Annotated in this window: 50 protein-coding genes and 1 tRNA gene (1 of these 51 running past the window's edge); 31 read left to right on the plus strand and 20 right to left on the minus strand. The window is 69.9% G+C overall.

The features are described 5' to 3' along the window. Positions 1-365 (minus strand): cation:dicarboxylate symporter family transporter (locus tag V6S85_RS25160; protein WP_334350638.1); only part of this gene is annotated, 365 nt, incomplete at its 3' end. A 240-nt stretch (positions 366-605) separates the two neighbouring features. Here V6S85_RS25160 and V6S85_RS25165 point away from each other — a divergent pair. Beyond that, complete coding sequence (locus tag V6S85_RS25165) at positions 606-2,060, plus strand: AMP nucleosidase (protein ID WP_116568946.1); 1,455 nt, start codon at positions 606-608, stop codon at positions 2,058-2,060. Positions 2,061-2,135: 75 nt separating this feature from the next. Here V6S85_RS25165 and V6S85_RS25170 read toward each other — a convergent pair whose 3' ends face one another. The 3 genes from V6S85_RS25170 to V6S85_RS25180 form a co-directional block, all read right to left on the minus strand. Next, the gene (locus V6S85_RS25170; RefSeq protein WP_116568947.1) at positions 2,136-3,347 is read right to left on the minus strand and encodes a TonB family protein; all 1,212 of its coding nucleotides are present in this window, start codon (positions 3,345-3,347) and stop codon (positions 2,136-2,138) included. After that, positions 3,344-3,706: a BlaI/MecI/CopY family transcriptional regulator gene (locus V6S85_RS25175; RefSeq protein ID WP_116568948.1), complete on the minus strand. Its 363-nt coding sequence runs from the start codon at positions 3,704-3,706 to the stop codon at positions 3,344-3,346. The genes V6S85_RS25170 and V6S85_RS25175 overlap by 4 nt, the downstream gene beginning before the upstream one ends. 114 nt (positions 3,707-3,820) lie before the next feature. Further along, on the minus strand, positions 3,821-4,579 hold the full coding sequence (locus tag V6S85_RS25180) for an alpha/beta fold hydrolase (protein WP_334350639.1): 759 nt from the start codon (positions 4,577-4,579) through the stop codon (positions 3,821-3,823). 75 nt (positions 4,580-4,654) lie between these two features. Between V6S85_RS25180 and V6S85_RS25185 the strand changes: the two genes are divergently transcribed. The 4 genes from V6S85_RS25185 to V6S85_RS25200 all read left to right on the plus strand — a co-directional run bounded on the left by V6S85_RS25185 (position 4,655) and on the right by V6S85_RS25200 (position 9,099). Further along, positions 4,655-5,428 carry a tyrosine-protein phosphatase gene (locus V6S85_RS25185; RefSeq protein ID WP_116569015.1) on the plus strand — a complete coding sequence of 258 codons (774 nt, stop codon included), beginning with the start codon at positions 4,655-4,657 and terminating at the stop codon, positions 5,426-5,428. Positions 5,429-5,532: 104 nt separating this feature from the next. Next, complete coding sequence (locus V6S85_RS25190; protein WP_334350640.1) at positions 5,533-6,963, plus strand: MFS transporter; 1,431 nt, start codon at positions 5,533-5,535, stop codon at positions 6,961-6,963. A 40-nt stretch (positions 6,964-7,003) separates the two neighbouring features. Continuing rightward, positions 7,004-8,335, plus strand: a complete 1,332-nt coding sequence (gene pabB, locus V6S85_RS25195; protein WP_334350641.1) for an aminodeoxychorismate synthase, component I — start codon at positions 7,004-7,006, stop codon at positions 8,333-8,335. Next, positions 8,332-9,099 carry an aminotransferase class IV gene (locus V6S85_RS25200; RefSeq protein ID WP_334350642.1) on the plus strand — a complete coding sequence of 256 codons (768 nt, stop codon included), beginning with the start codon at positions 8,332-8,334 and terminating at the stop codon, positions 9,097-9,099. The genes pabB and V6S85_RS25200 overlap by 4 nt, the downstream gene beginning before the upstream one ends. Before the next feature lie 4 nt (positions 9,100-9,103). Here V6S85_RS25200 and V6S85_RS25205 read toward each other — a convergent pair whose 3' ends face one another. The 3 genes from V6S85_RS25205 to V6S85_RS25215 form a co-directional block, all read right to left on the minus strand. Continuing rightward, complete coding sequence (locus V6S85_RS25205) at positions 9,104-9,655, minus strand: TadE/TadG family type IV pilus assembly protein (RefSeq protein WP_334350643.1); 552 nt, start codon at positions 9,653-9,655, stop codon at positions 9,104-9,106. Beyond that, on the minus strand, positions 9,652-10,230 hold the full coding sequence (locus V6S85_RS25210) for a TadE/TadG family type IV pilus assembly protein (protein WP_334350644.1): 579 nt from the start codon (positions 10,228-10,230) through the stop codon (positions 9,652-9,654). Before V6S85_RS25210 ends, V6S85_RS25205 begins: the two co-directional genes overlap by 4 nt. A gap of 101 nt (positions 10,231-10,331) precedes the next feature. Then, positions 10,332-10,763, minus strand: a complete 432-nt coding sequence (locus tag V6S85_RS25215; RefSeq protein ID WP_116568955.1) for a pilus assembly protein N-terminal domain-containing protein — start codon at positions 10,761-10,763, stop codon at positions 10,332-10,334. Positions 10,764-11,076: 313 nt separating this feature from the next. Between V6S85_RS25215 and V6S85_RS25220 the strand changes: the two genes are divergently transcribed. The 10 genes from V6S85_RS25220 to V6S85_RS25265 all read left to right on the plus strand — a co-directional run bounded on the left by V6S85_RS25220 (position 11,077) and on the right by V6S85_RS25265 (position 20,705). Beyond that, entirely contained in the window at positions 11,077-11,253 is a 177-nt protein-coding gene (locus V6S85_RS25220; protein WP_101718664.1) for a Flp family type IVb pilin, read from the plus strand. A gap of 27 nt (positions 11,254-11,280) precedes the next feature. Next, positions 11,281-11,457 carry a Flp family type IVb pilin gene (locus tag V6S85_RS25225; RefSeq protein ID WP_334350645.1) on the plus strand — a complete coding sequence of 59 codons (177 nt, stop codon included), beginning with the start codon at positions 11,281-11,283 and terminating at the stop codon, positions 11,455-11,457. A 170-nt stretch (positions 11,458-11,627) separates the two neighbouring features. After that, positions 11,628-12,140, plus strand: a complete 513-nt coding sequence (locus V6S85_RS25230) for an A24 family peptidase (RefSeq protein WP_116568957.1) — start codon at positions 11,628-11,630, stop codon at positions 12,138-12,140. Between the two features lie 206 nt (positions 12,141-12,346). Beyond that, positions 12,347-13,237 carry a Flp pilus assembly protein CpaB gene (gene cpaB, locus V6S85_RS25235; protein ID WP_116568958.1) on the plus strand — a complete coding sequence of 297 codons (891 nt, stop codon included), beginning with the start codon at positions 12,347-12,349 and terminating at the stop codon, positions 13,235-13,237. Beyond that, positions 13,234-14,976 carry a type II and III secretion system protein family protein gene (locus V6S85_RS25240; protein WP_334350646.1) on the plus strand — a complete coding sequence of 581 codons (1,743 nt, stop codon included), beginning with the start codon at positions 13,234-13,236 and terminating at the stop codon, positions 14,974-14,976. Before cpaB ends, V6S85_RS25240 begins: the two co-directional genes overlap by 4 nt. Before the next feature lie 11 nt (positions 14,977-14,987). Further along, the gene (locus tag V6S85_RS25245) at positions 14,988-15,674 is read left to right on the plus strand and encodes a CpaD family pilus assembly protein (RefSeq protein WP_334350647.1); all 687 of its coding nucleotides are present in this window, start codon (positions 14,988-14,990) and stop codon (positions 15,672-15,674) included. Further along, positions 15,671-17,218: an AAA family ATPase gene (locus tag V6S85_RS25250; RefSeq protein ID WP_334350648.1), complete on the plus strand. Its 1,548-nt coding sequence runs from the start codon at positions 15,671-15,673 to the stop codon at positions 17,216-17,218. The genes V6S85_RS25245 and V6S85_RS25250 overlap by 4 nt, the downstream gene beginning before the upstream one ends. Before the next feature lie 6 nt (positions 17,219-17,224). Further along, positions 17,225-18,721, plus strand: a complete 1,497-nt coding sequence (locus V6S85_RS25255) for a CpaF family protein (RefSeq protein WP_116488490.1) — start codon at positions 17,225-17,227, stop codon at positions 18,719-18,721. 9 nt (positions 18,722-18,730) lie between these two features. Beyond that, positions 18,731-19,708, plus strand: coding sequence for a type II secretion system F family protein (locus tag V6S85_RS25260; protein WP_116568962.1), 978 nt, complete (start codon positions 18,731-18,733; stop codon positions 19,706-19,708). Positions 19,709-19,718: 10 nt separating this feature from the next. Continuing rightward, entirely contained in the window at positions 19,719-20,705 is a 987-nt protein-coding gene (locus V6S85_RS25265; RefSeq protein ID WP_116568963.1) for a type II secretion system F family protein, read from the plus strand. Between the two features lie 63 nt (positions 20,706-20,768). Here V6S85_RS25265 and V6S85_RS25270 read toward each other — a convergent pair whose 3' ends face one another. Both V6S85_RS25270 and V6S85_RS25275 read right to left on the minus strand, forming a co-directional pair. Beyond that, complete coding sequence (locus V6S85_RS25270; RefSeq protein WP_334350649.1) at positions 20,769-22,280, minus strand: tryptophan halogenase family protein; 1,512 nt, start codon at positions 22,278-22,280, stop codon at positions 20,769-20,771. A gap of 74 nt (positions 22,281-22,354) precedes the next feature. Next, the gene (locus V6S85_RS25275) at positions 22,355-25,123 is read right to left on the minus strand and encodes a TonB-dependent receptor (RefSeq protein WP_334350650.1); all 2,769 of its coding nucleotides are present in this window, start codon (positions 25,121-25,123) and stop codon (positions 22,355-22,357) included. 304 nt (positions 25,124-25,427) lie between these two features. On the opposite strand from V6S85_RS25275, the gene V6S85_RS25280 reads away from it, so the two are divergent. Beyond that, the gene (locus tag V6S85_RS25280) at positions 25,428-27,272 is read left to right on the plus strand and encodes an alpha-amylase family glycosyl hydrolase (protein ID WP_442885735.1); all 1,845 of its coding nucleotides are present in this window, start codon (positions 25,428-25,430) and stop codon (positions 27,270-27,272) included. Next, the gene (locus tag V6S85_RS25285) at positions 27,269-28,894 is read left to right on the plus strand and encodes an alpha-amylase family glycosyl hydrolase (protein ID WP_334350651.1); all 1,626 of its coding nucleotides are present in this window, start codon (positions 27,269-27,271) and stop codon (positions 28,892-28,894) included. The genes V6S85_RS25280 and V6S85_RS25285 overlap by 4 nt, the downstream gene beginning before the upstream one ends. 305 nt (positions 28,895-29,199) lie before the next feature. Here V6S85_RS25285 and V6S85_RS25290 read toward each other — a convergent pair whose 3' ends face one another. Then, entirely contained in the window at positions 29,200-30,237 is a 1,038-nt protein-coding gene (locus tag V6S85_RS25290; protein ID WP_339593562.1) for a LacI family DNA-binding transcriptional regulator, read from the minus strand. 101 nt (positions 30,238-30,338) lie between these two features. Here V6S85_RS25290 and V6S85_RS25295 point away from each other — a divergent pair, with 101 nt between their 5' ends. Then, the gene (locus V6S85_RS25295) at positions 30,339-32,372 is read left to right on the plus strand and encodes a glycoside hydrolase family 97 protein (protein WP_334350652.1); all 2,034 of its coding nucleotides are present in this window, start codon (positions 30,339-30,341) and stop codon (positions 32,370-32,372) included. 122 nt (positions 32,373-32,494) lie between these two features. Here V6S85_RS25295 and V6S85_RS25300 read toward each other — a convergent pair whose 3' ends face one another. The 3 genes from V6S85_RS25300 to V6S85_RS25310 all read right to left on the minus strand — a co-directional run bounded on the left by V6S85_RS25300 (position 32,495) and on the right by V6S85_RS25310 (position 34,529). Next, positions 32,495-33,388: an NAD(P)/FAD-dependent oxidoreductase gene (locus V6S85_RS25300; protein ID WP_334350653.1), complete on the minus strand. Its 894-nt coding sequence runs from the start codon at positions 33,386-33,388 to the stop codon at positions 32,495-32,497. Further along, positions 33,378-33,842 carry an RrF2 family transcriptional regulator gene (locus tag V6S85_RS25305; protein ID WP_116568970.1) on the minus strand — a complete coding sequence of 155 codons (465 nt, stop codon included), beginning with the start codon at positions 33,840-33,842 and terminating at the stop codon, positions 33,378-33,380. The genes V6S85_RS25300 and V6S85_RS25305 overlap by 11 nt, the downstream gene beginning before the upstream one ends. Before the next feature lie 141 nt (positions 33,843-33,983). Further along, complete coding sequence (locus V6S85_RS25310) at positions 33,984-34,529, minus strand: DUF1697 domain-containing protein (RefSeq protein WP_116568971.1); 546 nt, start codon at positions 34,527-34,529, stop codon at positions 33,984-33,986. A gap of 475 nt (positions 34,530-35,004) precedes the next feature. Between V6S85_RS25310 and V6S85_RS25315 the strand changes: the two genes are divergently transcribed. From V6S85_RS25315 to zapE, 6 genes are all read left to right on the plus strand, one after another. Next, positions 35,005-36,537 (plus strand): MFS transporter, encoded by a 1,533-nt coding sequence (locus V6S85_RS25315; RefSeq protein WP_334350654.1) that lies wholly within the window; start codon positions 35,005-35,007, stop codon positions 36,535-36,537. A gap of 8 nt (positions 36,538-36,545) precedes the next feature. Then, a complete protein-coding gene (locus tag V6S85_RS25320) occupies positions 36,546-38,885 on the plus strand; it encodes a glucan 1,4-alpha-glucosidase (protein WP_334350655.1) in 2,340 nt (779 codons plus the stop codon). Positions 38,886-38,944: 59 nt separating this feature from the next. Next, positions 38,945-39,364 (plus strand): DUF5990 family protein, encoded by a 420-nt coding sequence (locus tag V6S85_RS25325; RefSeq protein WP_334350656.1) that lies wholly within the window; start codon positions 38,945-38,947, stop codon positions 39,362-39,364. Positions 39,365-39,407: 43 nt separating this feature from the next. Further along, positions 39,408-40,706 carry a DNA recombination protein RmuC gene (gene rmuC, locus V6S85_RS25330; RefSeq protein WP_334350657.1) on the plus strand — a complete coding sequence of 433 codons (1,299 nt, stop codon included), beginning with the start codon at positions 39,408-39,410 and terminating at the stop codon, positions 40,704-40,706. Between the two features lie 8 nt (positions 40,707-40,714). Further along, complete coding sequence (gene def / locus V6S85_RS25335) at positions 40,715-41,236, plus strand: peptide deformylase (RefSeq protein ID WP_116568976.1); 522 nt, start codon at positions 40,715-40,717, stop codon at positions 41,234-41,236. Between the two features lie 275 nt (positions 41,237-41,511). Further along, entirely contained in the window at positions 41,512-42,630 is a 1,119-nt protein-coding gene (zapE, locus tag V6S85_RS25340) for a cell division protein ZapE (RefSeq protein ID WP_334350658.1), read from the plus strand. Between the two features lie 174 nt (positions 42,631-42,804). On the opposite strand, the gene V6S85_RS25345 is transcribed toward zapE, so the two are convergent. Further along, positions 42,805-44,238 carry a sensor histidine kinase gene (locus tag V6S85_RS25345; RefSeq protein WP_334350659.1) on the minus strand — a complete coding sequence of 478 codons (1,434 nt, stop codon included), beginning with the start codon at positions 44,236-44,238 and terminating at the stop codon, positions 42,805-42,807. Between the two features lie 181 nt (positions 44,239-44,419). On the opposite strand from V6S85_RS25345, the gene sdhC reads away from it, so the two are divergent. The 7 genes from sdhC (at position 44,420) to V6S85_RS25380 (ending at position 50,016) form a co-directional block, all read left to right on the plus strand. Next, positions 44,420-44,827 (plus strand): succinate dehydrogenase, cytochrome b556 subunit, encoded by a 408-nt coding sequence (gene sdhC, locus V6S85_RS25350; protein ID WP_116568979.1) that lies wholly within the window; start codon positions 44,420-44,422, stop codon positions 44,825-44,827. A 2-nt stretch (positions 44,828-44,829) separates the two neighbouring features. Then, positions 44,830-45,231 carry a succinate dehydrogenase, hydrophobic membrane anchor protein gene (gene sdhD, locus V6S85_RS25355; RefSeq protein ID WP_101718639.1) on the plus strand — a complete coding sequence of 134 codons (402 nt, stop codon included), beginning with the start codon at positions 44,830-44,832 and terminating at the stop codon, positions 45,229-45,231. Further along, positions 45,231-47,018, plus strand: coding sequence for a succinate dehydrogenase flavoprotein subunit (gene sdhA, locus V6S85_RS25360; protein WP_334350660.1), 1,788 nt, complete (start codon positions 45,231-45,233; stop codon positions 47,016-47,018). The genes sdhD and sdhA overlap by 1 nt, the downstream gene beginning before the upstream one ends. A 10-nt stretch (positions 47,019-47,028) precedes the next feature. Beyond that, positions 47,029-47,811 carry a succinate dehydrogenase iron-sulfur subunit gene (locus V6S85_RS25365; protein WP_116568981.1) on the plus strand — a complete coding sequence of 261 codons (783 nt, stop codon included), beginning with the start codon at positions 47,029-47,031 and terminating at the stop codon, positions 47,809-47,811. 116 nt (positions 47,812-47,927) lie between these two features. After that, a complete protein-coding gene (locus tag V6S85_RS25370; protein ID WP_116568982.1) occupies positions 47,928-48,365 on the plus strand; it encodes a hypothetical protein in 438 nt (145 codons plus the stop codon). A gap of 74 nt (positions 48,366-48,439) precedes the next feature. Further along, positions 48,440-49,669: an NAD(P)/FAD-dependent oxidoreductase gene (locus V6S85_RS25375; RefSeq protein WP_116568983.1), complete on the plus strand. Its 1,230-nt coding sequence runs from the start codon at positions 48,440-48,442 to the stop codon at positions 49,667-49,669. A 26-nt stretch (positions 49,670-49,695) separates the two neighbouring features. Next, positions 49,696-50,016, plus strand: a complete 321-nt coding sequence (locus V6S85_RS25380) for a 2Fe-2S iron-sulfur cluster-binding protein (RefSeq protein ID WP_116568984.1) — start codon at positions 49,696-49,698, stop codon at positions 50,014-50,016. 31 nt (positions 50,017-50,047) lie between these two features. Here V6S85_RS25380 and V6S85_RS25385 read toward each other — a convergent pair whose 3' ends face one another. The 6 genes from V6S85_RS25385 to V6S85_RS25410 all read right to left on the minus strand — a co-directional run. After that, on the minus strand, positions 50,048-50,683 hold the full coding sequence (locus V6S85_RS25385) for a glutathione S-transferase family protein (protein ID WP_116568985.1): 636 nt from the start codon (positions 50,681-50,683) through the stop codon (positions 50,048-50,050). Between the two features lie 65 nt (positions 50,684-50,748). Next, on the minus strand, positions 50,749-52,671 hold the full coding sequence (locus V6S85_RS25390; RefSeq protein WP_334350661.1) for an acyltransferase family protein: 1,923 nt from the start codon (positions 52,669-52,671) through the stop codon (positions 50,749-50,751). Positions 52,672-52,950: 279 nt separating this feature from the next. Further along, positions 52,951-53,026 (minus strand) — tRNA-Thr (locus V6S85_RS25395). A gap of 40 nt (positions 53,027-53,066) precedes the next feature. Then, positions 53,067-54,620 carry a heme biosynthesis HemY N-terminal domain-containing protein gene (locus V6S85_RS25400; RefSeq protein WP_334350662.1) on the minus strand — a complete coding sequence of 518 codons (1,554 nt, stop codon included), beginning with the start codon at positions 54,618-54,620 and terminating at the stop codon, positions 53,067-53,069. Then, on the minus strand, positions 54,617-55,555 hold the full coding sequence (locus V6S85_RS25405) for a COG4223 family protein (protein ID WP_334350663.1): 939 nt from the start codon (positions 55,553-55,555) through the stop codon (positions 54,617-54,619). The genes V6S85_RS25400 and V6S85_RS25405 overlap by 4 nt, the downstream gene beginning before the upstream one ends. A 44-nt stretch (positions 55,556-55,599) precedes the next feature. Continuing rightward, positions 55,600-55,757 carry the 3' end of a uroporphyrinogen-III synthase gene (locus V6S85_RS25410; protein ID WP_334350664.1) on the minus strand. The gene runs 550 nt beyond the window's last position, so 158 of the gene's 708 nt are visible here — the last part of the coding sequence; its start codon lies beyond the right edge, outside the window — the gene reads right to left on this strand; it ends in the stop codon at positions 55,600-55,602.

The raw sequence follows: 55,757 nt of genomic DNA on the forward strand, positions 1-55,757 counted from the left end.
GCCGGCTTGGACGACACGGCCGCTTCGACGAGGTGCAGCCCGTGGCCCGGCTGCAGCAGGTGGACCATCAGGAGGCCAAGCAGCAGCGACACGGCCGAGGCGCCGATGAACCAGCCCAGGGTCTTGGCGCCGATGCGGCCCACCGCGGCGGCGTCCTCCATGTGGGCGATGCCGGCCACCAGGGTGGTGAACACCAGCGGCGCGATGATCATCTTGATCAGCCGCAGGAAGATGTCGGTGATCAGAGACAGGCCCGAGGAGGCCGACTTGGCCCCTTCGGCGTCCAGGAACTGGTTGCACCCCCAGCCGACGAGCACCCCCAGCACCATCGCGCCGACGATCAGATAGGCGAAGCGTTTGTTCATCGGGTCTTCCGTTCCCCCTCGACCGCGTGGCGACCGGGCCTGCTGAAGCGCCCTCCCAGCAGGCGCATTCGTTTCATGGACGCCCCGGCAAGGGGGCATGTGGCGCCCCTTTTGGCCGAGCGGGGCGGCTTCGTCCATGCCTGGGGCGTCACAAAGGCGCAGGCCGGCGGCGCTATGCTCGCCCAGCGCCTGGCCGCGCCCCGCTCTGGTCAGGCTGCGGCGAGGCTGATATAGGACGCCATGTCTAACCAAGAAAAAGCGATCGCCGTCGTCGAACGGCTCAACTCCGAATACGAGCGCGCCGTCGAGGCGCTGCGCACCGCCCTTCGGGCCTATCTCGAAAATGGAACCCGCCCCGACCCGCAGATGCGGTTCGACGGCTCGTTCACCTATCCCGAGCTGCGCCTGACCTACGACCCCGAGGCCCTGCCGCCGAAGCTGGCGCGCGCCTTCGCCCGGGTCAGCCGTCCGGGCGTCTATTCGACCACCGTCACCAAGCCGGCCCAGTTCAAGGACTACCTGGTCGAGCAGCTGACCCTGCTGATGGACGACTTCGACGTCGAGGTCGAGATCGCCCGCTCCGAGCAGGAGATCCCCTATCCCTACGTGCTGGACGCCAGCATCGACCTGAACCAGGCCGACGTCCGCAGCGAGGACATCGCCCGCTTCTTCCCGACCACGGACCTGGCGTTCATCGGCGACGAGATCGCCGACGGCGTCTGGAACCCGGTGCTGGAGGAAACCCGGCCGCTGGCCCTGTTCGACGGCCTGCGCACCGACTTCTCGCTGGCCCGCCTGCGCCACTACACCGGCGCCCCGGCCGAGCACGTGCAGCCGTTCATCCTGTTCACCAACTACCACCGCTATGTGGACGAGTTCGTCCGCTGGGGCGTGGAGCAGCTGAAGAAGCCCGATAGTCCGTACACGGCGCTGTCGTGCTCGGGCGGCGTGGTGGTGACGGCGCAGACGCCGAACGCCGAGCAGGCCATCGCCGATGGCGCGTGGCGCAAGCACCAGATGCCGGCCTACCACCTGATCGCTCCGAACGGTCAGGGCGTCAGCCTGGTCAACATCGGCGTCGGCCCGTCCAACGCCAAGACCATCTGCGACCACCTGGCGGTGCTGCGCCCGCAGGCCTGGCTGATGATCGGCCACTGCGGCGGCCTGCGCGACACCCAGACCATCGGCGACTACGTGCTGGCCCACGCCTATCTGCGCGACGACCACGTGCTGGACGTGGTGCTGCCGCCGGAGATCCCGGTGCCCTCGATCGCCGAGGTGCAGCGCGCCCTCTACGACGCGGCCAAGGCGATCAGCGGCGACACCGGCCAGGAGCTGAAGAAGCGCCTGCGCACCGGCACCGTGGTCACCACCGACGACCGCAACTGGGAACTGCGCCATAGCCTGTCGGCCCTGCGCTTCAACCAGAGCCGCGCGGTGGCCATCGACATGGAAAGCGCCACCATCGCCGCCCAGGGCTATCGCTTCCGGGTGCCGTACGGGACGCTGCTGTGCGTGTCGGACAAGCCGCTGCACGGCGAGATCAAGCTGCCCGGCCAGGCCAACGCCTTCTACGAGCGGGCGATCAGCCAGCACCTGCAGATCGGCATTCTCACGTGCAAGCTGCTGCACGAGGAAGGTCCCAACCTGCACTCGCGCAAGCTGCGCGCCTTCGACGAGCCGCCTTTCCGGTAAGGATTGGAGCCGTCTGAGAACGACGAAGGGGTGGTGGTCATCCACCGCCCCTTTTTCTTGGGCTTTGCCGAGACCCTACTGGGGAACCATGAAGGCGATCGGGATCGTCACCTTGCCGCCGGCGGTGGGTTTGCCGTCCACGGTCCTGGGCTGCATGCGGAAGAACTGGCTGAGTTGCAGGGCCGCCTCGCCGAACGCATAGGGTCCGTCGCTCTGGCGCAGCACCTCGCAGTTCTCCAGAGAGCCGTCGATGGCGACGCCGCAGGTGATGAGCGCGCGGCCCGAAGCCTTGGCCGCCGCCGCGTCGGCCGGATAGTAACGAGCCAGGTCGTTGGCGTCGGGCTTCTGGATCCAGTCTGGCCGTTCGACGATCGGTCGGGGCGTGACCTCGGGATTGGCGGCCCACACCGCGCCGGCGGCGGCCGAGGCCAGCAGGGCGACGAGGGCCAGGCCGGCCTTGCGGCGCAGCGGGGTGAGGGAGGCGGCGTTCAGCATGGTCAGTCTCTCCTTCAGGGGATGGGGCCCCGCCGCCGGCCAATGGCAGCCGAGCGGGGCGGTCTTGGCCGTCAGCACCGTGCTGAGCAGCGTTTCGGCATAGAGGCGGCGGGCGTGCGGATGGCGCGCGATCACCGCCGCGTCGCAGGCGATCTCCTGGTCGACGCGCAGGGCGCGGGCGGCCAGATGGACCAGCGGGTTGAACCAGCACAGGCATTGCAGGGCCACGACCAGGCCGTTGATGGTCGCGTCGCCCCGGCGCAGGTGGACGTCCTCGTGGGCCAGCACCAGGTCGCGAGCCTCGCCTTGGAAGCGCTGTGCGAAGTCGGCCGGCACGACGATGCGGGGCCGCAGGGCGCCCAGCACCAGCGGGCCGGCGTCCACATGCTCGCCGCGCAGCACGCCGGGGGCGTCGTCCAGGGGCGTCAGCCGGCCGGCGGCGCGTACGAAGCGGAGCTGGCGCAGGGCCAGCAGGCCGAAGGCCGCCGCCGCGCCGATGGCCCAGGCCCCCACGGCGATGTCCGTCAGGCTCGCCATCTGCTGGGTGGTCCGGGCGGCGGCGGCCAGCGCCTTGGGCGTCAGTTCCACCGTCTGATAGAAGGTCATGGCCGTGGGCGCGCGGACCGGGACCAGGCTGACCAGGGCGCACAGCGGCGCGGCCAGCCACAGGGCGTAGGCGGCCAGCGGGCCCAGCCGGTTGCGGACCGGCTTGCGCAGCAGCATCACCGCGACGATGGCGGCGGCCAGGGCGAGGTTGGCGCGGACCAGCGCCTCGACGATGTCGCCGCTCATTTGGCGATCCTCTCGACCAGGGCCTTCAGTTCGGCGACGTCCTCGTCGGACAGCTTGCCGCCCTCCGAGAACTGGGTGACCAGCGGGGCCAGGCGGCCGTCGAACAGCCGGTCGAGCAGGCCCTGGCTCTCGGACTGCACATAGTCGCGGCGGGCCAGCAGGGGGCTGTAGAGATAGCGGCGGCCGTCGGGCTGGGCGGCGATGGCCTTCTTCTTCAGCAGGCGGCTGATCAGCTGCTTGACCGTGCCCTCGGTCCAGCCGTTGGGCTCGCCGACCTCGGCGATGATCGCCTCGGAGGTCAGCGGCGTCTTCCGCCACAGCGCCTCCATGATGACGCTCTCGGCCGAACTGATCTTCATGAGCTGCCTCCCGGTCGATGACGTTTGTCAACGATGGCGACGTTGACAGCTGTCAACGGAGTCGTCAACCGGCGTTTTGCTTGAGCCCCTCTCCTTGAGGGAGAGGGGGCTTCTTCACCGCGAAACCCGGTCCAGGAAGCCGACGATCCCGGCCGCCAGGGACGGCTCCATCACCGCGCTCATGTGGTCGCCGGGCACGCGCTGGGCGCGGCCGTTCGGCAGCAGGCCGGCCAGGGCCTCGGTCGAGCCGTTGTCGTCGTCGCGCTGGCCGGCGATGACCAGGGTCGGGACGTCGATGCGGGCGATGTCTTCGGCCGAGGTCGGCACGAAGGCGTTCAGCACGCCCAGCATGGCCTCGGGCTTGAGGTCGCCGGCGGCCATCATCGCCCGTACGCGGCGGCCGACGCGGGGGTCCTTGGCCTGGTCGCCGTTGCGGATGGCGTCCTCGAACATCGCCGCCCGCTCGCCCGCGCCCATCAAGCCCGAGGCGCCCATGCCGGCCAGGACGAGCCGCTCGGGCCGCGCGCCGCGCACCATCATCCGCACCGCCGTGCGCGCGCCCAGCGAATAGCCCACGAGGTCGTAGTCGGTCAGGTGCAGGTGCGTGACCAGCGCCTGCTGGTCCATGGCCAGCACGTCGGCCGGCCAGGCGGCCGGATCGCTGGGCGCGTCCGAGCGGCCGTGGCCGCGCAGGTCGGGGGCGATCACCTTGCGGCCGGCGCTGACCAGGGCCTGGGCGATGCCGGGCAGGAACCAGTTGCTCTCGGCGCTGGCCAGGAAGCCGTGCAACAGCAGGGTCGGCCAGCCCTCGCCCAGGGTGCGGTAGGCGAGGGAGACGCCATCGAAGCTCTGGAATCGCTGGACCGGAAGCATGGCGGCACAATCCGCTCGCTTGCACGATCCGTCCAGAGTCTCGATTTCGTCGCGGGCTGGGACTACATGCACGCCATGACCCGTCATATCCCCCTGCAAGGCGTCGAGAATTTCCGCGATTACGGCGATTACGCCGCCGGGGGCGGACGCCTCAGGAAGGGACTGCTGTTCCGCGCCGCCCACCAGGCCGACGCCACCGACGAGGACCTGGCGGCGATGGGGGGGCTGGGCCTCGTCACCATCGTCGACCTGCGCCGCGCGCCCGAGCGCCAGCGCGAGCCGTCGCGCCGCTGGACGGGCTTTTCGGCCCAGGTGATCGACAACGACCTGGGCGGCGAAGGCGACGATCCCTGGCAGACCTTCCTGCGCGGCTGGGACTACGCCGAGGCCGACCTGCGCGCCTACATGGCCCTGTCCTATCGCAGGAAGCCGTTCACTCCGCGTCACGTCGACCTGTTCACCCGCTACTTCGCGGCGCTCGCGGAGGCCAAGGGGCCGGTGCTGATCCACTGCGCCGCGGGCAAGGACCGCACGGGCCTGCTGGCCGCCCTGACCCATCACCTGGCCGGCGTGTCGCGCGACGATCTGGTCGAGGACTACCTGGCCACCAACGACCCCGAGCGCTACGCCCGCATCGGCGAGCGGATCGGCCGCTATCTCGCCGGCTACACCGGCTCGGTCCCGCCCGAGGCGGCGATCCGCGCGGCCCTGGCGGTCGAGGCCGAATATATCCTGGCCTCGGTCGAGGCCATCGAGGCCGCCCACGGCTCCATCGACGCCTATCTGGAGACGGTGCTCGGCGTTGACGGCAAGGCCCGCGAGGCGATCCTGGCGCACATCCTGGCCTGATGGCCGATTTTCGCGTCTTGATGAAGAAGGCGTGACAAACCAGCGTTCGCGGGCGAGGCTCCGCTTCAGGGTCGCGTCAGACGACCCGCAGCAGGGCGGATACCATGAGCGAGGTCTTGGACGGCGCGCCCGCGCGCCTGGGCGTCGAACGGGCGGCTGGGCGAAAGCCGCTGAACCGGGGCGGATGGTCCTGGGTGCTGCACCAGGGCTCGCGCGACGTCTATGTGGTGCTGGTCACCATCTACATCTTCGCTCCCTATTTCTCGGGCGTGCTGGTCGGCGACCCGGTGCGGGGCCAGGCCCTGATGGCCCAGATCGCCACCACCTACGGCCTGATCGTCGCCCTGACCGCCCCGATCCTCGGCGCGGCGGTCGAGAAGTACGGCCCGCGCAAGCCGCTGGCCGCCACCCTGCTGACCATCATGCTGCCCGCGCTGATCGTGCTGTGGTGGGCGACGCCGGCCGGCGGGCTGCCCCTGGCGGTGACGGCCGGGGCGCTGATCGTGCTGGGCGTGGCCTACAATTGGGGCGACGTGGCCGCCAATTCCCTGCTGCCGCGCGCCGCCGCCGAGCCCGGCCAGGCCTCGTTGCTGTCGGGCCTGGGCTACGTGTTCTCCAACGGCCTGTCGGTGCTGATGCTGATCTTCATGCTGTGGGGCTTCGTGCTGCCGGGCCAGGTCGACTGGCCGGGGATCCCCAAGACGCCCTTGCTGGGGCTGTCGACCGGCCATCATGAGCCCAGCCGCCTGTCGGGCCCGCTCTCGGCGCTGATCATGGCGCTGGGCGCGATCCCGTTCCTGCTGTGGACGCCGGACGCGCCGCGCACGGGTCTCGGGATCGGCGCGGCGCTGAAGGCGGGCCTGGCCCTGCTGCGCGACACCTTCGCCAACCTGCGCGGCCACCGCGACGTGGCCACCTTCCTTGCCGCGCGCATGCTCTATTGCGACGGCATGACCGCGCTCCTGGTGTTCGGCGGCCTGTTCGCGGCCGGGGTGATGGGCTGGGGCGCGCTGGAGATGCTGGTCTACGGCGTGTCGCTGAGCCTGGTCGGCGCCTTGGGCGGCTTCCTGGCCCCCAAGCTCGACCGGGTGCTGGGACCCAAGCGCGCCGTACAGATCGAGATCGCCGGCTGCCTGGCGGCGCTGATCTGCCTGCTGGGCATGCGGCCCGACCGCATCCTCTACGTCTTCGCCTACGACCCGGCCGGGCCGGCGGCCTGGGACGGGCCGATCTACCGCACCCTGCCCGAGCTCTTCTATGTGGGCCTGGGCCTGGTCATCGCCGTCTGCGTCACCGCCCAGTACGCCTCGAGCCGGACCCTGCTGGTGCGCCTGGCCCCGGCCGACCGCACGGCGGCCTTCTTCGGGCTCTACGCCCTGTCGGGCACGGCGACGGTGTGGCTGGGCTCGGCCCTGGTGGCGGCGGCCACGACGCTGTTCCACAGCCAGGTCGCCGGCTTCGTGCCGATCGTGGCCCTGATGGCGCTGGGCGCCCTTGGCCTGTTCGCCGTGCGCGGCGGCGGGCGCGAGGCTTGAGGCTGTAGCCGCCGGCCGCGCGCGGCGCTATCACCCCGCGATGCGCGACGTCGCCCTCATCGCCGCTCCGTGGCGGGACCCCCTCTGGGCCGCGGCCCCCTTCCGGGACGAACCGTTCGCCTGCGCCCTGCTGTCGGGCGGTCCGGGCGAGCGGTGGTCCTACCTGGTGCGCGCGCCCGACCAGACCCTGACCCTCGAGGCGGCCGACCGGCGCGACCCGTTCGCGGCCCTGGCGGCCATGATCGGCGCGGCCCTGCCCAGCGATCCCGAAGGCCCGCCGTTCCAGGGCGGCGTCCTGGGTCTGGCCGCCTACGAGCTGGGCGACCGCATCGAGACGCTGGACCTGGCGCGCGGCGACTGGCCCGATCTGGTCTACGCCCGTTATCCGGCCCTGCTGGCCTTCGACCACCTGCAGCGTACGGTCGTCGCCGTCGGGCGCGGCGAGGGGCGGGCGCAGGCGCAGGCCCGCGCCCGCGCGGCGCTGGCCTGGCTGGACGCCCCGGCCCGCGATCCCTTCGAGGGCCGCTTGTGCGACGCCTTGGAGGCCGAGCCGCCGGCCGCCTACGAGGCGGCGGTGGCGCAGGTGGTCGAGCGGATCCTGGCCGGCGAGATCTTCCAGGCCAACATCGCCCGCGCCTGGCGCGGCCGCCTGGCGCCGGGCGCCGATCCCTTCGACCTCTTCGCCCGGCTGCGCGGCGCCAGCCCCGCGCCGTTCGCCGCCTATCTGCGCCTGCCCGGGCGGGCGATGGTGTCCAACTCGCCCGAGCGGTTCCTGAAGGTGCGCGGCGGCGAGATCGAGACCCGACCGATCAAGGGCACGCGTCCGCGGGGCGCCGATCCCGCCAGCGACCGCGCCCTGGCCTTCGAGCTGTCGGCCAGCGCCAAGGACCGGGCCGAGAACCTGATGATCGTCGACCTGATGCGCAACGACCTGGCCCGGGTGAGCCCGCCGGGCAGCGTGCGCACGCCGCAGCTGTTCAAGGTCGAGACCTTCGCCAACGTCCATCACCTGGTCTCGACGGTGGAGGGGCGGCTGAAGCCGGGGCTGGGCGTTTCCGACCTGCTGCGCGCGACCTTCCCGCCGGGCTCGATCACCGGCGCGCCCAAGGTGCAGGCCATGAAGGTGATCGCCGGCCTGGAGGGGGCGCGCGGTCCCTATTGCGGCTCGCTGTTCTGGGCCGGCTTCGACGGCGCCTTCGAGTCCAGCGTCCTGATCCGCACCGTCGGCCTCGTCGAGGGCCAGGACGGCTGGACGCTGGAGGCCAAGGCCGGGGCCGGCATCGTCGCCGACAGCGACCCGCTGTCCGAGCGGCTGGAGACCGAGGCCAAGATCGACGCCCTGCGCCGGGCGCTGACGGGGGAGGGCGCATGATCCCGCTCAATGATCGCGGCCTGCTGCTGGGCGACGGCCTGTTCGAGACCCTGCTGGCGCTCGACGGCCAGGTCCGCCGCGTCGAGGCCCATCTCGACCGGATGGCGGCGGGCTGCGTCGCGCTGGGACTGCCGGCGCTGGATCGCGACCGGGCGCGCGATCTGGTCCTGGCCGCGCCGGGCGAGGCGGGGCTGGTCGCCGGCCGCGCCGCCGTGCGGCTGACCCTGACCGCCGGCTCGGGCGGGCGGGGGCTGGACCGGCCCGAGACGCCCGCCTGCGTGCTGCTGGCGTCGTGCGCGCCCGCGCCGCCGGCCGGCGCGCCGGCCCGGGCGGTGGTCGCCTCGGTTCGTCGCAACGAAGGCTCGCCCGCCTCGCGGCTGAAGACGCTGTCCTATCTCGACAACGTGCTGGCCCGGCGCGAGGCGCGCGCGGCCGGCGCCGACGAAGCCCTGATGCTGAACAACCAGGGCCATCTGGCCTGCGCCTCGGCCGGCAACCTGTTCTGGCTGGAGGGGCAGGCGCTGTCGACGCCGGCCCTGGATTGCGGCGTGCTGGCCGGCCTGGCCCGGGGGCGAGTGATGGCGGCCGCCGAAGGCCTGGGGCTGGAGGCGCGGGAAGTGCGTGCGGGCCTCGAGGCGCTGGCGGGCGCGAGCGCGGTCTTCCTGACCAACAGCCTGACCGGGGTGCGGCCCCTCGTTTGGCTGGACGGTCGCGACCTGGGCGAGGACCCGCGCGTCGCGGCGCTGGCCGCCGCGGCCGGCTAGGCCCCTACTTCACCCAGGCCACAGTCTCGGTTCGGCGCGGGCGCAGATAATAGGTGCGCCGGAAGGTGAACGACGCGTTGTTGAGGCTGAGTGTCGGCGTGTAGCTGTAGCTGGTCGTGCTGATGATCACGCTGCTGCTGGCCGGCAGGACGCTGTCGGGCACGTCGGTCACCACGGCCGAGATGGCCGGGCAGCCGGTCGGGCTGTTCTTGGGCGCGCTCCACGCCACGGTGTCCTTGCCGTTGCTGTCGGACGTCACGCTGTAGAGGCACAGCCGCATGGGCGAGGACGGAAACGGCTTCATGACCGCCTGGCCGATGTTGTAGATGTCGTCGACCCGCGCCTGGTTGATCTGGCCGTTCTGGGCGGCCATGTCGCCGATCAGAGAGGTGGCGTGGAACAGGCGTCGCTGAGCCATCATCGCCTGGGTCAGCTCGGCCAGGCCGACGTAGAACAGCAGCAGCAGCGGCGCCAGCAGGGCGAACTCGACGGCGACGGCGCCGCGGACGTCGCGGGCGAAGCGCTTCCGGGCGGGGCGGGGACGGCGCGGGATCATGCGGGGCAGCTCACGCTGGCGGCCGAGCTGCTGTTGTAGGGCTCGTTGGCGAAGGCGGTGGTGAAACCCAGGTTCGCCTTGCCGCTGCTCTTCTGCAGGACCGACGCCATCAGGGGCGTGATCAGGGGCCAGTCGTAGTAGGCGCGCACGATCACCAGCGAGCTTGGGCCGCCTGGATCCCAGCACGGAGTGTCGGGCGTGGTCAGGCTGCTGGTCGAGGTGAAGGTCGAGACCGTGCGCACGTCGACGCGCAGGCGTCCGGTGCAGCCGCTCTGCAGCCAGCTCATGCGCGCGCAGACATTGTCCTTGAAGGCGCTGGCGGAATTGGAGCTTGAGGTCTGGACCTGGCCGGTGCGGATCTCGCGGCCGGCGTCGATGACCGCGTTCTCCAGCACCATGGAGGCGAAGAAGATCAGCGCCAGCTCGATCAGGCCGAACAGCAGCACCAGGAACGGCGCCAGCAACAGGGCGAACTCGACGGCGGTCGCGCCGTCCTGCGCGCGCGCGAAGCCGCCCAGCCGACGGCGGGCGGCCAGTTGCAGGCGGGCGTTCAGCGAGGCGGGAGGCTTCCCCATGCGGCGGTCCGAGTTTGCGACTTGGGGACCATAGCGGCCGCTCCCTAACCGCGCCCTAACCGCTGGGCGCGCGCACGTACGCATGCGTGCGCTCTATCGTGTCAGGGCTGGCCGGGCGCCGACGGCGCGGTCGTCGGTTCGCTGGCGGTCAGGGCGATGCAGCGGCTGTCGCAGGCGTAGGCCGAGGCGGCCGCGCCGCGCTGGACGGTCACGGCGTCGGCCGAGACGTCGGTCACCAGCACCTGGCCGCCGGCCAGCGAGCGGCCCTGGGCGTCGAAGGCGAACAGGGTTGTCACGCCCACGCGCTTGCCCAGGATCACCAGGGTGCGGTCGTTGACGACGCTGACATCGGCGATCTGCGGGTCGCCGACGACGATCTCGCGGGCCGATCCACCCAGCGGAATGGTGGTCGCCTGGCCCGCGGCCACGGTCATGGTGCGCGGGGCGGGCGCGGTCGGAGCGGCCGCCTGGGCGGCCACGGCGGCGCCGCAGAGGCTGAAAAAGGCGACGAGGGCGAGCGAGAGGCGGCGCATGGCGGTCCTGTCGGAGCGAAATCTGTGACCTCACCCTGACGAAGAATGGTCAATAAAGAACTAAGATTGGCTGGGGTGCGACAAGCTGCGCATTCTCGAATCCCTTGAGCAATAACGGATTTTTGCTCCAGAATTGCCACGTAGTTAAGCGTTGGTAATGGTAAACTCAAATAAACCGAAAGAAAAATCACGAGAAAGTCTCGATGTTTACTGGCGATTAATCGAGGTGGGCGAATTTGATCGTGTTTTCGGGGGTGAACAAGTCGCCATGGCTTGCCGGCCCAGCCAAGTTTTCTCAGCAGGAGATCAAGTCATGTCGAAGTTTGTCACGCGCTTCCTGAAGGACGAGTCGGGCGCCACGGCCATCGAGTACGGCCTCATCATCGCTCTGATCTCGGTCATCATCGTCACCGTCTTCGGCTTCCTGAAGGGCGGCCTGGAATCGGCCTTCCAGAGCACCGCCGACACCCTCTCGAACCCGAACCCGTAAGGCGCGGATCGGAAAGGGAGACGTCCAATGGCTCGGCTATTTGGTCGCTTCCTAAAGGACGATCGCGGCGCCACCGCTATCGAGTACGGCCTCATCGCCGCGCTGATCAGTGTTGTCGTCGTCGCCGTCGTCCCCCTGCTCGGGCCGCCCTTGGAGGCGCTTTTCGAAGGGGCGGGCAACCGTCTCGAAAGCGCCGGTAAATAGGGGCGACAAGCCGAGAGGCCGCTAAGTCAAGGGCCGCGACATTTCGATGTCGCGGCCTTTTTCTTTGCCTGCCGGCCAGGGTCTTCTCATGTTTCCGACGGTCTAGTCTGGAAACCATTGCTTCATCGGCGGCGACTAGACTGGCGAACGATCCAGGATCGAGAGCCGCCATGCAAAGCCTGCAAATCCTTCCGCTGATCGTCTTCGCCGGGCTGGCCGTCGTCGCCGCCCTGAAGGACGTCACCAGCTACACCATTCCCAACTGGATCTCGCTGGCGCTGATCGCGGCCTTTCCCGTCGCCGCCCTGGTCGGCGGCGTCGGCTGGGCGCAGGCGGGGCTTTCGCTGGCCGTCGGTCTTGGCCTGCTGCTGGTCGGCATGGTCATGTTCGCCCTGCGCTGGGTCGGCGGCGGCGACGCCAAGCTGCTGGCGGCCTGCGCCCTGTGGATGGGCGTTCCCGGCATCGCGCCGTTCCTGCTGACCACCGCCCTGGCCGGCGGGGCCCTCACCCTGGGCCTGATGAGCCTGCGCTCGGGATGGCTGGCGCCGATGATCGCCGGGGGACCGGCCTGGGTGCGTCGCCTGGGCGACCAGAAGGGCGACATTCCCTACGGGGTGGCGATCGCCGCCGGGGCGCTGGCGGCCCTGCCGCAAAGCATCATCGGCCAAGCTTTGCTCAACTGATTGCGAGCGGCTCCCGGCTTTCGGGAGTCCGCGTCAGGCTGTCGCGGTCGGAACCCGCATTCCACGGGGCTTCCTTTAGCGGCTGTTAACCATGGGCGCCGCAGTTTGCGATGCGGCCAGAACGGCTGTTCGACCCCTGCGTCCGGCGGAGTGAAGCTCTCCAGGCGCGCCGAACCCGTCCTGCCGACGCCAGAGCCTCGCCGCGCATGAACCCTGTCAGAATCATCATCGTCCTGGTCGCCGCCGCTTCGGCGATCGGCCTGGCCATGCTGATGCAGAAAGCCATGGGCGGCAAATCCGCCAGATCCGAGGTCGTCGCCTCGGCTCCCGGCGCCCCCACCCTCGACGCCAAGCCCATGACCCTGGTCCTGGTCGCCAAGCGCGACCTGGCGATCGGCACGCGCCTGACCAAGGACGACGTGGATTGGAAAGCCTGGCCGGCCGACGCCGTCAGCCCCGTCTACATCACCAACGGCGCGGCCCCGGTCGAACCCGAGGGCGCGGCCAAGGTGGTCAAGACCGCCGCGCAAGCCACCGGCGTTCTGGGCGGCGCTCCGCCGGAAGCCGCCGTCGAGGGCGCGATCGTTCGCGACCCGCTGCTGGCTGGCGAACCCATCGTGCCACGCAAGATCGTCCGCGGCGGAGAGGGCGGCTACCTGTCGGTCGTGCTGTCGCCCGGCGCCCGCGCCATGGCCGTTCCGGTCACTTCCGAGACCGCCGCCGGCGGCTTCATCCTGCCCGGCGACCGGGTCGACGTGCTGATGAGCCGCGACGCCCCTACCGGCGACGCCAACAGCGGCGGCAAGCAGGTCGTCGCCGAAACCGTGCTGCAGAACATTCGCGTCCTCGCCCTCGACCAGGCCACCACCGCCGAGAAGGACGCCAAGACCATCGTCGCCGCCACGGCCACCCTCGAGGTGCGCCCGGCCGAGGCCGAGGCGCTGACCCGCGCCAAGGCCGCCGGCCCCGTCACCCTGGCGCTGCGCGCCTACACCGACCTGGGCGGCCCCTCCGGCGTCGCCGCCCCGACCCAGGATTCCACGGTCATCCGCATCAATCGCGGCGGACAGACCTCCAGCATCGCGGTGCGCCAATGACCCGCCGGTTCGCCTCCCTCTCCCTTTCGGCCTCGCTCGCCGTCATGACGGCCCTGGCGCCCGCCGCGCCGGCTCTGGCCGACGGCTACGCCGGCGACCGGGTGTACCGCCCGACCCGGGCCGCGCCGCGCGCGCCGGCTCCGGTCGTGACCTATGCGTCCCCGCCGGTCGCCGACCAGGTGCTGCGGGTCGACCTGACCGCCGGTCCCGACGCCCGGGTGCTGAACCTGCCGCGCGGCAAGTCGGCGATCATCGAGCTGCCTGTCGACGTGCGCGACATGCTGGTGACCAACCCGCAGGTGGCCGACGCCGTCCTGCGCAGTCCGCGCCGCATCTACGTGCTGGGCGTGGGCAAGGGCTCGACCGACGCGGTGTTCTTCGACGCCGCCGGCCGCAAGCTGCTGACCCTGGCCATCCGCGTCGACGAGGACGCCGGCCTGCTGCAGGACACCCTGCGCAAGGTGCTGCCGGACTCGCGCATCGAGGTGCAGCCGGTGCGCGACAGCGTGATCCTGACCGGCACGGTCGCCAACGCCGGCGACGCCAGCAAGGCCGCCCTGGTCGCCCAGCAGTTCGTGGGCAAGCCCGAGCTGGTCGTGAACATGCTCAGCATCGCCGGCAAGGACCAGGTGATGCTCAAGGTGCGGATCGTCGAGGTCCAGCGCAGCATCATCAAGCAGCTGGGCGTCTCGACCAACAACCTGCTCAACGACGGCTTCAAGACCTACAGCCTGGGTCGCGAGAACACCTTCGCCATCAATGGCGGCATGGTCGGGGGCATGAACGCCTGCTACGGCCGCAACAACATCCGCACGACGAACTATACCAACAACGCGTCGGTCACCAACCAGGGCAGCGTGACCAGCGGCAACACGACGTCCAACGGCAGCTCGGTCTCCACGACCGTGCAATCCACCGACCCGCTGACCGGCACGGTGACCACCACGACCACCACGAGCGCTGGCCCGACGTCGTCGACCGGCACGAGCAATTCGCTGACGGGCATCATCTCCAGCGCCGCCAGCAACGCCTACAGCATGGCGACCGGCAACAACCTCAACGCCTGCCTCCAGGCCTTCGAGCGCGTGGGCCTGATCCGCACCCTGGCCGAACCCAACCTGACCGTGGTGTCGGGCGAGGCCGGCAAGTTCCTGGCCGGCGGCGAATTCCCGGTTCCGACCGGCAGCGACAGCGACGGCCGCGTGACCGTCGAGTTCAAGCCCTACGGCGTGGGCCTGGGCTACACGCCCGTGGTGATGTCGGGCGGCCGCATCTCGCTGAAGCTGTCGACCGAGGTGTCGGAGCTGTCGAGCCTGGGCGCCTTCACCCTCGGCTCGGGAACCTCCTCGACCCTGGTGATCCCGGGCCTGTCGGTGCGCCGCGCCGAGACGACCGTCGAGCTGCCCTCGGGCGGCGCGCTGATGATCGCCGGCCTGCTGCACCAGCAGACCAAGGAGAACATCGACTCCCTGCCGGGCATGACCTCGCTGCCGGTCCTGGGTTCTCTGTTCCGGTCGCGCGACTACCTGAACGGCGAGACCGAGCTGGTGGTGATCATCACCCCCTACATCGTCGACCCCACCCGGCCGCAGGACCAGCAGACGCCGGCCGACGGCCTGCAGATCGCCGGCGACATGAGCACCGTGCTGCTGGGCCGCCTCAACAAGGTGGTCAAGGCCCCGCCGGGCGCCAATTCCGAGCGGACCTACCAGGGTCCGGTCGGCTACGTGATCGAATGAGGACGCGGACCATGACGCGAGCCAAGACCCTTCGCGCGATCCTCGCCGGCGCCGGCCTGCTGGCCCTGGCCGCTTGCGCCACGACGGGCGGGCAGGGCCCCGCCCCGGCCACCGCGACCACGCAGTGGGACGACAAGGTCCAGGTCGTCGCCGCGCCCGACGAGGTGCTGCTGGCCGTTCACGCCGAGGGGCTTTCGCCCCGCCAGGTCCAGGCGCTCGACGCTCTGCTGGCCCGGTTCAACGAGGCCGAGGCCAGGGAGCTGGTCGTGCTGGCGCCGGTCGGCGGGCCGCGGGCTCCGGACGCCGGCCGCATGGCGGCCGTCGCGAGGGCCTACCTGATCGACGCGGGCGCGCCGCGCTTCGCCGTTCGCATCGACTCCTATCCCGCCGACGGCGACAAGGATCCGCCGCTGCGCGTCGGCTATCTGCGGCATACGGCGCAGATCCCGCGCTGCGGGTCCTGGGAAAACCTGACCGCGACCCGCAACAACGACGCCTATGGCAACTTCGGCTGCGCGGTGACCGCCAACATGGCCGCCCAGGTGGCCAATCCCGCCGACTTGCAGGGCCCGCGCCGCGAGGATCCGGTCGACGCCATGCGTCGCGGGGTGGTGATGGAGAAGTACCGCGCCGGCCAGGTGACCGCCTCGCAGAAGGACACGCAGTCCGACGGCGCCGTTTCTCGGGTGGTGAAATGACGACCTTCCGGACGACCGATCCCGATCCGTTCGACCTGGGCTTCGAGGCCGACGACGAGTTCGCCGCGCCCGCCGGGGGTGATCCCTGGCGCACGGCGCCCGCCCCCGCGGCGGCGGCCGGCGACCCCTTCGCCGACTTTCCGCCGGCCCGGCGGCCGGAAGCCCGCCCGGCCGTCGCTCCGGGGCTGGCGAGCCTGGCCTCAAATCCGTTCGCCGACCTGGCCCCGCCGGTCGCGCAGCCGCCGCGCCCCGCGCCGGTCGCCGCGCCCGAGCCCGCGCCGCCGGCCATGGACTGGAACATCTCGACCCATGAAGACGTCCTGCCGGGCGTCGACGCCGGCGTCGGCGAGGCCAGCGTGCCGCGCATCGCCATCCACGCCTTCGGCGTCCGCGCCGAGACCCTGGCGGTCATCGAGGCCGCGGCCGCCGACCGCCGCATGGTCCGCGCCTCGGTCGTCGCCCGTCACGGCGGGCTGGAGGCGGCCGTCGACTTCTACCAGAACCAGCCGACGCCCTCGCTGGTGCTGGTCGAGACCATGGACTCGGCCCAGCGCATGCTGGCCTTGCTGGACGGCCTGGCCCAGGTCTGCGACCCCGGCACCAAGGTCGTGGTCATCGGCCAGACCAACGACATCGCCCTCTATCGCGAGCTGATGCGCCGCGGGGTCAGCGAATACCTGACCCAGCCCAAGAGCCCGCTGCAGGTGATCCGCGCGGTCACCGCGCTCTATTCGGATCCGTCGGCGCCGTTCGTCGGCCGCCAGGTCGCCTTCGTCGGCGCCAAGGGCGGGGTGGGCTCGTCGACCCTGGCCCACAACTTCGCCTGGTCGATGGCCGAGCGGATGGAGGCGGCCACCGTCATCGTCGACCTCGACCTGCCGTTCGGCACCGCCGGCCTCGACTTCAACCAGGACCCCCTGCAGGGCGTGCTCGACGCGCTGAGCCAGCCCGAGCGCCTGGACCCGGTGCTGATGGACCGCATGATGGTCCGCTGCGGCGACCGCCTGTCGCTGCTGGCCGCCCCGGCCACGCTGGAGCAGGACTACGACATCGGCGCCGACGCCTACGAGGAGGTGACGCAGAAGATGCGCGGCGCCGCCCCGTTCGTGGTGCTGGACCTGCCCCATACCTGGGCGCCGTGGACCCGCAAGGTGCTGGTCGCCAGCGACGACCTGGTGATCGTCGCCACGCCCGACCTGGCCTCTCTGCGCAACGCCAAGAACATCGTCGACCTGGTGCGCCAGGCGCGTCCGAACGACATCCCGCCGCGCCTGGTGCTCAACCAGGTGGGCGTGCCGGGCCGTCCCGAGATCCCGGTCAAGGACTTCGGCGAAGCCCTGGGGGTGACCCCGTCGCTGGTGCTGCCGTTCGATCCCAAGCTGTTCGGCCAGGCGGCCAACAACGGCCAGATGGTGGCCGAGGTGGCGCCCAAGTCGAAGGCGGCCGAGGGCGTCGACCACCTGGCGCGGCTGATCAGCCGCCGCGAGGCGCCGGCGGCGACCAAGTCGGCGTCGATCCTGTCGGGCCTGTTCAAGAAGAAGTAGGGGCGAATGTTCGGCAAGCGCGATCAGGCCACCGTCACCGAGCGCCAGGCGCCGCCACCCGCCCCGACCGGCGGGACGGCCATCGCCACGCGCCCGCAGCGCGTCGATCCCGCCGCGCCCGCGCCGGCCGCGCCGGCCAAGCCGGCGACCGCGCCCAAGGCCACCCAGGGGCTGGAGCAGCTGCGCGCGGCCCAGGGCCAGCCCCAGACCGCCACGATCGTCCGTGAGCAGAGCGACTACTACCACGCCACGAAGACGACGATCTTCAACGCGCTGCTCAACACCATCGACCTGTCGCAGCTGGCCCAGCTGGACCAGAAGGCCGCCGCCGAGGAAATCCGCGACATCGTCGCCGAACTGGTGGCGATCAAGAACGTCTCGATGTCGGTGTCCGAGCAGGAGCACCTGGTCCAGGACATCATCAACGACGTCCTCGGTTACGGCCCGCTGGAGCCGCTGCTGGCCCGCGACGACATCGCCGACATCATGGTCAACGGCGCGCACCGGGTGTTCATCGAAGTCGCCGGCAAGGTGCAGCTGACCAACGTCCGCTTCCGCGACAATCTCCAGCTGATGAACATCTGCCAGCGGATCGTCAGCCAGGTCGGCCGCCGGGTCGACGAAAGCTCGCCCATCTGCGACGCCCGCCTGCCCGACGGAAGCCGGGTCAACGTCATCGCGCCCCCCTTGGCCCTGGATGGTCCCACCCTGACCATCCGGAAGTTCAAGAAGGACAAGCTGACGATGAAGAACCTGGTGGAGTACGCCTCCATCAGCCCCGAGGGCGCGCGCGTCCTCGGCGTCATCGGCGCCTGCCGCTGCAACGTCATCATCTCGGGCGGCACCGGCTCGGGCAAGACGACCCTGCTCAACACCATGACCGCCTTCATCGACCCCACCGAGCGGGTCGTGACCTGCGAGGACGCGGCCGAACTGCAACTGCAGCAGCCGCACGTGGTGCGCCTGGAAACCCGTCCGCCCAACCTCGAAGGCCAGGGCTCGGTGACCATGCGCGACCTGGTCAAGAACTGCCTGCGGATGCGTCCCGAACGCATCATCGTCGGCGAAGTCCGCGGTCCCGAGGCCTTCGACCTGCTGCAGGCCATGAATACCGGCCACGACGGCTCGATGGGCACGCTGCACGCCAACAGCCCGCGCGAGGCCATCAGCCGCGTCGAGAGCATGATCACCATGGGCGGCTACGGCCTGCCCTCCAAGACCATCAAGGAGATGATCGTCGGCTCGGTCGACGTGATCATCCAGGCCGCCCGCCTGCGCGACGGCAGCCGCCGCATCACCCACGTCACCGAGGTCGTCGGCCTGGAAGGCGACGTCATCGTCACCCAGGACCTGTTCGTCTACGAGATCACCGGCGAGGACGAGAACGGCAAGGTGCTGGGCAAGCACCGCTCGACCGGCATCGCCCGGCCGCGCTTCTGGGATCGCGCCCGCTACTACGGCCTCGAGCGCGAGCTGGCCGAGGCGCTGGACGCGGCTGAGTAGGGCGGGGTCATGTTCATCCTGATCGCGGTCCTGGGCTTCATCACCATCGCGGGGCTCGGCTTCGTCCTGACGGGCGGCGGCGAGAGCGCCAACGCCAAGGCGTCCAAGCGCGCCCAGGTGATTGTCGGCGGCGGCGAGCGCCAGGTCGCCGCGCGGGCCAAGGTCGCGGCCAACACCCCCGACGCCCGCCGCAAGCAGATTCTCAAGACGCTCAAGGAACAGGACCGCAAGCAGAAGAAGGCCACCCTGACGATCGCCGCGCGCCTGCGGGCCGCCGGCCTGGGCGAGAACGTCAAGCTGTTCTGGATCATCAGCGCGGTGCTGGGGTTGCTGGTCGCCGTGATCCTGCTGGCGGTTCGTCAGATGCCGGTCGTGGCCCTGGCCGGCGGCTTCGCCGCGGCCTTTGGCCTGCCGCGCTGGGTAGTCGGGTTCCTCGGCAAGCAGCGCACCAGGAAGTTCATCGACGCCTTCGCCGACGCCATCGACATCATCGTCCGCGGCATCAAGTCGGGCCTGCCGGTCCATGACTGCCTGAAGATCATCGGCAAGGAGAGCCCCGAGCCCCTGGCCGCCGAGTTTCGCACCCTGACCGAGAACATCGCCATGGGCATGCCGCTGGATGCGGCGCTGGAGCGGCTCTACGAGCGCATGCCGACCGCCGAGGTGCGGTTCTTCGCGATCGTGCTCAACATCCAGCAGAAGACCGGCGGCAACCTGGCCGAGGCGCTGGGCAACCTGTCGACCGTGCTGCGCTCGCGCAAGCTGATGGCCGAGAAGATCAAGGCCCTGTCGGCGGAAGCCGTGGCCTCGGCCTTCATCATCGGCTGCCTGCCGCCCGGCGTGATGATCCTCATCACCGTCATCGCCCCCGACTACATGAGCACCCTGTTCACCGACCTGCGCGGCCGCCTGATGCTGCTGGTGGCGGCGGTCTGGATGAGCATGGGCATCTTCATCATGCGCCGCATGATCAACTTCAAGTTCTAGGGAGACGCGCATGGTCCAGATGCTGACGGATCCTTCGAACCTGCTGACCGCCTTCGTGGCGCTGGTGGTGTTCGCCACCATCATCACCCTGGCCGCGCCGGTGATGAGCAACAACGGGCTGGAAAGCCGGCTGAAGTCGGTGGCCAACCGCCGCGAGGAGCTGCGTCGCCGCTCGCGCGCGGCCATGGCCCAGAAGGGCGCCACGGGCTCCAGCCTGCGCCACACCGACGAGGGCGTCTACAAGACCATCGTCGACCGGTTGCAGCTGTCGAAGCTGCTGGAAGATCCCAAGGTCGTCGACAAGCTGGCCCAGGCCGGCCTCCGCGGTCCCAAGCCGGTGTCGACCTTCTACTTCTTCCGCTTCGTGATGCCGTTCGCCTTCGCCCTGCTGGCGGCGATCTACCTGTTCGGCATGAACGGCTTCGGCCTGCAGATGACCCAGAAGCTGACGATCTGCGTCGGCGCCCTGACGGTCGGCTACTACGCGCCCAACCTCTACATCCAGAACGTCGCCCAGAAGCGTCGCGAGTCGATCGTCGCGGCCTTTCCCGACGCGCTCGACCTGCTGCTGATCTGCGTCGAGAGCGGCATGTCGATCGAGGCGGCGATCCAGAAGGTCAGCGGCGAGGTCGGTACGAGCTCGATGGAGCTGGCCGAGGAACTGTCCCTGCTGACCGCCGAGCTGTCCTATCTGCCCGACCGGCGCCTGGCCTATGAGGGCCTGGCGCGCCGGACCAACCACCCCGGCATCAAGTCGGTGGCCACGGCCATGATCCAGGCCGAGCGCTATGGCACGCCGCTGGGCGCGGCCCTGCGGGTGATGGCCAAGGAAAACCGCGAGCTGCGCCTGTCGGCCGCCGAGAAGAAGGCCGCCAGCCTGCCGCCTAAGCTGACCGTGCCGATGATCGTGTTCTTCCTGCCGGTGCTGTTCATCGTCATCCTGGGCCCGGCCATCCTCAAGGTCACCGACCTGATGGCCAAGAAGCCGGTCGGCTGAACTCCCCGAAAAGTCGACCCCCGCCGGCGCAGGTTCCGGCGAGGGTCAGTCAGGGGAAGGGGATCAGCCCGCCAGGCGGGTTTCGGCGCGGCCGAGGAAGGCGGCGTGGGTCGGCAGCGAGGCGGCGGTGCGGCCGGCGATGCGGGCCAGGTCGTCCAGCCAGCCGTCGACCTGGGCGTCGGCGACCACGGCGGTCATCGGATGGGCCGCGGCCGGGGTCACGCCCTGGCCCAGCAGCACCTGCACCCAGCTGCTTTCCTTGAAGAGGTCCTCGTCGCGGCTGAACACCCGGCCGCTGCCGGCGAACAGGGCGATGCGCGCGGCCAGGGTCTCGGGGATCTCCATCGCCTTGCGGCTGGCCCAGAAGGGCGTGTCCTCGCGCTGGGTGGCCTTGTAGTGCAGGACGAGAAAGTCGCGGATGCAGGCGTATTCCTGCTCGGTCTGGCGGTTGAACTCGTCGGCCAGCAGCGGGTCGAAGCCCCGGTCGGGAAACAGCGCCAGGAGGCGCGCCAGGCCCGACTGGACGAGGTGGATGCTGGTCGACTCCAGCGGCTCCATGAAGCCCGAAGCCAGGCCCAGGGCCACGACGTTGCGGTTCCAGCTCTTCCTGCGGCGGCCGGTGACGAAGGTCAGCAGGCGCGGCTCGGCCAGGGCCTGGCCTTCCAGGTTGGCCATCAGGGTGCGGGCGGCGGCGTCCTTGTCGGTCCAGGCGCTGGAAAAGACGTGGCCGTTGCCGGTGCGGTGCTGCAACGGGATCCGCCACTGCCAGCCGGCGTCGCGGGCCCAGGCGCGGGTGTAGGGAACCGGCGGGGCGTCGTCGCGGCTGGGCACGGCCCAGGCGCTGTCCATCGGCAGCCACTTGCGCCAGTCCTCGTAGCCCGATTTCAGCGTCTCCTCGATCAGCAGGCCGCGGAAGCCCGAGCAGTCGATGAAGAGGTCGCCCTCGACCCGGCGGTCGCCCTCCAGGGCCACGGCGCGCAGGAAGCCGCTCTCGCCGTCCTGGTCGACGCCGACGATGCGGCCCTCGATCCGCTGGACGCCCCGGGCCTCGGCATAGGTGCGCAGGTGACGGGCATAGAGGGCGGCGTCGAAGTGGAATGCCCAGGTCAGGGGCTCCGACCCGCTCGCTTGCGCCGGAGGAACGCGGCCGAAGCGTCCGGCGCGGGCGGCCAGGGCGTTGGCCGACCAGGCCCAGAAGTCGTCGCCGGCGGTTCCGCGCCGGCGGGCGTCCAGCCAGTAGTGATGGAAGGGCGTGGTTCCCAGCGGCCGGCCGACCGGGCCGAAGGCGTGCATGTAGCGGTGGCCGGGGGCCAGCCAGTCGACGAACTCGATGCCCAGCTTGATCGTGCCTTCGGTGGCGCGAAGGAAGGCGTCCTCGTCCAGGCCCAGGAAGGCGTTGAAGTTGCGCAGCTGCGGGATCGAGGCCTCGCCGACCCCGACCGTGCCGATCGCCTCGGACTCCACCAGGCTGATCTTCGCGGCCGGGCCCAGGGCGCGGGCCAGCATCGCCGCGCTCATCCAGCCGGCCGTGCCGCCGCCGACGATGACGATCCTGCCGATGCGGTTGTCCGCCATGGCCTTTAAGTCCCTCTCTCCCTACGAAAAGCAAAAAGCCCCGCCGGCGGACCGGCGGGGCTCCTGGTGGCGGCCTAGAACTTGTAGGCGACGCCTAACATGTAGGTGGTGCCGTACTTCTGGTAGTCGATGGTCCGGCGCTTATCGCCGTTCTCGTAGGTCTTGAACGGCTCGTCGGTGATGTTGTTGGCTTGCAGCATCAGCGACAGGCCCTCGAAGCGGCCCTCGCGGAACTCGTAGCCGATCTGGGCGTCGAGCACCGATTCAGCGTCCACCGTGCGGTAGATCCGGGCGGCCGACAGGCCGGCCACCTCGCCCAGGAACTTGCCGCGGTAGCGGTTGCTGATCCGGGCGTTGAAGCCGTTGTTCTCGTAGTAGAACGTGGTGTTGACGACCTTCTTCGACAGGCCGGGCATGTCGATCGGGTCCATGTTGTCTTCCAGCTTCACTTCGCTGTCGGTCAGCGAGGCGCTGAACTGCAGGCCGAAGTGGCGCAGGGGCTCCCACAGCAGGTCGCCTTGCAGCGAGGTCGAGAACTCGACGCCGCGGATGAAGCCGCCCTTGCCATTGTCGGGACCGGTGACCAGGCCGACGGTGGTGCCGAGCGCGGCCTGCTGGGCCGGGGTCAACAGGTAGGTGAAGGCCGCGAAGTCCTTGTAGCTCGAGGAGTTCGAGTTCACGTAGTTCGACAGCTTCTTGTAGTAGGCGGCCACCGAGACATAGGCCGAGCGGCCGAAGTACTTCTCCAGCGACAGGTCGACGCCGTCGGCGATATATGGACGCAGGCGCGGGTTGCCGCCGTTGGCGCTGAAGTACGACTGGCTCGGATTGGTCGAGGTCAGGTAGGCCGGGTTCTGGTTGAACGACTGGCTGGCGCGCAGTTCGTCCATCCGGGCGCGGGCCAGGGTGCGGGCCAGGCCGACACGCAGCAGGGTCTCGTTGCTGAGGTCGAACGTCAGGTTCAGGCTCGGCAGCACGTAGGTGAACTTGTCGCCGTCGTCGGTCGACATCGGGTTGGCGACGTTGTTGGGATCGACGGCCACGCCGGTCGAGAACTGGTCGGTATAGACCACCTGCACGCCGGCGTTGCCGGTCACCGGGATCGAGCCCAGCGTGCTGTCGATGCCGAACTTGGCGTAGGCCAGGTGGACCTCTTCGCGCACCGACCAGTTGCGGGTCTGCACGGCGGGGTTCTGGTCGGCGATCAGCGTGTAGACGCCGTTCTTCAGCAGGTACATCGGATCATAGGCCAGCATGCCCTTGATGCCGATCATGTCGAGGCTGACCGTGCCCAGGATCGCCGCGGCCGGGATGGCGCGGCTGGTCGGGGCGCCGTCGGCGATGCGGCCGCCGAAGGTCAGGAAGCTTTCGTGCACTTCCTTGGACTTCTCGCGCAGGCTGCCATTGTAGGCGATCTCGACGCTGTTGATCGGCCCCCAGGACAGGTCGCGCTTGGCGGCCAGCTTAACGGCCTTCAGCTCGTCCTCGATCTCCGGGGTGTTGTAGAAGCCCGCCTGGGTCAGGGCCCCGCCGGCCGCGCCCGCGCCCCACCCTTGCGGGTCGGTCAGCACGATCTGGGCGGCGTTGGCGTAGTCCAGCGTCGAGCTGAACAGGGTGCCGGCGCCGGGCGTGGTGCGGAAGCTCAAGGTGTCGGTCGCGCCGCTGCCGCTGGGGCCGGTGCCCGAATAGGACTCGAAGATCACGTCCTTGCGCTCGGCGTGCGACCAGGAGAGGTCGGCGCTGGCCGTCCAGCCGTTGTCGAACGTGTAGGCGGTGTTCCAGCCCAGCGAGGCCAGCTTGGCGTTGCGGGTGTTGAGGTCGTTGCGCATCACGCCCTTGACCCCGGTGTAGGTCCCGGCGGTCACGAAGCCGTCGGTGACGGTGTAGCCGGGCTGCAGCGTGGCCGAGCTCCAGTAGAGCGGCAGCTCGATGCCGCGCAGGATCTGCTTTTCCTTGAAGTCGGAATAGTAGGCGTCGAGCGAGGTGTGGAACTTGTCGTTCGGCTTGTACTCGAACACGCCGATCACGCCGGTGCGCTTGAGGTTGTTGGACTGGTTGTAGGGCTTGGCGCCGCCGATCACCAGGTCGTTGGCCGCGCCCGTGGTGGGATAGCCCCAGGCGTTGAAGCGGCGGCTCTGGGTCGGCGACGAGATGTGCGAGACCGACAGGGCCACGCCGACGGTGTCGTCGGCGAACTGGTCGACGAAGGTGGCGCTGAAGCGGCCGCCCTTGTCCTTGGCGTCGGGGTTCAGCTTCTTCTCGCCGTTCATCTCGTAGCGGGCGTTGGCCGAGATGACCGTCTTGCCGTAGTCGAGCGGGCGGATGGTGCGCAGGTCGACCGTGGCGGCCAGGCCCTGGCCGACGACGCCGGCGTCCGGGGTCTTGTAGACCACCACGCCGCTGAGGATTTCCGACGGATACTGGTCGAACTCGACGCCGCGGTTGTCGCTGGTCGAGACCTGCTCGCGGCCGTTCAGCAGCACGGTGTTGAAGTCGGGGCCCAGGCCCCGGACCGAGATCGACTGGGCGCGGCCGTCGAGGCGCTGGGCGGTCAGGCCCGGCAGGCGCGCCAGGGATTCGGCGATCGAGGTGTCGGGCAGCTTGCCGATGTCTTCGGCCGAGACCGTCTCGACGATCGAGCTGGAGGCCTTTTTCAGGGCGATCGAGTTCTCGATCGAGGCCCGGATGCCGGTGACGGTGATTTCCTCGACGGCGTTGTCTTCGGTGGTCTGGCCGGCGGCCGGGGTCTGCGCCTGGGCCGCCCCGGCGGCGAGCAGCAGCGCCAGGCCGGTGGCGGCCCCGCTCATCAGCGCCGCGCGGCGCAGCTTGAATCGGATGTCCATGTGTTCCCTCCCGCAAGTTGGTCCGCGCGGTTCTCCCGCGCCGTGTTGCGCAAATTACTGCAAACGCATCGCGACTTTTGCAACTGAAAAATGGACGGATTGTCATGTTACGTGACGTCAGGCCCCGTGAAGTCCACGTTTCAAAGGGTATTTGCGGCTATTTGGCCACAGTGCGGCTGGGCTTGATGGGCTGATCGCGAGGCGAATGGATTGACAGCCTGCAAACAGCTTTGCAAATCTATGCAAAATTGACCTGGGCGACGCATCGTTCAGGATCGCGACGCTAGGGATGGAGGGGCAGGGGATGGACACCCGCAATCGGTGGGGGCGGCTGGCGGCCGCGCTCGGCTGCGCCGGCATGACCCTGACCGCCGTTCCGGCCCTGTCGGCGCCGGCCTTAGAAGCGTTCCGCGCCAGGCCTCCGCAGGACGAGGTGATCTATTTCGTCCTGGCCGATCGCTTCGCCAACGGCGACCCGTCCAATGATCGCGGCGGCCTGAAGGGGGCCAATTCGACTGAAGACCGCCTGGCCACCGGCTATGATCCGGCCGACAAGGGCTTCTTCCACGGCGGCGACTTCAAGGGCCTGGCCGGCAAGCTCGACTATGTGCAGGGCCTGGGCGCCACGGCGATCTGGCTGGCGCCGATCTTCGTCAACAAGCCGGTGCAGGGCCCCAAGGGCCAGGAAAGCGCCGCCTATCACGGCTACTGGATCACCGACTTCACCGACGTCGACCCGCACCTGGGAACCAAGGCCGACTTCAAGGCCCTGGTCGACGCCGCCCATGCGCGGGGGATGAAGGTCTATCTCGACATCGTCATCAACCACACCGCCGACGTCATCAAGCTGAAGGAATGCGAGGGCCGCCGCTGCGAGTACCGCGGCAAGGCCGACTATCCGGTCAGCCGCCGGGGCGGGGTCTCGGGCCCGGCGATCAACGCCGGTTTCGCCGGCGACGCCGACGGCTCGGCCGAGAACTTCGCGAAACTGACCCGGCCCGACTTCGCCTATACGCCCTACGTTCCGGCCGCCGAGGCCAGGATCAAGAAGCCCGACTGGCTGAACGACCCGATCTGGTACCATAATCGCGGCGAGAGCGATTTCGTCGGCGAGAGCTCGCTCTATGGCGACTTCGCCGGGCTCGACGATCTCTATACCGAGCATCCGCGCGTCGTTCAGGGCTTCATCGATATCTACGGCCAGTGGATCGACGAGTTCGGGATCGACGGCTTCCGCGTCGACACCGCCCGTCACGTCAATCCGCAGTTCTGGCAGGCCTTCGTGCCGGCCATGCAGGAACGGGCGGCAAAGCGCGGCATCCCCAACTTCCACATCTTCGCCGAGGTCGCCGACCCGGATCCCGTGGCCCTGGCCCGCTCGACCGTGGTCGACGGCTTTTCCGCCGCGCTCGACTTCGCCTTCCAGCAGGCGGTGACCGAGACCGTGGCGGGCAAGGCCGGGACCGACCGCTTCGCCAGGCTGTACGCCGCCGACGCGCTCTATCGCGGCGGCGAGGCGGCGGGGCCGCAGATCCCCACCTTCCTGGGCAACCATGACATGGGCCGTTTCGGCCGCCGGTTGCTGGTCGGCCATCCCGTCGCGCCAGACGCCGAGCTGGTCCAGCGCAACGTGCTGGCCCACGCCATGCTGATGTTCCTGCGCGGCGCCCCGACCCTCTATTACGGCGACGAGCAGGGCTTCACCGGCGACGGCGACGACAAGGACGCCCGCGAGGACATGTTCGCCAGCCAGGTCGCCGTCTACAACGACAACCGCCTGATCGGCGGCAAGGGCGGCTCGGCCGACCGCTACGACACCAGCGCGCCGCTCTATCGCGCCATTTCCGGCATGGCCAAGGTGCGCGCGGCCGAGCCCGCCCTGCGCTCGGGCCGGCAGGTCGTGCGCGCGGCCGGCGACAAGCCCGGCCTGCTGGCCGTTTCCCGCATCCACCAGGGCCGCGAGGCCCTGGTCCTGTTCAACACCGGCGCGGCGCCGGTGGACGCCCATGTCGAGGTCGAGACGACCTCGGGCGCCTGGCGCTCGGTGGTCGGGGCCTGCGCCCCGGCCGCCGCCGCGCCCGGCAGCTATCGCGTGACCATCGCGCCGCTCGACTACAAGATCTGCGTCTCGGAGGGCGCGCGCCAGTGACGACCGAAAGCTTGACCAAGCCCGCCGACGTTTCCGTCGCCACGCCCGCCGAGTGGTGGCGCGGGGCGGTGATCTATCAGGTCTATCCGCGCAGCTACGCCGACTCCAACGACGACGGGGTGGGCGACCTGCCGGGGATCACGGCTCGTCTTGAGCACATCGCTTTGCTCGGGGTGGACGGGATATGGCTGTCGCCGTTCTTCGCCTCGCCGATGAAGGACTTCGGCTACGACGTCTCCGACTATCGTGACGTCGACCCGATCTTCGGGACCCTGGCCGACTTCGACAGCCTGATCGAAAAGGCCCATCGCCTGGGCGTGAAGATCATCATCGATCTGGTCTTCTCGCACACCAGCGACGAGCACGACTGGTTCGCCCAGAGTCGCGAAAGTCGAGATAATCCGTATACGGACTGGTACGTCTGGGCCGACGCCAAACCCGACGGCTCGCCGCCGTCGAACTGGCAGTCGGTGTTCGGCGGCCCGGCCTGGACCTGGGACGCCCGGCGCGGCCAGTACTACATGCACAACTTCCTGGCCTCGCAGCCGCAGCTGAACCTGCATAACCCCAAGGTCCAGGAAGCCCTGCTCGACATCACCCGCTTCTGGCTGGAGCGCGGGGTCGACGGCTTCCGCTTCGACGCCATCAACTTCTCGATGCACGACCCGGCCCTGCGGGACAATCCGCCCCTGCCGCCGGGCGGCAAGCGCACGCGGCCGTTCGACTTCCAGGACAAGGTCCACAACCAGGGCCACCCGGACATCCCGAAGTTCCTGTCCCGCCTGCGCGCCCTGACCGACCAGTACGAGGGCCGCTTCTCGGTGGCCGAGATCGGCGGCGACCGGGCCGACGAGGAGATGAAGCGCTTCACGGCGGGGAACGATCGCCTCAACAGCGCCTACAGCTTCCTCTACCTCTATGCCGACGAGCTGAAGGACGAACTGGTCCGCTTCGGCGCGACCTCGTGGCCGGGCCATGAGGGCGAAGGCTGGCCGTCCTGGACCTTCTCCAACCACGACGCGCCGCGGGCGGTGTCGCGCTGGGCGCGCGGCCGCGACCGCAAGGCCTTCGCCGAGATGGGCCTGCTGCTGCTGATGACCCTGCGCGGCAACGTCTTCGTCTACCAGGGCGAGGAGCTGGGCCTGCCGCAGGCCGAGGTGCCGTTCGAGCGGCTGGTCGACCCCGAGGCCATCGCCAACTGGCCCCAGACCCTTGGCCGCGACGGCGCCCGCACGCCGATGCCGTGGACGGCCGGAGCGGTCAACGCCGGCTTCTCCACCGTCGAGCCGTGGCTGCCGGTGGATCCGGCGCACCTGCCCCTGTCTGTGGACGCCCAGGAAGCCGATCCCGCCGCCACCCTGCATGTCGCCCGCCGCCTGATCGGCCTGCGCGCGCAATGGCCGGCCCTCAAGACCGGCGGCATGCACCTCGTGGACACCAACACCCCGCTCTTGGTGTTCGAGCGCGGCGAGGGCGAGGCGGCGATGCTGTGCGTGTTCAACCTCGGCTTCGAGGCGGTTCCGTGGGAGGCGCCGCAGGGCTGGACGCTGGTCGACAGCGTCAACCTCGGCGCGCCAGGAACGGTGCCGCCGCTGGGCGGCCTGCTGGCGAAGCGGGGGTGAGGACGCTCCTCAAAGCCCTCCCCCTCGATGGGGGAGGGTTGGGTGGGGGTGAACCCACGCCAGCCGGTTGGCCCGGCCAGCGCCGCGTCACCCCCATCCCCGACCCTTCCCCCATCGAGGGGGAAGGGAGTCTTCTTTCATCTCCCGTCATTCCCGCCCTTGTGGCGGGATGCCCTCTGTCAGCCGCACGTGCGAGTGGGGCGGATCGCCGGCGATCCGCTTGCTGCTCACCTGCGAGCGGAGCCAGGGGTTCCCGCCACAAGGGCGGGAATGACGGGAAGAAAAGGGAAGGCGTGGGGGACGCTCTACCCCCCGCAGCTCTCGCGGATGATCAGATCCGTCGGCACGCGCTCGGAGCGGCTGGCGCCTTGCCCGCTGGCGTCGAGCAGCTTCGACACCATCAGCCGTCCCGCCTTGGCGGTGTCCTGCGAGATCGTCGACAGGGCCGGGCGCGAGTAGCGGGCGAAGGGCACGTCGTCGTAGCCGATCACCGAGACGTCGCCCGGCACCGACAGGCCCGCATGCTGCAAGGCGCGGATGGCGCCGAGCGCGATCAGGTCGGAGGCGGCGACCACGCCGTCGAACTTCACGCCGCGCTGGATGAGGCTGTCGATGCTGGCCTCGGCCGACTCGACCTCGAAGTGGGCCGGCACGATCAGGTCGGGATCGACGCCCAGGCCGAACTGCTCGACGGCGTCGAGATAGCCCCGGTGGCGCTGCATGGCCTCGGGCGCCTCGGTGTCGCCCAGGAAGACGATGCGCTTTCTACCGAGACGCGCCAGGTGCAGCGTCGCGCGCCTGGCCCCCAGCGGGTTGTCCGAGCCCACCGAGCAATAGGCCTGGTCGGGCAGCTGGGCGCCCCAGACCACGAAGCGGGCCTCGGTCTCGGCCAGGCGGTTGAAGGCGGTGTGCAGCCAGGACTGGCCCAGGAAGATCACCCCGTCGGCGCGGCTGGTGGTCATGGCCGCCGACAGGTCCTCGAAGCTGCCCGGGGCCACGTGGCTGACCAGGATGTCGCAGCCGCGCTCGCGGGCCGCCTCGCCGACGCCGGCGAACAGTTCGAGGAAGAACGGGTCCGACAGCCGTCCCTCGCGGTGCTGCGGACGCGGGACGACGATGGCGATCGTGCCCTCGGCGCCGATCGGTCCGGCGGGCATGTAGCGGCGGAACGGATAGTCCATCTCGCGCGCCAGCTTCCAGATCAGCTGCTTGGTGCGCTGGTTGACGGCGGGGCTGTCGTTCAGCGCCCGCGAGGCGGTGGAGATCGAGACGCCGGCCATCCTGGCCAGGTCTTCCAGACGCGTCGCCCCCTTGCTCACGGTGTTCCGTCCCCGTCGTCTCACGCGGCCGCAAAATTTGCCGCAAACTTTTTCACTGACCTGTTTAACGCATCGCCCGCCGTGCTTGGCAAGTGCGGCGAGGCGAGGATTTGGGGAGTTCAAGCATGATCCTGCGCCTTCTCGCCGCGGCCGTCCTGGCCCTGGCGGCCTCGCCCGCGCTCGCGGCCGTCACGGCGACCGCGACCTCGCCCGACAAGGTGCTGAGCGTGACGGTGACCACCGACAACGACGGCCAGCCGACCTATTCTGTCAGCCGCCTGGGCCGGCCGGTGGTGGCCCCGTCGAAGCTGGGCTTCATCCTGGTCGACGCCCCCAAGCTGCAACGCAATTTCGAGGTGACCGACCAGAAGACCCGCAGCGTCGACGAGACCTGGGACCTGCCCTGGGGCGAGCGCAAGAGCGTGCGCAATCGCTTCAACGAACTGCGCGTCACCCTGGTCGAGAAGACTCCCCTGCACCGGCGTCTGGACGTGGTGTTCCGGCTCTATGACGACGGCCTGGGCTTCCGCTACGAGTTCCCCGAGCAGCCGAACCTGAAGACGGCCCGCATCGGCGAGGAGCTGACCGAGTTTTCCCTGGTGGACGAGGCCACGGCCTGGTGGATCCCAGCCTACGAATGGAACCGCGAGGAATATCTCTACAACACCACGCCCGTCGAAGAGGTGTCGGTCGCCCAGACGCCGATGACCCTGCGCACCAAGGACGGCCTGCACGTCTCGATCCACGAGGCCTCGCTGGTCGACTATGCCGGCATGAACCTGGCTCGCGCCCAGGACCGTCGCTTCAAGGCCAGCCTGACGCCGGGGATCGGCGAGGCCAAGGTCGAGCGCGCCCTGCCGTTCCCCACCCCCTGGCGCACCTTGCAGATCGCCGACAGCGCCGGCGGCCTAGTCACCTCCAGCCTGATCCTCAATCTCAACGAGCCCAACAAGCTGGGCGACGTCTCGTGGATCAAGCCGATGAAATATGTCGGCGTCTGGTGGGAGATGCACCTGGATCACAAGACCTGGGGTTCGGGCCCCAAGCACGGCGCGACCAATGACAACGTCATGCGTCACATCGACTTCGCCGCCAAGCACGGCCTGGGCGGGGTGCTGGTCGAGGGCTGGAACAAGGGCTGGGGCGGCGCCTGGTTCGCCGACGGCTCCGAGTTCAGCTTCACCGAATCCTATCCGGACTTCGATCTTGCGAAGCTGACCGACTACGCCCGCAAGAAGGGCGTCGTGCTGATCGGCCACCACGAGACGGCCGGCAACACCGTCGTCTACGAGCGCCAGATGGACGCGGCCTTCGACCTCTACAAGTCGGTCGGCGTGCCGGCCGTGAAGACCGGCTATGTCGCCGACGCGGGCGGCGCCCAGGTGACCGGGGCGGACGGCAAGGTCCACTTCGCCTGGCACGAAGGCCAGGCGATGGCGCAGCATCACCTGCGGGTGCTGGAGGCGGCGGCCAAGCGACAGATCGCGATCAACGCCCACGAGCCGATCAAGGACACCGGCCTGCGCCGCACCTACCCGAACTGGATCAGCCGCGAGGGCGCGCGGGGCATGGAGTTCAGCGCCTGGGGCCAACCGGGCAACCCGCCCGAGCACGAGGCCAACCTCGTCTTCACCCGCCTGCTGGCCGGGCCCATGGACTACACGCCGGGCATCTTCGGCATGAAGACCAAGGCTCCCGACGGCGTGGCCACCACCTGGGCCAAGCAACTGGCGCTGTACGTGGTGATCTACAGCCCGATCCAGATGGCCGCCGACCTGCTCGAGAACTACGAGGCCAACCCCAAGCCGTTCAAGTTCATCGAGGACGTGCCGGTCGACTGGGCCGACACCAGGGTGGTCAATGGCGAGATCGGCGACTTCGTCACCATCGCCCGCAAGGACCGCAAGAGCGACGACTGGTACCTGGGCGCGATCAGCGACGAGCAGGGCCGGGTGCTTTCGGCGCCGCTGTCGTTCCTGGATCCGGGCCGCAAGTACCGCGCCGAGATCTATCGCGACGGCGACAAGGCCGACTGGAAGACCGCTCCGCAGGACATCGTCATCGAGACCCGCGAAGTGACGGCGGCCGACGTGCTGGAGCTGAAACTGGCCCCCGGCGGCGGCCAGGCGATCCGCTTCGTGGCGCTCGGGAAGCGCTGAGCGTTTCCTTCCTCCCGTAAAATCCCCGCGAAAGCGGGGACCCAGGTGTTTTATCCTCGAGCGCCGCGCGTTTCAGAAAGAGCCTGGGCCCCCGCTTTCGCGGGGGTTTTACGGTTTGGGGCTCAGCCGAACACCAGCGACCGGTGCGCGCCCACCCCCGCCAGCACCCCGTCCGCCGAGGCCAGGGTGGCGTTGTGGTTGGCCCGCGCCGCGTCGCCGGCGGCGAAGACGCCCGGCGCGCTGGTGGCCTTCCAGTCGTCGACGGTGATAAGCGGCCCCAGCGGGCCGTCCTCCAGCGCGCAGCCCAGGCGCTGGGCCAGGGGGCTGGCCATGCGCACGGTCGGCGAGGCGAAGATCGCCTCGATGGCCACGATGCGGCCGTCGGCCAGGCGGGCGCCCGAAAGCTCCGGCTCGTCGCCCAGCAGTTCGACCACCGGAACTTCCTCGATCGCAACGCCGCGGGCGGCCAGTTTCTCGCGGGTCTCGGCGTCGATCGGCAGGCCCTGGCTGAACAGGGTGGTGGGGCCCCAGTCGGGGATCATCCGGGCCTTGTGCAGGTCCATCGGGCCGCCGGCCAGCACGCCCAGCCTGCGGTCGCGCGCCTCGTAGCCGTGGCAGTAGGGGCAGTGCAGCACGGTCGCGCCCCAGCGGGGCTTGAGGCCCGGGATGTCGGGCAGCTGGTCGGCGACGCCGGTGGCCAGCACCAGGCGCTTGCCGCGCACGGTGCGGCCGTCGTTCAGCGCGACGGAGAAGCTGCCGTCCTCGGCGCCGGCGTCACGCGCCTCGCCTTCGACGAACGAGACGGTCGGATAGGCCGCCAGCTGTCGGCGGGCCTCGCGCAGGATGTCGAACGGAGCCTTGCCGTCCTGGCCGAGAAAGCCGTGCGAGGCGTCGGCGAAGCGGTTGCGGGGCAGGCCGGCGTCGACCACCAGCACGTCGCGGCGGGCGCGGGCCAGCTGCATGGCGGCGGACAGGCCGGCGAAGCTGCCGCCGACGACGATGACGTCATGATTCATGATGGGGGTCCTTGCAGCCCGCCGCTGGCAGCACGACGCGGCGCGGGCCGATCCGGGCGGCCAGGTCCGCCAGGGTGATCTTGGAGAGCCGCTCGTCCAGCAGCCGGCGGGCCTCGGCCACGGCGTCGTCGAGGGCGGCGTTGACGGCGAGTTCGACGAGGCAGCCGGGGCTCTCCTCGGCCTTGCCCAGCGCCAGCAGCGGCTCGTCCAGCGCCGCCTGGATGTCGGCCAGGCTGACGGCGTCCAGCGGCTTCAGCAGGGTCCAGCCGCCGCCGTGGCCCTTGGTCGAGCCGACGATGCCGGCCTCGCGCAGGCCCGCGAAGGTGCGGCGGATGACCACCGGATTGGTCGCGGCCCAAGAGGCCAGGACTTCCGAAGTCAAAGCCTTGTCGGCCTGTTCGGCCATGTGCAGCAGCACGTGCAGGGCGACGGAGAGGCGGCTGTTCCGTTTCATGTAATTGTATATGTTACGTGATGGGGCGCGGCGCAAGGGGGCTAAGGGTGGCAAGCGGTCGTTCAGAGGCTTCTCGCCGTTCGCCGAAGCCAGCGCCGTTGAAGAGGGGCGGGGCGATGGCGGCAAGAAAGACAGTGAGGACTAGATCGGCTCGAGCATCTCGGCGAGCGCCAGCACCGCCGTCCACGTCCGCCCGGTGATCCGCGTGCCGAGGGTCTTCTCGACCAGACTGGTGGTCAGTTTCGAGCCGCCGACGCCGTCGGGATAGATCGCATAGATCTGGCGGCTTTCGGCCCGCGCCTGCTCGGTCCCGCGGATCGCCGCGCGCAGGGCGCCCATGGCTTTCTTGTCGGGGGTGTCCTTGCAGAACAGAGTCATCAGCCAGCCCGGATCGGCCGCCGCGAAGTCCGGGAACGGGTTGGCCGCGACCAGGGCCCGCCAGGCCTCGGCGGTGCGGACATAGACATCGGTGCGCAGGCCCAGCCGCGCCATCAGCTCGGTTTCGATCTGGGTCTGAAGTTCCGCGCCGGTGCGCTCGTTGCTCTCAAACACCAGGTCGCCGACCTTGGGGCCCATGCGGACTTCGGTGTGGCCGAGATCGGTCAGCAGGCCGGTCAGTTCGTCGGCGGTGATCAGACGACCACCGGCGGCGTTGACGCCGCGCAGCAGGGCGATGTGGAGGGACATGGTCGGGCCTTTCGAACGAGGCGGCTGTTTAAGCCCTGGGCGGGCCGCCGTCGCGGGGGATTTGAGGCCGGCGCTTCGGCAGGCCTCCGGAGCGGCAGAGCCGGGTCGTGAACGAAGTTGGTCCCGCCGCCTGTTTCGGACGGTCAAATCAGCGTCGCGAGCGAGCGCCTGTTTCGGTCAGCACCCGCCCTTGTGGCGGGAAAACCTCTTTCAGCCGCGGAGGCGTGGGCGGGAATGATGGTGTGCAAATTTATGAGAATTATTGCTGATCGTCGACGGCCTTCATCTCGGGGGAGGTCTCGCGGACGCCAGGCCGAAGGTCCATTCCAGCGCCGATTTCGCCCTCGATACCGGCCATAATCCCACTTCGCCGTTGCATCGCCCCGCGCCCCATGCGCAAATGCACGCCGCAAAGCGCAATGCAAATATTTGCGCAAACGGCCGGGAAAACCGGCGGCGTCAAGGCGGGGAAGCGATGACCAAGGCCAGGCTGAGCCTCTTCCAGATCTGGAACATGTGCTTCGGGTTCTTCGGGATCCAGATCGGCTTTGGCCTGCAAAACGCCAACACCAGCCGCATCTTCCAGACCCTCGGCGTCGAGATCGACCATCTGGCCATCCTGTGGATCGCCGCGCCCGCCACGGGCCTGTTGGTGCAGCCGATCATCGGTCACCTGTCCGACAAGACCTGGGGCAGGCTCGGCCGTCGGCGGCCCTACTTCTTCTGGGGCGCGATCCTGACCACGGCCGCCCTGGTCCTGATGCCCAACTCGCCCACGCTGTGGATCGCGGCCTCGGCGCTGTGGATCATGGACGCCTCGATCAACATCACCATGGAGCCGTTCCGGGCCTTCGTCGGCGACAACCTGCCCGACGAGCAGCGCTCTACCGGCTACGCCATGCAGAGCTTCTTCATCGGTATCGGCGCGGTCTTGGCCTCGTGCCTGCCGTGGATCCTGACCAACTGGCTGGACGTGGCCAACACCGCCCCGGCCGGCCAGATCCCGCCTTCGGTGCGCATCGCCTTCTATGTCGGCGGGGCGGCGCTGCTGGCCTCGGTGCTGTGGACCGTCTTTTCCACCCGCGAATACTCGCCCGAGCAGATGGCCGCCTTCGAGGCCGCCGACGCGGCCGCCAAGGGCGAGGCCATCGCGACCGAAGCCGGCCCGGGCCGCGCCGTTTCGGCCTACCTCACCGGCGGCGCGATCTGGACGATCGCCGGTCTGGCGGTCGCCGCCGGCGTCTATGCGGCCCGGCTGGAGAAGGAGCTCTACGTCCTGGCCGCCCTGATCGGCGGTTTTGGCCTGGCGCAGCTGGTCGCCGGCCAGCTGAAGCGGGCGGGGCGGACCGGCAACGGCTTCTCCGAAGTGGTGGAAGACCTCTTCGCCATGCCCGCCACGATGAAGCAGCTGGCGGTGGTGCAGTTCTTCTCGTGGTTTGGCCTGTTCGCCATGTGGATTTACACGACCCCCGCCGTCGCCGCCTTCCACTATGGCGCCAGCGATGCGACCTCGGCCGCCTACAACGCCGGGGCCGACTGGGTGGGGGTGCTGTTCGGCGTCTATAACGGCGTGGCGGCCCTGGCGGCCCTGCTGATCCCGGTCATCGCCCGCGTCGCCAGCCGCCGCGTCGCCCACGCCCTGTGCCTTGTTCTGGGCGGGCTTGGCCTGTTGTCGTTCCTCGTGATCCGCGACCCCAAGCTGCTGGTCATCGGCATGGTCGGCGTGGGTTTCGCCTGGAGCTCGATCCTGTCGTCGCCCTATTCGATCCTGTCGGGCTCGGTGCCGGGTCGGAAGATGGGCGTCTACATGGGCATCTTCAATTTCTTCATCGTCATTCCGCAGCTGCTGGCCGCCACGGTGCTGGGCCTGCTGCTCAAGACCTTTTTCGGCGGCCAGGCGATCTACGCGCTCGTGCTGGGCGCGGCCTCGTTCCTGATCGCCGCCGTCTCCGTCTTCGCCGTCAACGACCCGGGCGAGCCCAAGCGGCTGGCCAAGTCTGCTTCGTGAGGCCCCTCATGCGTACCCTCAAGACCCTGATCCTGGCCGCCTCGGCCCTGACCGTTGCGTCGGCCGCCCAGGCCGCCGAACCGGCCACCACCTGGGCCTATTCGGCCAAGACCGCCGTCGGCGCCGCCTACGAGGCCTATGTCGACGGCGCCTACAAGGACGGCGGCCCGACCGGCGCGGTCTCCAAGGTGTGGTTCTCGGTCGCCGACGGCGTGCTGACCGAAACCATGTACGGCCTGATCCACGAGGCCCAGATCAAGCAGATGCGGATCGCCGTGAAGACCGCCGACGGCGTCGCCGTCGAAGGCCGCGACACGACCGCTCGCACAGAATATCTGTATACGGACAAAAAGGGTCGACCGCTGTCGCCGGCCTACCGGATCACCACCACCGACAAGGCCGGCCGCTTCGTCATCGAGAAGCGGATCTTCACCGATCCCGACCGCCACGCCCTGTTCCTGCGGGTGACGATCAAGGCGCTGAGGGGCTCGGTGACGCCGTTCCTGGTGCTGGAGCCGCACATGGCCAACACCGGCGGAAACGACGTGGGCTCGGCCGGCGCCCAGGCCCTGACGGCCGGCGAGGGCAAGGTCTACCTCACCTTGCGCGGCGACCGTCCCTTCGCCAAGGCGGCCGCCGCCAGGCTGGAAGGCAATGACGCCCTGAAGATCCTGGGCGACGACGGCGTGCTGGCCGGCGGGGCGGAGGCCAAGGGCGCGATCGTGCTGGCCGCCCAGCTGCCGACCCAGGCCTCGGGCAGCGCCACCTACGACTTCGCCATCGGCTTCGGCGCCGATCCGGGCGCGTCGGCCCAGACGGCCATGGCCAGCCTGAAGACCGGCTATGACGAGGTGCTGGCCCGCTACAACGGCGAGGGCGACCGCGTCGGCTGGAGCGACTATATCGCCTCGCTTTCCGAACTGCCGCGCGTGGCCAAGGAAAGCGCCGACGGCGGCAAGCTGGCCTATGCCAGCGCCCTGATGCTGAAGGTGCAGGAAGACCGCACCTATGCCGGCGCCCTGATCGCCTCGCTGTCCAACCCCTGGGGCGACACGGTCGACGCTTCCAAGCCCTCGACCGGCTACAAGGCCGTCTGGCCGCGCGACTTCTACCAGTGCGCCATGGCCCTGGCGGCGCTGGGCGACAAGGAGACGCCCTTGGCCGCCTTCCACTACCTGCCCACCGTGCAGGTCGGCGAGAAGACGCCCGGCAACAAGGGCGCCGGCGGCTGGTTCCTGCAGAAGTCGGAGGTGGACGGCACGCCCGAGTGGGTCGGTGTCCAGCTCGACCAGACGGCCATGCCGATCATGCTGGGCTGGAAGCTGTGGAAGCTGGGCTGGCTGTCGGAGCCGGACCTTGCGACCTACTACGCCCGCATGATCAAGCCGGCGGCCGACTTCCTTGTCGACGGCGGCAAGGTCGGCATCGGCTGGAACAAGGCCACGATCACGCCGCCCTACACCCAGCAGGAGCGCTGGGAAGAGCAGGACGGTCACTCGCCCTCGACCACGGCCGCGGTGATCGCGGGCCTGGTCACCGCCGGCGAGATCGCCGACCTGGCGGGCGACGCCAAGTCGGGCGACCGCTATCGCGCCACCGCCGACGCCTATTCGGCCAAGGTCGAGGCGCGGATGTTCACCACCAGCGGCAAGTTCGGCGACGGCGCTTACTTCATGCGCCTGAACAAGAACGAGGACCCCAACGACAAGGCCCCGATCGGCGCGGCCAACGGCCAGATCGCCCCGCCCGAGGACGAGGTCGTCGACGGCGGTTTCCTGGAGCTGGTCCGCTACGGCGTGCGCCGGGCCGACGACAGCCATATCGTCGGCAGCCTGCCCGAGCTGGACGACACGGCCCGCGAGGACATGTATCGCGTGCGCTACGACTTCAGCTTCCCGGGCGTGAAGGGCGAGTTCCCCGGCTGGCGGCGCTACGACGTCGACGGCTATGGCGAGGACGCCAGGACCGGCGCCAACTATGGCGAGGGCGGCGAAATGAGCCCCGGCCAGCGCGGGCGTGTCTGGCCGATCTTCACCGGCGAGCGCGGCCACTACGAACTCGCTTTGGCGGCCGAGAAGGGCAAGCCTTCCAAGGCCCAGATCGCGGCCATCCGCGCCCGCTACGTCAAGGGCATCGAGCTCTTCGCCAACGACGGCCTGCTGATCCCCGAACAGGTGTGGGACGGCGTCGGCGCCAAGACCCGCCACCCCTACGTGACCGGCGAGGGTACGGATTCGGCGACGCCGCTCGCCTGGTCGCACGCCGAGTACCTGAAACTGCTGCGCTCGCTGGCCGACGGCCAGGTCTGGGACCGCTACGAGCCGGTGGCGGCGCGGTACGCCAAGTAGGAGCGGGGCGTTCCGCCCGGGCTCGCCGTCGGCTACGACTTGGTCCCGGGAGGAACGCCATGACCGGTCAGCCGATCACGCTGAGACTGCGCATTCAGGACCCGGTTCCGGGCGTCGCCTACAGTCTGCAGGACAAGAAGAACCATCCCGTGGAGCCGGTGACGGCTTCGGACGCCCCGCTGGCCCTCGACGTATCGGTGCGCCTGGCGCCCGGCCCACGGTTCCTCGGCGAATTCGTCCGCAGCGAAGGGCCCAGCCGGCGGTTCGTCTACATCGCCATCGGAACCTCGGCCGGCCAGCACGGCTCGCCCTGGACGAGGCGCGCCAAGATCGACATCCACACCATCCCGGAAGGCCTGCTGGCCAAGGCCCTGGAGGGTGGTGCGGTGCTCGAGGTGCTGCTGCCCGGTCGCGCCAGGGACGGCGGCCCGGCCTGCGCCACGGTGGTTCCGCTGGAGGGCTGGCGCGTGGTCGGTTGACGGCCGCCTTCCTCTGGCCCTCGACTCCGGCTAAGAACGGAGCATGAACGACGCCGTCGACCCCTACCTGATCCTCGCCCTCGTGTTCCTGCTGGCCGCTGCGGGCGCGGTGGTGTGGGCGATCATGGCGCAGCGCAAAGCCGCCGCCGCCACGCAGGAGGCCTGGCGGCTGGGCTCGCAGCTGGAGCAGGCGCTGGAGCGCCATCGGATGCTGGAGGACCAGTCGGCGACCCAGATCGAGCTGATCCGCGCCCAGGCCGAGAAGAGCGCCCAGGCCGTGGCCGAGCAGCTGATCAAGCGGGCCGACGAGAACGCCAAGAGCCGCGACCAGCTGACCCACGCCCGCCTGGAGGCCCAGTTGAAGCCGGTGGCCGAGACCCTGGCCAAGTTCGAAGCCCAGGTCACCGCGGTCGAGAAGTCGCGCGCCGAAGAGAGCGGCGGCCTGAAAGCCCAGATCGCCGCCCTGATGGAGGCCTCTGCCGCCACCCAGACCGAGGCCCGCAAGTTGTCGGCCGCCCTGCGCCGCGGGGCAGGCGTGCAGGGCCGCTGGGGCGAGCAGATGCTGCGCAACGTGCTGGAGATGGCGGGCCTGAAGCACGGGGTCGACTTCACCGAGCAGGTGCAGTTGGACGGCGGTCGGGTCCGTCCCGACGTGGTCGTGCGCATGCCGCGCAACGCCGCCTTCGTCATCGACGCCAAATGCTCGCTCAACGCCTATCTGGAAGCCCAGGACGCGCCCGACGACGTCACCCGCGAGGCCGCCTACCTGCGCCATGCCGCCAGCTTGCGCGCCCACATCCAGTCGCTGTCGGCCAAGGCCTATTGGGACGCCCTGGAGGTCTCGCCCGACTTCGTGGCGATGTTCGTGCCCGGCGACGGCATCCTGGCGGCCGCCCTGGAGCGCGCGCCCGAGCTGATGACCGAGGCGATGGAAAAGCGGGTGATCATCGCCACGCCTTCGACCCTGTTCGCCCTTTGCAAGGCCGTGTCCTACGGCTGGCGCGTGGAAGAGCAGGCCAAGAACGCCGTCGAGGTCGCCGCCCTGGGCCGAGAGCTCTACAAGCGCGTCGCCGACATGGGCGGCCACGTGGCCGGCGTGGGCCGCTCGCTGTCGGCCGCCGTCGACAAGTACAACGCCTTCGTCGGCTCGCTGGAGAGCCGGGTGCTGCCCAAGGCCCGCGAGTTCGAGAAGCTGAAGGTCGAGCACGGCGGCAAGGGCATCGAGGAACTGGCGGCCGTCGACACGGCCGTGCGGCCGGTCACCAAGCTGGAGATCTCGCAAGCTGATGAAGGGGTGGGACAAAACCCCGCCTTGACCCTCGGAAACGGGACGCCTACCTGAGTCTCGTTATGGCTATCCGTCGCATCCTCACCATCGATAATGCCGCCGACCTGGCGACGCTGAAGAAGATCTCCACGCCCGTCGAGGCCGTCACCGACGAGGTGCGCGCCCTGATGGACGACATGCTGGAGACCATGTACGACGCGCCCGGCATCGGCCTGGCCGCCGTGCAGATCGGCGAGCCCGTGCGCATCATCGTCATGGACCTGGCCCGCGAGGACGAGGAGCCGGCGCCGCGCTACTTCATCAATCCCGAGCTGTTCGATCCGTCGGAAGAGCTGTTCGTCTACGAGGAAGGCTGCCTGTCGGTGCCGGAATATTTCGACGCCGTCGAACGCCCGGCCCGCATCAAGTTGCGCTACCTGAACTACCAGGGCGAGAAGGTGGAAGAAGAGGCCGAGGGCCTGTTCGCCGTCTGCATCCAGCACGAGATGGATCACCTGGAAGGCGTGCTGTTCATCGACCACCTGTCGCGCCTGCGCCGCGACCGGGCGATGGCCAAGGCCAAGAAGGTCGCCCGGGTGGCGTGATCGCCGCTGCATCGAATTTCAGAAGAGCCCCGGCCCCAAAGGCCGGGGCTTTTTCTTTGATCCTTCCCCGTTTCACGGGGGAGGAGAAGGAAGGCGCCCAACAAGATGCTCCCCCTCTGGGGGAGGTGGCCCGGAGGGCCGGAGGGGGGCGTTTTCAGCTGCTGCTGAACTAGTCGATCATCGCGCCACACCCCTCTCCGTCGGCTTCGCCGACATCTCTCCCTTCAGGGAGAGGGGTTCCCCCGCGCAGCTTCCCGCGCTAACCCGCATCCCCGATGCCCCAGTCCGTACGCACCGCCTATCGTGAGCGCCTCGCCGCCGGCGAGATCCGTCCCGACGTCGCCCAGGCCGCCGCCATCGACGCCCTGGCCCGCCTGGAGTCCGACCTCGACAACGCCGGCGAGCCCAGCTTCTCGTTCTTCGGCCGCAAGCCCAAGAGCCAGCGCGGGCTCTACATCTGGGGGCCGGTCGGGCGCGGCAAGTCGATGGTCATGGACCTGTTCTTCGACAGCGCCCCGGTGCACCGCAAGCGCCGCGTCCACTTCCACGTGTTCATGGCCGAGGTCCACGCCCACATCGACGCCTGGCGCAAGGGCGACGCCGCCGAGCGCAAGGCGCGCTTCGGCCGCCACAAGGGCGACGACCCGATCGCGCCGACGGCCGAGCTGATCGCCGGTGAGGCGAGGCTTCTGTGCTTCGACGAACTCCAGGTCACCGACATCGCCGACGCCATGATCCTGGGCCGGCTGTTCGAGGCGCTGTTCGCCGAGGGGGTCACGCTGGTGGCCACCTCCAACCGCCCGCCCGACGACCTCTACAAGGACGGCCTCAACCGCCAGCTCTTCACGCCCTTCATCGCCATGCTGAAGGAGAAGATGGAGGTCGTCGCCGTGCGCGGTCCGGTGGACTTCCGTCTCGACCGCCTGCGGGCCGGCCGCACCTGGCTGTCGCCGGTCGACAAGGCCACCGAGGCCGAGTTCGACACGCTGTGGGCCGACATGCTGGACGGCGCCGAGGAGACCGGCGCCACGCTGGAGGTGATGGGCCGCAAGCTGCGCCTGCCGCGCGCCGCCGGCGGCCTGGTGCGCAGCTCGTTCGCCAGCCTGTGCCAGCAGGCGCTGGGGCCGCAGGACTACCTGGCCCTGGCCGAGCGCTTCCACACCATCTTCCTCGAGGACATCCCTCTGCTGGTCCCCGAGAAGCGCGACGCGGCCAAGCGCTTCAACACCCTGATCGACGCCCTGTACGAAGCCGACGCCAAGCTGGTGGCCCTGGCCGCCGGCGAGCCCGAGGCGCTGTATCCGGCCGGCGACGGCTCGTTCGAGTTCGAGCGGACGGTCTCGCGCCTGCAGGAGATGCGCTCGGCGGACTACGTGGGACGGGTAAGGGACTGAAGACCCACTAAACTCCCGTCATTCCCGCCCTTGTGGCGGGAACCCCTCTGTCAGCCGTTGGGACGGTAGGGGCGGACTGCGGGGCAGTCCGCTTGCGCTTCACTTGCGAGCGGAACCAGAGGTTCCCGCCACAAGGGCGGGAATGACGGGAGATCAGGGTGGGAGAGGGGCCCTCTAGAACACCCGGTCCAGCGACACCGTGAACCGGCAGGCCAGCCCCGCCGGCTCGTAGTCGATCGCCACCTGCCCGCGCAGTTCGGCCCCGATGCTGCGTTCGATCAGGCGCGAGCCGAAGCCGCGGCGGGCGGGGATGGCCACGCGGGGGCCGCCGGCCTCGCGCCATTCGAAGGACAGCATGCCCAGCGGCTCGGCGGACCAGCTCAGCAGCAGCCGGCCGGTCTCGGTGCTCAGCGCGCCGTACTTGGCGGCGTTGGTGGCCAGTTCGTGAAACACCATGCCCAGCGACAGGGCCACGCGGGCGGGCAGGTTGAGGTCGGGGCCGTCCATGACGATGCGCGCCGGATCGTAGGGCGCCAGTTCCTTGCCGAGGATCTGGCGAAGGCCCGCGCCGGCCCACTGGCTGTCGGTCAGGGCGTTGTGGGTCTGTGACAAGGCCAGCAGCCGCGCCTCGAAGGCCCGTACGAAGGCCTCGGGTTTCTCCACGCCGCGCAGGGTCTGGCGGGCGATGGCCTGCACCGTGGCCAGGGTGTTCTTGACGCGATGGTTCAGCTCGTCGAGCAGCAGGCGCTGCTGTTCGCCGGCCAGCACCTTGTCCGTGACGTCCGAGCCCTCGACCAGCACGCCTGAGACCGCGCCGTCCGGCTCGACGATCGGCTGGTAGATGAAGTCGAGGAAGCGATCCTCCAGCGGCCCGTCCGGCGTGCGCTGCAGGGCGACCTTGATCTCGCGGCCGACGAAGGCCTCGGCGGTGGCGGTCACCCGGTCGAGCAGCGCCACGAAGCCTTGCTCCACCACCTCGGGCAGGGCCTCGCGCAGCGGCAGGCCCACGACGTCGCGCCAGCCGATCAACTGGCCGTAGGCGTTGTTGACCAGGTCGAAGCGGTGCTCGGGACCGCGCAGCACGGCCATGAAGCTGGGCGCCTGCATGAACAGGCGCCGCAGGTCGTCGTTCTGGGCGCCGGCCGCCCCGGCCCGCAGCAGCACGTCGTCCTGCAGCATGGCCATCTCGCCCCGGCCGAAGGCGACTTCCTTCAGGCGCTGGATGGCGGTGACGTCCTGGGTGTGCTGGACGATGTATGCGGTCTTGCCGTCGGGACCGGGAATCGGGGTGTGGGTGGCGCTCCAGATCCGGTCCTCGAAGCCGCCGCCCAGGTGGGCTGGTCGCTCGATGGCGTAGGGGATCAGCGGCAGGTGGTCGACCTTGCCCAGGTCGCGGGCGCGCAGCAGCGAGCTTTCCAGCCGCTCGCGCGACTCGCCCTGGCCGGGGAAGGCGTCGAACAGGAAGGCGCCGTCGAGCTCGCTCCAGGCGCGGGCCACGGCGTCCAGATAGGCCTGGTTGGCGGCCACGTAGCGCAGTTGGCTGTCCAGCATCATGTACGGGGTCGGCAGACGATCGAACACCGCCGCGAAATCGATCGACCCAGTCATCGCCTGAAGGTCATCCCCCGTTGAACAGCCAGCGATAACGCAAGCTTTGCTAGAGAGGTTCCTTCATTCTCCCGTCGGGTGAAATGCGAACGTATCTCAAGTAACGGCCGTTTCGTTGACACCCCGGCGCTCGCGCTTAAAAGCGTCCCGCAACGCACAAATCCACAGGTTGGACGTAAAAATGACCGAGACGAGCCGGGGGCTCCCTGAGCGTCCGCTGTCGCCGCACCTCCAGGTCTGGCGCTGGCACATCACCATGGCGTGCTCGATCCTGCACCGCGCCAGCCTGTTCGCCCTCTATGTCGGCGTCCTCCTGCTGGCCGGCTGGGCCCTGGCCCTGGCCTCGGGCCCCGAGCACTACGCCTGCTACACCGACGTCCTGGGTTCGGTGCTGGGCAAGCTGGTGCTGTTCGGCATCACGGTCGCGGTCTTCTACAACGTCGCCTACATCGTCCGTCAGAGCTTCTGGGACCTGGGCAAGGGCTTCGATCCGAAGACGGCCAACCTGACCGGCGTGGTGGTCATCGCCTTCGCGATCGTCGCCGCCGTCGTCACCTGGATCATCGCCCTCGCGACCGGAGCGATCTGACCATGAGCACCTCCAAGAGCCAATTCCGCACCCCGCTGTCGCGCGCGCGCGGCCTGGGCGCCTCGCACCACGGCGTGGGCCACTTCATCTCCGAGCGCGTCTCGGGCCTGGCCCTCGTGCCGCTGTTCATCTGGGGCGCCTTCGCGGGCATCCGCCTGGCCGGCAGCGACTTCGACACGGTCGCCGCCTGGGTGGCGATCCCGATCAACGCCGTCCTGCTGTCGCTGCTGTTCATCGCGCTGCTGGTGCACCTGAAGAACGCCATCCAGGTGGTCATCGAGGACTATGTCGAGGCGTTCGCGCCGAAGGCCGCCCTCGTCATCGGCAACCTCTTCGTCTGCATGCTCGCGGGCGCCGCCGGGATCGTCTCGATCCTGAAGATCGCCTTCACCGGAGCCCTTTGATGTCGGCCTACACGTTCATCGACCACAAGTTCGACGTCGTCGTCGTGGGCGCCGGCGGCTCGGGCCTCCGCGCCGCGCTCGGCGCCGCGCAGGCGGGCCTCAAGACCGCCTGCATCACCAAGGTGTTCCCGACCCGCAGCCACACCGTGGCGGCCCAGGGCGGCATCTCGGCCTCGCTCGGCAACATGGGCCAGGACGACTGGCGCTGGCACATGTTCGACACCGTCAAGGGTTCGGACTGGCTGGGCGACCAGGACGCCATCGAGTACCTGACCCGCAACGCTCCGGCGGCGGTCTATGAGCTCGAGCACTGGGGCGTGCCGTTCTCGCGCACGGCCGAGGGCAAGATCTACCAGCGCGCCTTCGGCGGCATGACCAAGAACTTCGGCGAAGGCCCGATCCAGCGCACCTGCGCGGCGGCCGACCGCACCGGTCACGCCATGCTGCACACGATGTACGGCCAGTCGCTGGCCCACGACACCGAGTTCTTCATCGAGTACTTCGCCCTCGACCTGATCATGGAAGACGGCGCCTGCCGCGGCGTGACCGCGTGGAAGCTCGACGACGGCACCCTGCACCGCTTCCAGGCCCAGACCGTGATCCTGGCCACCGGCGGCTACGGCCGGGCCTACTTCTCGGCCACCTCGGCCCACACCTGCACGGGCGACGGCAACGCCATGGCGCTGCGCGCCGGCCTGCCGCTGCAGGACATGGAATTCGTGCAGTTCCACCCCACCGGCATCTACGGCGCCGGCTGCCTGATCACCGAAGGCGCCCGCGGCGAAGGCGGCTACCTGACCAACTCGGAAGGCGAGCGCTTCATGGAGCGCTACGCCCCGTCGGTTAAGGACCTGGCGCCCCGCGACATGGTCAGCCGCGCGATGACCATCGAGATCCGCGAAGGCCGCGGCGTGGGCCCGAACAAGGACCACATCTTCCTGCACCTCGACCACCTGGATCCGAAGATCCTGGCCGAGCGCCTGCCGGGCATCTCGGAGACGGCGAAGGTGTTCGCCGGCGTCGACGTGACCAAGGCCCCGATCCCGGTGCTGCCGACCGTCCACTACAACATGGGCGGCATCCCGACGAACTACCACGGCGAAGTGGTGACCAAGGCCGGCGACAACCCCGACCAGGTGATCCCGGGCCTGATGGCCGTGGGCGAAGCCGCCTGCGTGTCGGTGCACGGCGCCAACCGCCTGGGCTCGAACTCGCTGATCGACCTTGTCGTGTTCGGCCGCGCGGCCGGCCTGCGCTGCGCCGAGACCCTGGTCCCGGGCGCCAAGCAACCGGAACTGAAGGCCTCGCAGACCGAAGCGCACGTCGAGCGCTTCGACCGCATGCGCAACGCCAACGGCTCGACCCCGACCGCCGAGCTGCGCCTCGAAATGCAGAAGGCGATGCAGGAAGACGCCGCCGTGTTCCGCACCGGCGAGAGCCTGGACAGCGGCGTGGCCCGCCTGCAGGCCGTCTGGGACAAGAAGGGCGACGTCAAGGTTTCCGACCGCGGTCTGGTGTGGAACACCGACCTGATGGAGACCCTGGAGTTCGACAACCTCATCGGCCAGGCGGTCGTGACGGTGAACGGCGCGGCCAACCGCACCGAGAGCCGCGGCGCCCACGCCCGCGAGGACTTCTCCGAACGCAACGACACCGAGTGGATGAAGCACACCCTGGCCTGGCTCGACAACGAGACCGGCAAGGTGAAGATCGATTTCCGTCCGGTGCACAACTACACGATGTCGCAGGACATCGACTACATCCCGCCGAAGCAACGGGTCTACTAGGGGAACGCAGATGGTCCAGCTCTCTCTTCCCAAGAACTCCCGCGTCCAGAGCGGCAAGCACTGGCCCGCTCCGGCCGGCGCCAAGAACGTGCGCTCGTTCAAGATCTACCGCTACGATCCCGAAACCGGGATGAACCCGCGGTGGGACACCTATGACGTCGACGTCGACGCCTGCGGTCCCATGGTCCTGGACGCGCTGCTCTACATCAAGAACACCATCGACCCGACCCTGGCCTTCCGCCGGTCGTGCCGCGAGGGTGTCTGCGGTTCGTGCGCGATGAACATCGGCGGCCGCAACACCCTGGCCTGCACGCACGGCCACGGCGAGGTGCCCGGCAAGGCCGTGCAGATCAGCCCGCTGCCGCACGTGCCGGTGGTCAAGGACCTGATCCCGGACCTGACGCTGTTCTACGCCCAGTACGCCTCGATCGAGCCGTGGCTGCACACCACGACCCCCGAGCCGCAGAAGGAGTGGCGCCAGGCCCCGGAAGATCGCGAGAAGCTCGACGGTCTGTACGAGTGCATCCTGTGCGCCTGCTGCTCGACCTCGTGCCCGAGCTACTGGTGGAACGGCGAGAAGTACCTGGGCCCGGCGGCCCTGCTGCACGCCTACCGCTGGCTGATCGACAGCCGCGATGAAGCCACCGGCGAGCGCCTCGACGACCTCGAGGACCCGTTCAAGCTCTATCGCTGCCACACGATCATGAACTGCGCCCAGGTCTGCCCGAAGGGGCTGAACCCGGCCAAGGCCATCGCCTCGATCAAGAAGATGCTGGTGGAGCGGGTGGTCTGAGGACTGCCCGGGCCTTCGGTCTCGCCGCATTCCTGTGGGGCGCGGCCGAGGGCTTCCTGTTCTTCGTCGTTCCGGACGTGCTCATAAGCCTCGTCGCTCTGCGGCGAGGCTTTCGCATGGGGGCCATGGCCAGCCTGGCCGCGGCCCTGGGGGCGATGATCGGCGGAGCGGCCATGTGGCTGTGGAGCGCCAACGCGCCCGGCCCGGCGCTGAAGGCGGTGGCCGCCGTGCCGTCGGTCTCCGACGCCATGATCGACAAGGCTAGGGACGACATGGCCCGCGAGGGCTGGGTCCTGGCCAGCCTGAAGGGGCCGCTGACCTCGACGCCCTACAAGGTCTATGCGGCGCTGGCCCCGCAGGCGGGCGCGAGCCTGCCGGCCTTCGCCGCCGCGGCCCTGCCTGTTCGCCTGCCGCGCTTTCTGCTCGTGGCGGCGGCGTTTTCGCTGATCGGCGCCATGATGCGGGGCCGGGTCGGTCCGAAGACTGCGCTGGCCGTCTTCACGACGGGCTGGGTGCTGTTCTATGGCTGGTTCTGGATGACCCGTCCCGGTTAGCGCCGGCTTGCAAAAGATGACGGGGTCGTCAATTTTGTTCCGTGCGGGAGACAAACGCGTTGAGTGAAGCGGTCGTGAGCGATCCGAAGGCCAAGGTGGTGATCGTCGGCGCCGGCCATGCCGGCGGCTCGGCCGCCGCCTTCCTGCGCCAGTACGGCCACGAGGGCCCGATCGTGCTGATCGGCGAGGAGCCGCTGCTGCCCTACCAGCGCCCGCCGCTGTCCAAGGCCTGGCTGAAGGGCGAGGCCGACGCCGACAGCTTGGCTCTGAAACCCCAGGAATGGTACGCCGAGGCCAATGTCGCCCTGCGCCTGCAAGGCGTGGCGACCAGCCTCAACCGCGGCGACCGCACCGTGACCCTCGCCTCGGGCGAGGTCATCACCTACGACTTCCTCATTCTCGCCACCGGCGCCCGCGCCCGCGAACTGCCGATCCCCGGCGCGGATCTGGCCGGCGTGCTGGCCCTGCGCACGGCGGCCGACGCGGAAGGCCTGAAGGCCGCCCTGGGGCAGGGCAAGCGCCTGGCCGTGGTCGGCGGCGGCTATGTGGGCCTCGAAGCAGCCGCTTCGGCCCGCGCCCTGGGCGCGGAGGCCACGATCATCGAGCGCGAGAGCCGCGTGCTGGCCCGCGTCGCCTGCGACACGCTGTCGACCTTCTTCCAGGACTATCACGGCGCGCGCGGCGTGAAGTTCGAGCTGAACGCCAATGTCGAGGCCTTCGAAGGCGAGAACGGCCATGTCACCGGCGTGCGCCTGAAGGGCGGCGAGGTCGTGGCCTGCGATGCGGCCCTGGTCGGCGTCGGCGCCCATCCCAATGTCGAGCTGGCCCAGGACGCGGGCCTGGAGTGCACGGGCGGCATCGTCGTGGATCTCGAGGCCCGCACCAGCGACCCGCGCGTCTTCGCCATCGGCGACGTCGCCCACCGGCCGCTGCCGCTGTACGAGCGCCAGTTCCGCCTCGAAAGCGTGCCCAACGCCCTGGAGCAGGCCAAGCAGGCCGCCGCCGCCATCGTCGGTCGCGCCGGGCCTTCGCCGGAAGTGCCGTGGTTCTGGTCCGACCAGTACGACCTGAAGCTCCAGATCGCCGGCCTGCCGTTCGACGCCGACAGCACCATCGTGCGCGGCGACGTGGCCGCCGCCAAGTTCGCCGTCTTCCACCTCAAGGGCGACCTCGTCCAGGCCGTGGAAGCCGTAAACGCGCCGCCCGAGTTCATGGCCGGCAAACAATTGATCGCCAAGCGGACGCCCGTGTCTAAGACAAAGCTCGCGGATCCGGCGATATCCATGAAGGAAGTGGCGGCCTGAAGCCGCCCGAAGAGTGCAGGGGAACCATGGCCAAGATCACCTACATCGAATTCGACGGGACCGAGCACGTCCTCGACGTCAAGCCGGGCCTGACGGTCATGGAAGGCGCTGTGAAGAACAACGTCCCGGGCATCGACGCCGACTGCGGCGGCGCCTGCGCCTGCGCGACCTGCCACGTCTATGTGGACGACGCCTGGAGCGACAAGACCGGCGAGAAGTCGGCCATGGAGGAGTCGATGCTCGACTTCGCCGAGAACGTCGAACCCAACAGCCGCCTGTCCTGCCAGATCAAGGTCAGCGACGCCCTGGACGGCCTGGTCGTGCGCCTGCCGGAAAGCCAGCACTGATACTGGCCAGCCCTGGGCAGGCGAGGGGATCTCAGCGGCTCGGGACGAGGCGCCGGATCCCCTCTTGCATTTCGAGGAGCGCCTCCACGACGTGCTCGTCGCGGATCATCGCGCGCGCATAGGCCTCCACGCGCGGCAGCGCCTCGATCGGATCGATCCCGAGACGGCTGCCCGTGACCCGGGCGGCCAGCAGCACCGGCGCGATCGCGCAGTCGGCGTGCGACAGTGATCCGCCGACGGCGTAGGGGCCGTCTTCCAGCAGATCGTCGAGCATGGTCAGGGCGTCGGCCAGCTGATCAAGCAGCCGGCTGTTCTCGGTCGGGCTCTGGGGCGCAGCCAGCGCGACCATCGGCGGCATCAGGTAGAGATCGGCCACGCGCACCAGCTGCCGCGCCCGCGCGCGTTCCAGGACGTCGGCGGGGAGCAGCGGGCGCGCCTGGGGAAAGAGCTCCTCCAGGAACTCCAGGATGACCGCCGACTCCCACACCGCCTCGCCGTCGTCGAGGATCAGCACGGGTACGCGGCCCGTCGGGCTGATGTCGCGGAACCGCCGGTCATTCGGCCAGCCACTCGGCGGCGGGACGATCTCGACGTCCAGGTCCTTGGCCCGGACCGCGATCCTGACCCGGGTCGCGAAGGGCGAGGCCGGAAGACTGATCAGCTGCATGGTGAGCCCCCTCTGAACAAGGGCGCGACCTTCGCGCGGCCCGGCGCGGCTTGCAACCGAAGGGATCAGGCCCCCTTGGCGCTCGCCGTTACGGGCGCGGCGGCGATCGGGCCCTGGCTCAGGGTCGGGTCCCTGGCGATCACCCGCCGGGCCAGGATCTCCGAGCCGCTGCCGGTCAGGTGGCCGTAGTCGAACTGCACCGGATAGCCCTTGGGATCGATCTCCAGGCAATGGCCGGCCGGGCACATGGCCGAGGCTAGCGACACGTAGCGGGCGCCCTTCTTGCGGGCCAGCTTGCCGATCTCGCGGTCGACGCCGCTGACGTCGATGCGCTGCTCGTCGACGAAGTCCGGATCGTGCAGGCGGTCGGAGACGGCCAGCAGGCGGGGCAGGGGCGAGCGGTACTCGATGATCGGGCCGAACACGATGACGTCCAGGCCCTGGCCGCGCAGGCGGGTCAGGGTGGCCTCCAGCCGCGGCAGGTCCTCGCGCTTCCAGCGGGCGGCCAGCACCACGGTGTCGACCTTGTGGGCCGGCAGGTAGGTGTCGAACACCCGGTCCATCAGCGCCACGCAGCGCTCCTCGGCCGAGCCGGGGTGGGTCAGGGTCGGCTTGCAGCCCGAGGCGGTGGCCTGCATCACGTTGACGCCCGGCATGGCCTTGGCCAGGCCGTACCACAGGTGGGCGGCGTGGCTGTCGCCGATCAGCAGGTAGTCGCGGCGCCTGGGATCCTGCCGCACGCAGGCCATGTCGAAGTCGTCGACGGTCGAGCCCGACGGCAGGAAGCAGGTGCCCTCGCGCATCTGGCGGTGGCTCTTGTCGGTCAGCAGGTCGGCGATCTGCTGGACGCGCGGCGAGTAGCGGAAGGAGAGGCCGTGGTCGACCTGGCCGGCTACGCCCACGGCGACCAGCACGGCCGCGGCCGCGCCGGCGGCCTGGAACAGCGCCTTGCGGGGCAGCTTCAGCGGGCCGACGCGGAACGGCCGCTCGATCAGCCACCACGAGATCGTCGCCAGCACCAGCGAGACCAGCACCGTGCCGATCTTGATCGCCATGGCCGGGGCGCCGCCGAACAGGAAGCTGTTCATCTGCGCGCCCACCATCATCGGCCAGTGCCACAGGTACAGCGAGTAGGAGATCAGGCCGATGAACACCACCGGCCGCCACGACAGCAGCCGGCCCATCAGCGTGGGGCCGGTCTCGCCGGCGGCGATGACCAAGGCGGCGCCCAGGCAGGGCAGGATGGCGGCCGCGCCGGGGAAGGGCATCTGCTCTCGGTAGAACAGCACCGCAGCCCCGATCATGGCCAGGCCCAGGAAGGCGGCGGCCTCGCGCAGCCAGGCGGCCCGGATCTTGGGAACCATGCCCAGCGCCAGCACCGAGCCGATCATCAGCTCCCAGGCGCGGTTGTGGGGCAGGTAGAAGGCCGCGCTGGGCGCCAGGGCCACGCTGGCCACGGCGCTGGCGAAGGAGGCGGCCATCAGGCCCCAGATGATCGGCTTCAGCCGGGTGGGGAACACCCGCAGCAGGAACGACAGCAGCAGCGGGAAGACGATGTAGAACTGCTCCTCCACCGACAGCGACCAGGTGTGCAGCAGAAGCTTGGTCGAGGAGTCGGAGTCGAAATAGCCGGCCTGGGTCCAGAAGAAGACGTTCGAGGCCGAGAACACCGCCGCGATCAGGCTGCGGGCGTATTCCAGCATCTCGCCGGGCAGCAGGGTGAAATAGGCCAGCGCCGTGGCCGCGACCAGCACCGCCAGCAGGGCCGGGGCGATCCGCCGGACCCGCCGCTCGTAGAACCGCAGCAGCGAGAAGTCGCCCCGGGAGAGCTCGGCGAAGATGTTGCCGGTGATCAGGTAGCCGGAGATGACGAAGAACACGTCCACCCCGACGAAGCCGCCGGGCAGTTGGTTGAAGCCGGCGTGGAAGGCGACCACCGGCAGCACGGCCACGGCGCGCAGGCCGTCGATGTCCTTGCGGTACTGCATGCGTCTATCCCCGTGGCGCCGATACTGGGCCGATGGCGTACTGGCCGATCGCGCGCGTCCCGCCCCCGCGCGTCAACGTCAACCTTGGATCGAGGGGGATAGGGGCGGCTTGTGACCGTTGCTTGTTCGACCGGCGCGCAAGCTGTGGAAAGGTTGTGCAGCCAAAGCTTGGCCATTGATGGTTGCGCGCGAGGCGCGCGCAGGCCGCATTCCTGCCGCCTGGCGGGCGCGCGAACGCGGCCCGAAGGGGCGAACCGGTATCAGGAAAGGGAAGAGAAGTGGTGCCGCCTAGGTGACTCGAACACCTGACCTACGCATTACGAATGCGCCGCTCTACCGGCTGAGCTAAGGCGGCCCACGGCGCGTCGGCAGAATCGCCGGGCGCGAGGAGCGGCCTATTTAGCGGGGCGCGGGCCGCTTGCCAAGCGTCGTCGTGCGCCCGTGTTGCGACGGGGCGCCGGAGCGGGGCCGGGGGCGTCGGGCGAGGGCGGGTCGTCGAGCACGCCGGGGTCGTCGGGAAACGGGATCAGGGCGCCGCCGGTCTCGGCCGCGTGCACGAAGGCGGTGGATTCGGCGTAGGTCGACTGGGCGTAGGCCGAGGGCAGCTGCGGCAGGTCGCTCATCGTGCGCTCGCGGCGCTCGAAGCGGGGGTGGATCAGCTCGCCGGTCTCGGCGTAGCTGGCGGCCAGGCGCGCCCAGTCCTCGCGGCCGTAGGCGAAGGCCTGGCCCTCGGGATCGAGATCGCTCCAGTCGGGCTCCTGGGGGGCGGCGACGCCCCGGGCGACCCAGGCGCGGGCCTCGTCGGGCTCGGCGCAGGCGAAGGCGACGCGGGCCATCAGGCCGGCCAGGCGCGCGGTGGGGGAGGCTTCCTCGGGCAGCAGGCGGGCTGCGGCGCGGGCGGCGACCGGGTCGCCGCCGATCAGGGCGCTCTCGACCTTGAGGATGCGGCTCTCGCGGGCCTCGGGCTTCAGCTGGGCCAGGGCGGCCAGGCGGGCGGCGCGGGCCTTGGGGGTCTCGCTGGTCTTGAGGTCGCGATAGGCCAGCCACAGGGCCGGGTGCGGCGCGCCCTTCCAGGCGGCCTCGATCAGGGCGCCGGCCTTGGCGGCCTTGCCGTCGGCGGCCAGCAGGCGGGCGGCCATGACCACGCCGGGGGCGAAGTCGGACTTCAGCTTCACCGACTGGAGGGCGAAGTCCAGGGCCTGGTCGAGGGCCTTGGGATCGTCGCTCTCCTCCAGGCTCGCCGCGGAGGCGGCCAGCAGGGCGGCGCGGGCGCGCTCGGCGACCACGGGCGAGACGATCTTGCGCTCCTGGCCGCCCTGGACCAGTTGCAGGGCCGCGGCCCAGTCGCCGGCCTCGAGCCGGGCTTCCAGCAGGGCGCGCCAGGCCCACAGGGCCGAGCGGGCCAGGCCGTAGGCGGTTTCGGCGTGCCGCAGCGCCAGGGCCCGGTCGCCCTCGGCCAGGGTCAGTTGCATCAGGCCGCGCAGGCCGGCCAGGCGCATCTCGGGGAAGCCCAGCATGGCGTTCCAGGCCTGGCGGGCGCCGGTGGTGTCGCCCGCCGCCTCGGCGGCCTGGGCGGCCAGCACGCGGACGAGGGCGGGGGCGTCGTCGTTGAGGTCGGCGGCCTTCTGGGCCAGGCGGCGGGCTTCGGAGCCGTCGCCAGCGGCGACCGCGAGAAAGCCGCGCGACAGGGCCTCGGTCGCCTGCTTGCGGCGGGCCTCGGCGCGGGCGCGAGCGGCGCGTCGCGGCGCCTCGATGATCCACAGCAGGCCGCGCCACAGGGCGGCGGCGACCAGGGCCAGCAGCAGGGTCAGCAGGGCGGCGGCGGCGGCCGTCATCTCGACCCGCCAGCCCAGCCATTCGAGGCTGGCCGCGCCCGGCTCGCCGGTCAGCGAGACCACGATCACGGCGATGACAGCGATCAGGACCAGGGCGAGAAGGGCGCGGATCATTGGGCGGCCCCGGGGGAGGTCGCGGGGGGCGAGGTCGCGGGCGCGGCCCCGGCCAGGCGGGCGTTCTGCTGGGCGCGCGAGACCTGCATAAGACCGGCCAGGGCCTCGTCGCGGACGGCGGCGACCAGGCGGTCGATCTCGGCCCGGCGCTCGGCCTCGGCCCGCCAGGCGGCCAGTACGGGGCGGGCGCTGGGCGGCAGGGCGTCGAGGGCGCGCAGGGCGCCGGTCAGGTCGCCGGCGTCGAGCCGGGCCTCGGCGCGGGCCAGCACGGCGTCCGGACCGGCGCCGACCGTCGAGCCGACCTGGCGGATGGTGACGACGCGCGAGAGAGCGTGTTGCAGCTTGGCCAGGGCGCCGGCGTCGGGACCCGGCTCGTGGGCGGCGACCGAGGCGCGGCCGGCCAGGTCGTCGAAACCGGCGGCCAGGCCCGCGAGCGTCGGGGCGCCCTGGCGGGCCAGGCGTTCGAGGGCCCGCACCTCCGACGACGGCGGCAGCACGCGCTCGAGGGCGGCGACGGCGTCGGCGAAGGGCTCTCCGCCTTGCGCGGCCTGCGCCAGGCTGGCGGCGGCCAGGGCCGCGCCGGCGGAGTCCAGCGTGCGCTGCTGGCCCGATTCGAGCAGGGCGATGCGCGCCTCCAGTCGGTCGACCTCGGCCGAGGCGGAGGGAGCGGGCGGGGCGGCGACCACCGGCGCGTCGGCGGCGGGGGCGGCGAAACCGGCGGCGACGGGCTGCTGGGCCGGCGGCGGGGCCTGCGGCGAGGCGTCCTTCCTCGCAAACCAGGTCGGGCCGAAGCGCGCGATGGCGATCCCCGCGCCGACGCAGGCGATGCACAGCACGATCATCACCCAGAACATCGGGCCCAGCAGGGGCTTCCTGGCATAGAGGGCCGGGTCGCTGGGGGCGGCGATTTCGGCGGGGTCGGGGGCTGCGCTCATGATCCCCATTCGTGCCCCACGCGGCAATTGGGTGCAACTTCGCCTTAAGGCGAGAGCAGCTCGAACAACGCTGTTTCGCGGGGGCGCGGCGCGGCGGCCACAGGCCCCAGCCGTCCCTCGGCGGACAGGGCCGCCAGCGGAGCGGCCACGGCCGGCGACAGGCACAGCGCCCGCAGGCCCGGCGCGGGATGCGCTATCAGCA

Origin of the sequence: Caulobacter sp. CCNWLW153, from assembly GCF_036889365.1 — a bacterium.
GTDB classification, from domain to species: Bacteria; Pseudomonadota; Alphaproteobacteria; order Caulobacterales; family Caulobacteraceae; genus Caulobacter; species Caulobacter radicis.

Bases quoted from the DNA above. Each gene is read 5' to 3' on its own strand.
- V6S85_RS25165 (WP_116568946.1), top strand. From the start codon at position 606: ATGTCTAACCAAGAAAAAGCGATCGCCGTCGTCGAACGGCTCAACTCC.
- V6S85_RS25170 (WP_116568947.1), bottom strand. From the start codon at position 3,347: ATGAGCGGCGACATCGTCGAGGCGCTGGTCCGCGCCAACCTCGCCCTG.
- V6S85_RS25175 (WP_116568948.1), bottom strand. From the start codon at position 3,706: ATGAAGATCAGTTCGGCCGAGAGCGTCATCATGGAGGCGCTGTGGCGG.
- V6S85_RS25180 (WP_334350639.1), bottom strand. From the start codon at position 4,579: ATGCTTCCGGTCCAGCGATTCCAGAGCTTCGATGGCGTCTCCCTCGCC.
- V6S85_RS25185 (WP_116569015.1), top strand. From the start codon at position 4,655: ATGACCCGTCATATCCCCCTGCAAGGCGTCGAGAATTTCCGCGATTAC.
- V6S85_RS25190 (WP_334350640.1), top strand. From the start codon at position 5,533: ATGAGCGAGGTCTTGGACGGCGCGCCCGCGCGCCTGGGCGTCGAACGG.
- pabB (WP_334350641.1), top strand. From the start codon at position 7,004: ATGCGCGACGTCGCCCTCATCGCCGCTCCGTGGCGGGACCCCCTCTGG.
- V6S85_RS25200 (WP_334350642.1), top strand. From the start codon at position 8,332: ATGATCCCGCTCAATGATCGCGGCCTGCTGCTGGGCGACGGCCTGTTC.
- V6S85_RS25205 (WP_334350643.1), bottom strand. From the start codon at position 9,655: ATGATCCCGCGCCGTCCCCGCCCCGCCCGGAAGCGCTTCGCCCGCGAC.
- V6S85_RS25210 (WP_334350644.1), bottom strand. From the start codon at position 10,230: ATGGGGAAGCCTCCCGCCTCGCTGAACGCCCGCCTGCAACTGGCCGCC.
- V6S85_RS25215 (WP_116568955.1), bottom strand. From the start codon at position 10,763: ATGCGCCGCCTCTCGCTCGCCCTCGTCGCCTTTTTCAGCCTCTGCGGC.
- V6S85_RS25220 (WP_101718664.1), top strand. From the start codon at position 11,077: ATGTCGAAGTTTGTCACGCGCTTCCTGAAGGACGAGTCGGGCGCCACG.
- V6S85_RS25225 (WP_334350645.1), top strand. From the start codon at position 11,281: ATGGCTCGGCTATTTGGTCGCTTCCTAAAGGACGATCGCGGCGCCACC.
- V6S85_RS25230 (WP_116568957.1), top strand. From the start codon at position 11,628: ATGCAAAGCCTGCAAATCCTTCCGCTGATCGTCTTCGCCGGGCTGGCC.
- cpaB (WP_116568958.1), top strand. From the start codon at position 12,347: ATGAACCCTGTCAGAATCATCATCGTCCTGGTCGCCGCCGCTTCGGCG.
- V6S85_RS25240 (WP_334350646.1), top strand. From the start codon at position 13,234: ATGACCCGCCGGTTCGCCTCCCTCTCCCTTTCGGCCTCGCTCGCCGTC.
- V6S85_RS25245 (WP_334350647.1), top strand. From the start codon at position 14,988: ATGACGCGAGCCAAGACCCTTCGCGCGATCCTCGCCGGCGCCGGCCTG.
- V6S85_RS25250 (WP_334350648.1), top strand. From the start codon at position 15,671: ATGACGACCTTCCGGACGACCGATCCCGATCCGTTCGACCTGGGCTTC.
- V6S85_RS25255 (WP_116488490.1), top strand. From the start codon at position 17,225: ATGTTCGGCAAGCGCGATCAGGCCACCGTCACCGAGCGCCAGGCGCCG.
- V6S85_RS25260 (WP_116568962.1), top strand. From the start codon at position 18,731: ATGTTCATCCTGATCGCGGTCCTGGGCTTCATCACCATCGCGGGGCTC.
- V6S85_RS25265 (WP_116568963.1), top strand. From the start codon at position 19,719: ATGGTCCAGATGCTGACGGATCCTTCGAACCTGCTGACCGCCTTCGTG.
- V6S85_RS25270 (WP_334350649.1), bottom strand. From the start codon at position 22,280: ATGGCGGACAACCGCATCGGCAGGATCGTCATCGTCGGCGGCGGCACG.
- V6S85_RS25275 (WP_334350650.1), bottom strand. From the start codon at position 25,123: ATGGACATCCGATTCAAGCTGCGCCGCGCGGCGCTGATGAGCGGGGCC.
- V6S85_RS25280 (WP_442885735.1), top strand. From the start codon at position 25,428: ATGGACACCCGCAATCGGTGGGGGCGGCTGGCGGCCGCGCTCGGCTGC.
- V6S85_RS25295 (WP_334350652.1), top strand. From the start codon at position 30,339: ATGATCCTGCGCCTTCTCGCCGCGGCCGTCCTGGCCCTGGCGGCCTCG.
- V6S85_RS25300 (WP_334350653.1), bottom strand. From the start codon at position 33,388: ATGAATCATGACGTCATCGTCGTCGGCGGCAGCTTCGCCGGCCTGTCC.
- V6S85_RS25305 (WP_116568970.1), bottom strand. From the start codon at position 33,842: ATGAAACGGAACAGCCGCCTCTCCGTCGCCCTGCACGTGCTGCTGCAC.
- V6S85_RS25310 (WP_116568971.1), bottom strand. From the start codon at position 34,529: ATGTCCCTCCACATCGCCCTGCTGCGCGGCGTCAACGCCGCCGGTGGT.
- V6S85_RS25315 (WP_334350654.1), top strand. From the start codon at position 35,005: ATGACCAAGGCCAGGCTGAGCCTCTTCCAGATCTGGAACATGTGCTTC.
- V6S85_RS25320 (WP_334350655.1), top strand. From the start codon at position 36,546: ATGCGTACCCTCAAGACCCTGATCCTGGCCGCCTCGGCCCTGACCGTT.
- V6S85_RS25325 (WP_334350656.1), top strand. From the start codon at position 38,945: ATGACCGGTCAGCCGATCACGCTGAGACTGCGCATTCAGGACCCGGTT.
- rmuC (WP_334350657.1), top strand. From the start codon at position 39,408: ATGAACGACGCCGTCGACCCCTACCTGATCCTCGCCCTCGTGTTCCTG.
- def (WP_116568976.1), top strand. From the start codon at position 40,715: ATGGCTATCCGTCGCATCCTCACCATCGATAATGCCGCCGACCTGGCG.
- zapE (WP_334350658.1), top strand. From the start codon at position 41,512: ATGCCCCAGTCCGTACGCACCGCCTATCGTGAGCGCCTCGCCGCCGGC.
- V6S85_RS25345 (WP_334350659.1), bottom strand. From the start codon at position 44,238: ATGACTGGGTCGATCGATTTCGCGGCGGTGTTCGATCGTCTGCCGACC.
- sdhC (WP_116568979.1), top strand. From the start codon at position 44,420: ATGACCGAGACGAGCCGGGGGCTCCCTGAGCGTCCGCTGTCGCCGCAC.
- sdhD (WP_101718639.1), top strand. From the start codon at position 44,830: ATGAGCACCTCCAAGAGCCAATTCCGCACCCCGCTGTCGCGCGCGCGC.
- sdhA (WP_334350660.1), top strand. From the start codon at position 45,231: ATGTCGGCCTACACGTTCATCGACCACAAGTTCGACGTCGTCGTCGTG.
- V6S85_RS25365 (WP_116568981.1), top strand. From the start codon at position 47,029: ATGGTCCAGCTCTCTCTTCCCAAGAACTCCCGCGTCCAGAGCGGCAAG.
- V6S85_RS25370 (WP_116568982.1), top strand. From the start codon at position 47,928: ATGGGGGCCATGGCCAGCCTGGCCGCGGCCCTGGGGGCGATGATCGGC.
- V6S85_RS25380 (WP_116568984.1), top strand. From the start codon at position 49,696: ATGGCCAAGATCACCTACATCGAATTCGACGGGACCGAGCACGTCCTC.
- V6S85_RS25385 (WP_116568985.1), bottom strand. From the start codon at position 50,683: ATGCAGCTGATCAGTCTTCCGGCCTCGCCCTTCGCGACCCGGGTCAGG.
- V6S85_RS25390 (WP_334350661.1), bottom strand. From the start codon at position 52,671: ATGCAGTACCGCAAGGACATCGACGGCCTGCGCGCCGTGGCCGTGCTG.
- V6S85_RS25400 (WP_334350662.1), bottom strand. From the start codon at position 54,620: ATGATCCGCGCCCTTCTCGCCCTGGTCCTGATCGCTGTCATCGCCGTG.
- V6S85_RS25405 (WP_334350663.1), bottom strand. From the start codon at position 55,555: ATGAGCGCAGCCCCCGACCCCGCCGAAATCGCCGCCCCCAGCGACCCG.